Source organism: Pelagimonas sp. KU-00592-HH (genome assembly GCF_040369695.1).
GTDB lineage: Bacteria > Pseudomonadota > Alphaproteobacteria > Rhodobacterales > Rhodobacteraceae > Shimia.
The window spans coordinates 112,032-169,702 of sequence record NZ_BAABWM010000004.1 but is presented as its reverse complement, the minus strand read 5'-3'; the positions used below and the strand labels follow the sequence as shown (position 1 = coordinate 169,702).

Below are 57,671 nucleotides of genomic sequence, written 5' to 3'. Positions count from 1 at the left end.
CATCGAGTTCATCACTGACAACGGCTGGCAGCTAGACTGGCTGATCGAAACCCATGTGCATGCCGATCACCTGTCCGCCGCGCCCTATATCCAGCAGAAGCTAGGTGGCAAAGTCATGATCGGGGAGCAGATCTTGGTGGTGCAAGAAACCTTCGGCAAGGTGTTCAACGAAGGGACTGAGTTCGCCCGAGATGGCTCGCAGTTTGATGTTTTGCTCAAGGATGGGGATACCTATCAGCTTGGCGGTTTGACCTGCTCCGCCCTGCATACGCCGGGCCACACCCCCGCCTGCATGACCCATTTGATCGGGGATGCGGCTTTCGTCGGGGACACACTTTTCATGCCCGACGCTGGATCGGCCCGCGCAGATTTTCCTGGCGGCGATGCCGGGCTCCTCTATGATTCGATCCAAAGGGTCCTGACGCTGCCAGATGAAATCCGCCTGTTCATGTGCCACGACTATGGCGCCGAAGGGCGTGACATTGCTTGGGAATCCACAGTGGCCGAAGAAAAGGCGCAGAACATTCATGTGGGGGCGTGCAAGACGCGCGAGGATTTCGTCGCTATGCGCGAGGCGCGCGATGCCACTTTGGACATGCCCCGGCTGATTATACCGTCCCTTCAGGTCAATATGCGCGCAGGCGAAGTACCCGTCGATGCGGATGGCAACCCACTGTTGAAGGTGCCAGTCAACAAGCTCTAACGGGCTCTGTTGCAACTTAAAAAGAAGCCGCCAGATCATCTCTGGCGGCTTTAGTTTTCAGGAGGAGGTCTCTTCGGTGGTTTAATGCTTGGCCACGGCCATCCGGCGTTTCAGGTATTCGCCATATTGACCCAGCGAGAAGATGAAGCTCCAGTAGATCAGCCCGACGAAGGCGTAAACCTCCATGTAGTAGGGGGCCCATTGCCCGGTGCCGAATGCTGCATTGGCACTGGCCAGGATGTCGAAGAAGCCGATGATGATGACGATCGCGGTTTCCTTGAAGGTGACCACTACCATGTTGATCGTGCCCGGCAGCGCGTGGCGGAAGACCTGCGGCAGGATGATCGTGTTCATGACTCGCAACGGGGTGATTCCCAGGGCTTTTCCGGCCTCAAACTGCCCTTTGGGAATGGCCTGGAAGCCACCGCGGAACACTTCGGCCTGGTAGCAAGCGAAGAACAGTGCGAAGGCGACGATCACGCGCCAGATCTTGTCCCCCTGCAGCCAATCGGGCAGCAGGATCGGAACCACCACAGCTGCGGTGAAGAGTGTGGTTAGCAGAGGCAACGAGCGGATGAAGTCGATCACCAGCGACGCGCCCGTGCGCACCACCGGCAGCTCGGACCGGCGTGCAAGCGCAAGTCCCAGACCCATCGGCATGCCCAAAAGTACCACCGAGGCGAACAGGAACAGAGTCAGCGACAGCCCGCCCCATTGATCGGTGGTCACCTGGGTAAGACCCAGCAGGCTGCCCTCCATCAGCAAATAATAGCCAGCGAAACCGGCGATCCACAGGCCCGACAGCCGCTTGCCGGACCACATTGCCGGTAGGCAGGACAGGATCACCGTCAGAATGATCGCCGCACAGGCCAGGCTCGAGCGCCAGTGCTCTTCATAGGGGTACAAGCCGAACAGGATCAGTCGGTGGCGCGCGGCTACTACGGACCAGCAGGCCCCATCCGCCGTCGGGCATTGCTCTGCCTGCTCCGCACTCCAGACTGCGCCGATAAAGGCCCAATCGATCAACTTCCACACGATCCAGGCCAGGCCCAGAAGTAGCGCGATGTTGATCCCGGCCATATCGGGCGAAGCGAAGACACGTTTGCGCAGGATAGCACCGGTCTTGCTGCGGGACTTTGAGGGAAGTTTCACGGTCGTCACTGCCATCCTAGTGCGCCTTCAGTTGCATACGCGCATTCAGCCAGTTGACCGCCTGTGCGATGGAATAGTTAATGCCTAGGAAAACCGCCATCAGGATGCCGATCAGTTCCAGCGTCTGCCCCGACTGAGTGATTGAGGTCGACACCAGCATGAACAGATCAGAGAAGCCGATGGCGACGCCAATTGTCGTAGCCTTCATTATGAAGATCCATTGGTTGCCAAGTGGCGGAATGATCGTACGCAAAGCCATGGGCAGCTTGATGCGGATCCAAATGTCGCGCGGGCTCAGACCCACGGCCTTGCCAGCCTCGACCAGACCTTTGGGTACCTCTTGCAGCCCGCCTCGGACCACCTCGGCGATATAGGCCGAACCGTAAAGGACGATGCCGATGATCATGGCCACCAACTCGATCGACACGGTGGTGCCGCCGACAAAACGTAGGCCTTTTAGTTCGGGGGCGGACACAAGTGGCGCGCCTTCGGGGCGCGACATCAAAGTGGCCAATATGACCAGGGCGGGGATTGTCACAAGCCAGGCGCGCAACCGCTGCGTGGTCTCCCAGCCAGTGAACCAGCGCATCAAGAAGGGCATCGCCACCGCAAAGCCCAAAACCAGTGCCGCCGCCATCAACGAGATGTTCAGCGCCGGGATCATCAGGCCCCGGTTCGACAGAAATGCGATGTCGAAAACAGTGATCGCCTGACGGGGGCCGGGCAGGTGGATCAATACCGCGTACCAGAACACCAGTTGAAGGATTAGCGGGATATTGCGGAACACCTGCACGAAGGCTGTCGCCGCCGCATTCACCCCTAGTCCACGCGCATCGCGCGCGGTGCCGATGGCAAATCCCAGGATCGTCGAGAGAACGATTGAGATCGCCCCTAGGAACACGGTGTTCATTGCCCCGATGGTCAGGGTGCGGGCATATGTGTCATCAATGGAACGCTCGATCAGCGAAAAGGAATAGGACCAGCCCGTCGCCCGATTGAGAAATCCGAAACCGCTAGACAGGCCAAGCACATCCAGATTGACACGTGCGCTGGAAACTGCCCCGACGATTATCACTGCCGTTAGCATCACAAGCATCGCCTGCAAAGCAATCCGCCTTTGACGCAGGCGGCGGCGTTGTTGGGTCATGTCCATTCTTGTCCCCTTCCTCAAATCCGAAGGGGAGATCAGTCCACAAGACACAGGCATGGGTCTGACCTCCTGTTTTCACGTTGGATCAGTCAAGGATCGGCGCATAGAGCACGCCACCATGGCTCCACAGGTTGTTCAGCCCGCGATCCAGTTTATAGGGCGAGTTGGCACCGAGATTGCGATCATAGATTTCCGCAAAGTTTCCGGTGGCCGCGATCATCTCGCGCACCCAGGTTTCGCGCAAACCCAGACGCTCTCCGATGCCGGGGGTGGCACCCAGCAGGCGTGCCACGGTTGGGTTGGGCGGGTTGGCGGCCATTTCTTCGACATTTGCCTGGGTCACGCCGTGTTCCTCGGCCAGCAGAAGCGATGCCAACATCCAATTGACGGTGTCGACGAAGCCTTCGTCGCCCTGACGCATGGCTGCTGCGATCGGTTCGCTGGAGAGCTGGTCGTTCAGGATGATGTGGGCGTCGGGATTGTCGATTTCGGTTGCGCGTAGCACCGCCAGGTTCGGACCCCAGCCGGCAAAGGCATCACAGCGGTTCGCCAGATAGGCCGAGCGCAGTTCGGCTGCCTTTTCGTAGGACACCATGGTGTGTTCCACACCCAGCGTCTTTAGATAGTCTGCCACAATTCGTTCGATGGTGGTGCCAGCTTCGACGCAGACCGTGCCGCCTTCAAGGCCGGTGGCGTCGGTCACGCCCAGATCACCATGGGCCATCAGCTGGGTGCCGCCAAAGAAGTAAGGCAGCGAGAATTGCAGGCCCAGTTCTGTGTCACGGCCCATGGTCCAGCCAGTGGCCTTGATCACGATGTCTACATCGCCAGACTGCAACGAGGGGAAGCGCTGCGCCCAGCTCAACGGCACGATCTGCGCCTTGCCCGGGTCGCCTAGCACGGCGGTGGTCAGCGCCCGGCACAGGTCGATATCCAGACCTTTCCATTCATTCTTGTCGTTCACCTCTACGAAGCCGAAGTAGCTACCGTTGTGGCCCGAACACAAAAGCGTACCGCGTTCCTGGATGGTTTTGACGGTGGCGCTTTGCGCAAAGGCCTGAGTACCAGCGACCATCGAGGCAGCCACAGCACTCGCTGCGATCAGTATTTTTATGGATTTATGAAACATTCGCGTTCTCCCTATTGTTCCATATTTCAGCACAAGTGTATTGAAAAATAGCATGCCAAGCGTGTTCGGGATGAGTCAAGTTTTTTATTCTAGAGGAGGAGTAAGCGTAGCCGTCAGGGTTTGAACGAGCTCATCTGCGCTTAGGGTACAAAAACGGGGCGGTGCTCTTGGTGATTGGATCCAACTTGGCAATTGCAAATCTGCTTTATGGAGCGCGCAACAATCGCTACTGCAAAAGTGTTTTGTTCTTTCTGCATGCGGATTGCATTGACCTGCCACCTTCAACACTACCGGGCTATTTGTGCAGGAAGGTCCATCGAAAAACCGCGTACAAGCCAGTCATTCACTAGGATGCTGACCACGTTCGGAATTGGGCCGTGAGACGGCATTCCGTTGAATTGGGGAGCAACCGAATGCTGCAACGTCGCTCGAAGCTTGCAGGCCTTGCCCATTTTTTTCGCTGTTCGCGAAAACTATGGCTAACGTTGTATCAAGATTAGACTTGAGATAGCTTCGCATTGTGAAGTGCGATCATATCATAACTACAATGATGCGTGTTATCGCTCTGCTCCTGATCACGGGACTGGGCGGTCCAGCGCATGCGTTGTCGAATGACTGTGCCAACGGGCATTGTGATGACCACATGACCTCGATCATGGCGGAACATCAAGCCATGAACGTTTCGGGGGAAGCAGCAGGTAGCAGTGCGCACGGATCAAACGGAATGGAACATGAGGATTGCAATCCGTTCCTTTGCAATGTTCTCGCGCTCACCTCGATGTCGCCCGAAGCCGTTTTTGACCAATCCGCGACCACTTTAGCTTGGCAGGTATCAAGCCTGTCGAAGCTGGAAGAACCGGAAAATCCGGAAAGGCCACCTAACCTCTGAAACAGATTTCCGACGCCGTTCACGGTTGTGAGCGCGTTCCGATGTGCCGCGATGCACTTGCGGCCAGTCCCTGTTCCACAAGGTTAGGATATTCAATGAACCGAAAATATCTCTTGATCGGCGTATGCGCCGTTGCAGCCGTTGTTGCTTATGCTTTTCTACGTCCTGCCCCGGTAAATGAGGCCGGGAATCCGGCACCGCTTGAGGGCGGAGCTATAGTGGCTGTGCAAATGCCGCCAATCGAAGGAAATGCCGCAATTGGCCAGCGCATGTTCGAAAGCACCTGCATCTCGTGTCACGGCACAAACGCTGCTGGCGTTGAGGGCGCTGGGCCACCGCTGATTCATGTTATCTATGAACCCAGCCACCATGCTGACGAATCCTTTCAGCGCGCGGTCGCGGTGGGCGTCAGAAGCCATCACTGGCAGTTTGACGACATGCCACCGGTTGAGGGCCTGACCCGTGGAGATGTGGCCATGATCATCGCTTACATCCGCGAAATTCAGCGTGCTAACGGAATCAACTGAGGAAAAACCAAATGAAAAAACTGGTCACACTTGCATTGGTCTCGACGCTTGCCACCAGTGCGTTTGCACATTCCCGCGTCGACACCACAACACCAGAAAATGGCGCGGTAGTCGCCGAGGTTCCTGCCGAAATCAGCTTAGACTTCGCTGCCGATATCCGTCTGACACGCGTGGAGATGACCCATCAGGATCATCCCCCTGTCAGACTTGATCTTGGGGGGCAGACCAGCTTTGAGCGAAAATTTACGCTCCCGCTTCAGGGCATGGGTAACGGTATCTACCGCATCGAATGGCGGGGCTTAGGAGAGGACGGGCACGCTATGCAAGGCAAGTTTATGTTCACGGTGGATTGATCATGCCGGACATCTGGGGAATAGCGGCGATCCTTGCAAAGCTGATGCTCTATATCGGAGTTGCGGGATCAGTCGGGCTTGTGATCATTCAAGCCGCCTATGCCGATCTGGTGTCGCCTGTGAGCGATAGGATGCGCACGAGGGCAGCATTGTTTGCAGCTCTTGCGCTTGTTGCCGCTACCGTTGGCTTCATTCTGCGTGGTGCCGCCCTTACTGGCGGGGCCGATGGTATGACCGATCCCGAAATGCTGGGCCTATTGTGGCAGACGCCGGTTGGCAATGTTCTGACCTATCGGTTCGCGGGTGCAGTGCTGATCATCATTGGAGTATTCACTCCCCTTGTCGGCCAATGGATCGCGCTTGCCGGGGGACTGATCGCCCTTTGGTCATTTACGCAGATAGGGCATGTCCCCGAGCTGGAAACAACCGGTGTCCGCTTGCTCTTGCTTCTGCACCTTCTGGGCATTGCGTTCTGGATCGGTGTTCTTGGCCCGCTTCGTACCTTGTCGCGGTGGCCAGAGCACATCGCCAGCGCAGCCACCTTAGGGCATCGCTTTGGGCAAGCCGCTGCGGTGATAGTTCCCGGATTGATCTTGGCAGGGTTGTTGATGGCCTGGCTGCTGCTGGGCGACTTACGGTCGCTGGTGGCAACCGGCTATGGGCAAACCCTTCTGATCAAACTGCTGCTTGTAGGCGTGACCCTAACCCTTGCAGCCGCAAATAAACTCCGCTTCGTCCCCGCCATGCAAGCCAGGGACGACAAAGCCGCGCGCCATCTGGCGCGTTCCATCGAAATTGAAACTGCGGTCATTCTGGTGGTGCTTGCGGCCACCGCAACGCTCACCAGCGTTCTGACCCTGCCGAATTGAGGTATCCCATGAACAGGCGAGACTTCCTGATCACAACAAGCGCGGCTGCATTGTTTCCGCGCATCGCCGTTGCATCCGCGCCGGTGGAGCTGGTTGCACAGCCGGTCAATGCACAAATCCTTCCTGAAGGCGAGCCAGCGACTCCGATGCTTGGCTTCAACGGCGGCACACCCGGCCCCGTTCTTCGCATCCGTCAGGGCGAGGTCTTTGACATCCGTTTCCAGAACCAGATCGACGAAGGTTCGGCGGTGCACTGGCACGGCCTGCGTATCGAAAACGCGATGGACGGTGTGCCGGGGATGACCCAGGACGTTGTCGAAGCGGGTGGTGAATTCGAATACAGCTTTCGTGCCCCCGATGCTGGAACCTTCTGGTATCACTCGCACAACCGATCATGGGAACAGGTTGCCAAGGGTCTCTATGGCCCTTTGATTGTTGAGGAACCGACGCCACCCGATGTGGATCATGATCTGATCGTCATGATTGATGACTGGCGCATCACTGAAAATGGTGGGCTCGCAGACGGCTTCGAGAACATGCACGATCAGGCGCATCAGGGGCGGCTTGGCAACTTTGCCCGCGCGCTGGTGGAACCAGTCACGCAAGTCCGTCGCGGTGATCGTGTGCGGCTGCGGCTGATCAACGTCGCGACAGATCGGATATTCCCGGTAGAGCTTGAAGGTGTTGAAGGCAAGGTTGTTGCCTTGGACGGTATGCCGCTTGTTGACTTAAAGGAACTATCTCGCCTCATTCTCGCCCCGGCGCAACGCGCGGACATCATTGCGGATGTTACATCAGCCGACGCAATGAGCTTTGTATTTCCGACGCGAGACGGTCCATACCTGCTGGGCGAAATCGCGATTGAAGAGGAGAATACGACGCGAGCCCCCTCGGAGATTTCCGCATTGCCGCCAAACGAGGTAGCACAGCCTGACATGGAAAACCCGGTTTCGCTAACCCTCACCATGGAAGGTGGCGCCATGAGCCAACGCATGATGCAGGGTATGATGGGAAATGGCATTTGGGCGTTCAACGGCCAATCCGGCCTGACGGATACGCCGCTGCACAGCTTCGCACGCGGACAAACCGCGCGCATCCGTTTGGTGAATGACACCCGTTTCCCGCATGGGATCCATCTGCACGGACATCACTTCTTTGAAGTCGGGTCTGACGGCAGTCTGGGTGCTTTCCGGGACACCACGCTTGTGGATCCGGGCGGAACTCGCGACATCGTTTGCGTATTCGACAACCCTGGAAAGTGGCTGCTGCATTGTCACATGCTGGGCCATCAGGCGGCGGGCATGAAGACCTGGGTTAAGGTCATGTGAAACGTGTACTGATCCTTACTACATGTCTCGAAAATGCGACGCAGCGTGGATACGCCGAGGCGAATGGCGGCTAAGGGCCGGAAGCGGAAGTACGCTACTTTTGCGAACACCATGCCTTAGCAAAAAAACGAAAATGGACTATGAACTTAGATAGTGACAAAGAGAGCGAGTATGAGTTTCGCAACACTAAGTGAAGAAGTTCCTGGTCAATTCAACAGGCTTCATCACGGCATCAAATCCAAGAACTGCTTTCCCAGTGCAGCATTCCCGTGCAGAACATCTGATTTGGGCTGCTTCGAGTTTTGGCTAAGCCTTTTCGCACCTCGCATGACCTCCAGCTTGCTCAAGCAGCCACGCACGATCGTATTCTTAGGCTGAAGATGCAGACGCGAGTTGGGTATCGCCTCAAAAGCACCAATTAGTGCGAAGTTCAAAGTATCCGCCACTCCCGGTCCATCTCCGCGCTTGACGATACGCTTGATCTCAATGAGCTTTGAAGACTTATCTAGGACTTGTTCAGACGGGAATGGTTGGGGAACAAAGACGATAGGAACATCGCATTCGCGTCGGATTTCGGACGCAAGCTTGAAAGAAAAGCTGTTTCTAGCCAGATCGATTAATCCTTCTTGGAGAGCTTGGTTGGAAAGAAGGGGAGGTAGGTTTTCCCCATTTCCGGAAACAAGTTCTTGAGCGGCCTCATTCCCAGATGGCCATCCAGTGACAAGCTTATCACTCGACATGCGGGCCACGCTGAACACTGAGATAGACATGGCCACCAGAACAATCGCATCAAAGTCGGTCAGCGTTTGGGGTGTTCCGCTGCCCAATTGTTCCAATCGTTTTTTGAAGTCACTACTTACCGCGTGAATGCGCCCTTTGCTTACGTTTAGCTCATCGAGGCTTATTCCCGGTTTGGCAAAGGGAACCAGTTGAACTGATGCGGTGTTTTCCATGCTGGCCGCAATGAGTTTTGAAGTGTGAGAGTCGCCGATAGCCAATAGTTTCATTTTCTCGCGAATGCCTCCAGGAGCGCTTCCTCGCAAATGGCTTCGTCATCCACGCCATTATTATCTTGGGATAGTTCATCCCCCGTTTCTTCTTCTGCTTCCTGGACATCGGGGTGAGATGCGAAGAACACGGACATCACTGTTTCCACACCGTCCTTCGTCACAGTTCTCATATTCGGATCGTAGAAATGGCCGTGGTACGGCGTGCCAGTAATCATCTCATAAGAAGGAAAGTAGTCGACGTTTTCGTGCCGATTTGAAACTTCTTCTGCGGCTGCTCGTAGCACTGACTTGGAATATGTGGTTGCACGGAGAACGTGTAGACCCGTAGCCGTAGCCGTCAGCGGAACAGGGGAAACCGTCAATAGGACTCTGACCTTCTCCGAGAAGCTCTGGAGCTGCTCCACAATACATTCGAGATCCTCGATTGTGTCTCTGACACTCAGATTGAGGAAGGCGTGGCGAGCTGGATCATACGTGCCAGCGATTACTCCTGGGGCTGTTGGAAAGACAATGCCGGTGGGCACATCTACCCAACATTCGGTCAACCCCAACGTGAACACCATCACATCTATCTGTTTGAATAGATCCTGCAACTTGTGAAGGTGGCTGATCCTGTGCGCTATCAGCTCACTTTTCGTTCCAAAGCCGTGAGGTTCAACATTGGGGCGAAGGGCATCAAAGTAGCGACCTGACTTTTCCCAAATGGCGGCATCGTGAACAGTGGGCGCAGCGGTGTCATCCAGAAGCTGCAGGAATTGGCGAGCGGTATAGACGTTTCCGTAGCGTGCCGAGAAGAGTCCGTAGCCGAAACGCTTGGCGGTTTCCGGAAGCATCAACTTGGGTGTGGGCTCTACGTCTACGAGGACTAGGTTCGAAGCTCGAACATACCTAGCAACATTCTGAGCGAAGCAACTGCCAGCCGTGGCCACCCGCATATTTGCTTCGAGATTGAACTTAGGCTGAAACAGATCAAATGTCAGGAAGGTATCGTCATTTCTGGCGTTTCGCCAAAAAGAGCGATCCGGCAAATCGCAATATGGAAGCTGTACTGGCAAACTCACTTCGAAATCTCACAATTCTACTTACAATTTGCGCCCCTTCCTGATCGATAGGCTGCCAGGTTCAGTCGACATTTTTTGGGTCAAAACTGGGCGAGTTTTTGTTGATGCCCCTCGCGGCTCACTTCCGAACGCCTCACCGACCTACTTCTCGACTGCATCAAAGACCTCTAAGACGTCTTGGTGAGTATGCACTCTTGACCTTAGAGGAGTTGTGCAAGTTTCTGGAATGTGCGCGTAGTCTCGCCATTCTTTTCTCTGAACTGTCTGCCACAGCTCATCCAAACGAGGTTTCATCTGCTTTGAGAGCGCTTTGTTGTTGGCGCTAAGGCTCGAAAAACAATGCCGAACTAATTGCTCTCGGTGGTGTTCCGCAAAATGGCCATAAGTTTCGATGACAGTTCGAGTATTGGAATGCCCCAGTTGTCGCGCAACCATATCCAAAGGAACGCCAGATCGCACAAGATCACTGGCATACGTGTGGCGCAGGCCATGAAACACCAGGTCTTGAGGCAGTTCAGCTTCTGAAACAGCTCGACGGAACAAGTTGGTATGGTGTTTCTTCCAGACCTTGCCAGTATCGGTCCGAAACAACAGATCTCGCTTCGCTTTGCCTTCACATTGGGAAAGAAAAAATGCCATGCCTTCGTCTGGTAAAAACACAAACCGAGCGGGGCTTCGCTTGAAAGCGCCAACATAGACGCCAAAGCCAATGCGTCCGACGTCTTCTACGGTCATTCGTGAGAGCTCCCCAACTCTGCACCCCGTATACAGAGAGGCCAAAACCAGCTTCTTGAGGGCAGGAGTGCAGAACGTTAGCAATCTGTGACACTCATCCCGATTCAGGAAAACTCTACGAGCTACGTGAACGACGGAAACGCGCTTGAGGCTGCGAAACGGTCGTTCAGATTCGATTTTTCCGCAGTCCCATGCATAGCGGAACGCCATTTTCAGGATCGTGACGAGAGCGTTGAATGTCCTCTTTCGTTTGATCACCTCAGCGGCACTGAGTTCAGTGGGTGCGATCTTCTTTCTATATGCGGAGAACCCTTGTTTAGGAGGCGTGCTCAGGACGCGTACTGCCAACTGCTTCAAGTGCGTCGCGTTGAAGTTTTCAAGCGGGATGTGGAGGAACCAGGGAACCAAGTGATAGTTAATCATCATCAGGTTGTTGTAGTGCCCGCCTTCCGACCTCGCGATTTGCGTCCACTCTGTATAGTCTTTGAGAGCGTGGCCTACGCTATAGACGTCCCCAATTGGACAGAAATTGACCTTTGTTGTTCTGCCCTTTGGCCTCGCAGTGGAAGCGAGAGAACGCACGTTTCCCGTTTCAAACCATTCGAAGGCTCGTTGCAAAGCGACTTCAAAAGATACCTGCCCTCTGCCCGAGTTTAATGCCGGTCCAACGCACTTCTGCTTGTACTTTCTGTCTTTCGTTAAGATTCGAGCCGTCCAATTGCAGATTCTATTGTCGGGCTTGTGAATTCCAATGTGTCGGGCCGTTTTGATTGAATACCAGAAGGGTGTGTCCCGGAAAGGCAGGCTCTCAATGTATGATTGATCTATGAAAGGGCAGTCGTCAGCATCTTCGAATGAATAGACTTCTACAGGCAATTCAAAGTGATTGGTCGACACGATCTTTCCTCCAGAACAGAACTCAGTGGAAGTATTCTACACGGTCGAGATTTACCGGCCGCCGTAGAGCTGGATCAGTACCAATGAGGTGCTCGCCATCCCGCAGCGATCGCCTCAGCCTCTGAGCAAAACCAGCGCTCGCCCTTTGCAGTGGATATTCTTGTTCGCTCGTACCAGGGTGACCACGGAGCATGGTAAATTCGGCCGTTTTTCGAGATATTGCCTTTGATTGGACATCCGTCAGGAGCTTTTTGGCTCGCGGTGGCCCAGCGCCGTTTTCGGTACTCCCAAGGCGGCTGAAAGCTCCCCCGCCAAATACCCAACTCTCGTTTTTGCGCTCTTCGTTCGTCTTCCGCGTATTGCGTGGAATACTTTAGGAATGCCCAGGCGAAACCGCTGCTTACCATCCATTGGCCAAGGTTCACCTCGCCTACAAAACAGTCGGCGATGGTTCTTCCAAAGGCATCCTCCGAAATTGCATGGCAAACGATTGGACCGCTTACTGACAAGGCCCCCATGGCCTGTGTCGCGGCCTTTCCACAAGCCCAGTCACCGCACCTTTGGCCATGTTCTGGGGCGTCGATGCCGTTTATGCGGTAGGTCTGCTCCCCGATGACCAGTGTGTCTCCGTCAATCACTCTCACCTGGGCCGATGTGGCGGTGCTGAGCCCAACAAATGTGATCCAAATAGCTAACCAGAAACCGACGCTGCTCATTGAAAAAAACAAATTTACCCTATTTTAAGAGTTTGATCCAAAACTGGGAGACTCCACGGATTTGAAGGTAGCTCACAATGGACCTAAATCGCTTTGAAACCAATCAGGAGAGAGAGCTGAAAGCAAGAATGCAAATTCTAGAAGAGGCGCTTGCGGAGTATGTTCAGCGTTATGGGTGGACTGCGAAGACTAGAGAACTGTTTCTGGGGGGCAGGATTGTGAGGGATTGTCGCTCGAAGGACTATACCAAAACTAAGCCAGCTATTTAGGAATGTTGGCGCAGAAGGCCATCGTACGGCCTTTTTTGAGAGGGGCAGGTAGGTACATAGTTGAAGCGGTGGAAAGCTCAGTGGCGAAAGATGGGGAGCTTGCTAAAAAACAGCAAGACTGCTGGGGCGTTAGGTACTAGTTCGGAAAGGGCGGGAGGCGGACTTTCGCTGCGAAGAGGTCCAAGGTCCGCTAACCGCAACGGTGCGGCCCTTTGCTCTTGCAGTTGTTGCTGATGCAGAAAGAGGCCAGGGTGATCAGAGACTGGCAAAGCGGGAAGTTCTCTCTGCCGGTTGGCGATGACAAGGAGTTCATCAAACTCCCAAGATAGCCTCGAAGCGTCTGGACGGTTTCCGCGCCACTATCCGGGTGGCGTGGAAAGCCTGCATTGGCCGAACGATGTCAGCATACTTTGTCCCGATCGCAGCAAATTGGGTCAGTTTCAGGTAGCACTCAGTTGAATCGCGAGGTCGGTGAAACTGTCCACCTCCAGATCATAACCGCCTTCGCCCGCAACCTCTGAACCGGTCTCGCCCCATTCCTCCGGGCGGCGGATAAGGGCTGTCCGGAACCCGACATTGCGGGCGGCGTCCAGATCGAAGGGATGGCAGGCGACCATCAGGCATTCGGGAGGATCCAGTTGCAGCAAGGTGGCAGCACGGGCGTAGGACTCAGGCAAGAGCTTGTAGACACCTAAACCTTCGCAGGACAGAATCGCATCCCATATCAGACCGCTCCTGCGTGAGCTATCGATGATCAGCCGGTAGGACAGGAGCGTGAAGGACGCCACAATATAGCGGTTTCGCAGGGCGGCCAGGCCGGGTTGGACATCCGGCCAGGCGGTGAAGCTATGCGGCGCACCCCAGGCGATCGCGCGGCGGTCAGTATCGTCGAAGATGTCCAACCCCTCATCGGCGAGCAGCGTGTCCAGACAGAACCGATGTGCCTCGTCGAAATTATAGGCCGGCGGGCCGGCGCGTCCGAGATCAAGCATGGCTTCCATGCTGCGGCGTCGCAGCTCGTTGGTCAGCGAGCCCCAGTCTCGGGTGATCCCATGGCGCGCGCCGGCCGCCGCGAATGCCTCGCGGAATCCGGTGTGCCAGTCGAGCACAGTGCCACCGGTGTCGAAGGTCAGGGCTTTGATACCTGACAGGCTCATGGGATCAGCACCGTCGCGCCCAGGGTCTTGCCGGACTCGATGGCTTCATGTGCCTTGACCGCGTCCTTCAGCGCGTATTCGTAGTTGATGTTGGCATCCAGAATGCCGTCACCAATGGCCTTGAACAGATCGCGTGCGGTCCATTCCAGATCGGAACGCTTGGCGACGTAATGCATGATCGCAGGACGCGTGATGAACAGGGACCCCCGGCGGCCTAAATCCTGGATCACGTCGATGGGATCGGGCGGACCCGACACATGGCCATAGGCCGCGCAGACGCCCATCAGGCGCAAACTGTCCAGGCTGTCCTGCAACGTGTCCTTGCCGATCGCCTCATAAACAACGGCGCAGCCTTCGCCATCGGTGACGTCCCGGACGACGTCGACAAAACTTTGCTGTGAGCGGACGACAGGGTAATCACAGCCTGCCGCGCGGGCGACCTCGGCTTTCTCTTCAGTCGAGACCGTACCCACCACGGTTGCTCCAAGCGCCTTGGCCCATTGGCACAGGATCAACCCCATGCCGCCCGCTGCCGCGTGGACGAGGATCGTATCGTCCGGTTGCACGGCATAGGTGCGGTGTAGCAGGTAGTGTGCCGTCATGCCCTTCATCAGCAGCGCGGCGACCTGTTTGTCATCCAGCCCTTCGGGCAGGTGCAGCAATTTGTCGGCCGGGTAGTTACGCACCTCGGAATAAGCTCCCAAAGGCGGAATGCCATAAGCAACGCGATCCCCGGTCTTGAAGTCGGTCACGCCATCGCCCACGCCTTCCACAATGCCCACGCCTTCAAAGCCGATCACCACCGGTTCATTCGGCACCGGCCACGGATGAGAGATGCCGCCGCGGTGATAGGTGTCGGCATAGTTCACCCCCACCGCGGTGTGACGCATGCGCACTTCACCCGGTGCCGGATCAGGTACGTGCCAGTCTTCCCAGTTCATGCAACTGGGCGGGCCCTTCTTGTGGATCACTTGTGCTTTTGACATGGTAGCTCCTCCCTTGGTTTGTGCTTGCCCTCAGACGGCTTGCGCTGGCTGCAGCTGATTCAGGATATTGGCATAGGTCTCTTCGCCCTGCGCGCCGGTGACGAGATGTTGGCGGTTGAAGATCATCGCGGGCACGCCGGTGACGCCGCGAGACGTCCAGAGCCGCTCTTTCTTTCGGACGGATTCAGCGCGCTCGCCACTTTTCAGCATTGCACAGGCCGTGTCGCGATCGAGACCAATACTGGCGGCGACATCGGCGAGAACATCCACATTGTTGAGATCTTCTCGCCGGGTGAAGAACGCCGCGAACAGCGCCAGTTTCATGTCACGTGCACGGCCCTGATCTTCAGCCCAGTCAATCAGTTGGTGGGCGCGAAAGGTGTTCACCATCCGCATGTCGTCGGCATAGTTGAACTCGAACCCAAGTGCCGCGCCCATCTCGGTCAGGCGCGCCCGCGCCTTGATCGAGCCTTCCAGCGTGGTGCCGTATTTCGCGGCCAGATGTTCGCGCAGGTTTTCGCCTTCTTGCACCATATTGGGGTTCAGCTCGAACGGGTGCCAATGCACGTTAATGGCCACTCCGGTTGCATTGGCGGCATGTGCCAACTGGTGATAGCCAATGACGCACCAGGGGCAGACGACATCAGACACGATGTCTACACGAAGGGGGGTAAAGGCGCTCATCTATTCACTCCATAGATTTAGAAACTTGAAGAGACCGACCGCAGGCTGGACACACGTCCTGACGCGCCTGTGTTTCGGTTCGAACTTGTTCGTGAATGTGGCTGGCTGCCCGACGGGACAGGCCCAACTCCTTGCGCAGGGCTTCTATCGATGCCTGCTCCTCTGCACAAATCGTGCCATCCTCCAGCGCAAGGCGAAACTGGGCTTCGAGGCTGGCACGGCGGCGGTGGAGTTGGTCGTTCAGGCCGCTTGCAATGATCCCGGCAGGCAACGCGGCCATGCCGATCCCCACGATGGTGATGATAGCGCCGAAGATCTTGCCTGCGACCGTTACTGGCGTCACGTCGCCGTAGCCCACGGTCGTCAGCGTGGCTACCGCCCACCACATGGCAGAGGGGATAGAGCCGAAAGCCTCTGGTTGCGCCTCATGTTCGGCCAGCCAAGCCCCACTGGAGGCAAAGATCAGCATCAGAACAAGGATGAAGAAACCGGCCAGAAAGGCCCCGGCTTCTTCCTCGAACACCGCCAGCAACATGCCCAAAGCAGGTGAATATCGGGTGAGCTTAAGAAGGCGCAGCATCCGAAGCGTGCGCAGTATTCGCAGATCCAGAGGAAATAGCATACCTAGCACCGCCGGCAGGATCGCCAGTAGATCAACGACAGCCAGCGGGCTGGTGGCCCAGTCCCGTCGCGACCGAACCTCAGGGTTTTCGGAGGCCACCCACAACCGAGCCAAGTATTCGGCAGTGAACACCAGGAGCGACACCGTCTCGAACAGGTCGAACGCAAGCTTCCAGCGCGCATAGATAGGCGCGACCGTCTCGAGGATCACCGCACCGACATTCAGCGAAATGAGTGCGATCAGCGCGATCTCCAGCAGCAGCGGGCCATCGGCGTTTCGGTCGGGCCGCTCGAGCCACCAATAGACCCGGGCCCGTAGTGTGGGACTGGCTTCAATCATTGCGGAAGGTCATCCAGGCTCGGCTGACCGGGACTACGATCTGCGAAAACAGCGCTGTGCCCCACAGCAAGTTAGCCACCAGAGACGGCACATGGGGCACCGCAAAGTAAGTGCCGATTGCGCAAAGGATTCCGAACAGGCGCACGTCCCCTCGGCCAAATCTGGACGCGACGCGATCCTCGATGATCTGACGTAATACCCAAAGCATGGCGATGTATCCGGCCAACCCGAAACAACCGATGGCGGCGTATTTGACCGGGTATGGATCCCAGAAACCGACCTTGACCTCAGCCGCAAGCGCCACGCCCACCATCACCCCGCAGAGCATCAGCACCAGATGTGCCAGCCACCAGATGACAATGGTTGCGGGCTTGTTGTCCTTGGGTTTGGCATTGCCGACAAAGTCGAAATAGATCCAGCACATCACGAACATCGACACGCCGCCGATCACGAAATTGACCAGCACGTCGGGCGTGACCTTGTATATACCTTTCTCGGACAAGGTTATGACCAGCTTGAAAAAACCTTCTCCCAGAACGATCAGCGTCAACAACGCAAACCGCTCGGACATGTGTCCAAGGCGCGGGGCAAAACGATCAAACCGCAGTACGCTGATCCGTGGAATCATGTAGACCAATTGGGTGGTCACCATAGCCGCCGCAAAAAACCAGTAGGCCAGGGGTTTGGGCAAGAATGCCGTTGCCGCGAAAATCGCGGCAAAGATCAGAAAATTGCGAATGTGTTCGTTGCAGAACGATTTGCTCGCGGCGTTGGTGCGACGCGCTCGGAAATACAGGGCGGCCATCAACAGGCGATTGGCCGCGAAGCCCAGTGCAAAGAACGTCCAGCCTTTGCCATCGATGGCCGGGATCGCGGCGGCCATGAACATAACGGTACAGATCATCAGTGACATGATGATCCGGTGCCAGAAATCGGTGCTGACATAGATGGAGTTGAAGATGCTTAGCTCACCCCAGGCATACCAAAGGGCAATGAAAACACCGGCAAAGGTCAAAAACCCTTGCAGGTCCAGATGATCCGACAGGTAGTTCCCCAAAAGGAAGATCGTCACCACATGGATCAGATCATAGAACAACTCGACCCAGTGGACGTGGTCATGGGTGTTCTCAAGATCGTGGTGATGCTGTGGTTTCCGCCACATCGGATGATCATTCAGGGCCATGTCGGGGTCTTTCTGCTATTGGATGGCCCGCCCCAACCGGGGCGGGGTAAATGAAATCAACGATCGTCGGGATGCACCCAGGCGTATTTTTCCATGCCGCGATCCAGTCGCGTGTGGGCCAGTGCATTGGTGAAGTTCGAGATCAGCTTGGCAGCCAGTCCCGTCAGCACGTCCAGCGCCGCCTTGCGGTCATAGCCCGCATCCAGAAACGCCTGCAGGCGGTCGTTGCCGATATGGCCGCGCTTCTCAAGCAACTCTCGGGCAAAGCTTTGCAAAGCCGCCAGCTTGGGGTCGGCCAGCGTTCGGCCTTCGCGCAGATCGTCGATGACGTCATCGGGCATCTTGGCCCGTTTCATCATCATCGTGTGCCCGGCCATGCAGTAATGGCAGCGATTGATGAAGTTCGAAGTCATGAAGACCACCTGCGCCTCGAGCAACGTGAACGAGCTGTGCTTGAGGAACAGGTCGAACGCTTTTTGATAGGTCTCGTAAGTCACCGGGCTTTCGGCAAACAGCGCGTGCAGGCTAATCAGACCGCCGAATTCGGCCACGGTCTGATCAATCAGCGGTTTCGAAGCTTCGGGAGCGGTGTCCTTGGTGTGATAGGTAAAGGGGGTGCCTACTGTGTCAGTATCCAGCATGATTCAATCCTTCTTTGCATTGGAAGAAAAACGCGCGGCATTCGCTTTGGCCGCCGCCGCGATGTCGCCCTTGCCGAAGGCCGAAGGACGCGGCTCGGGCAATTGCAGAGCCTCCTGCACTTTCGGCATCGCATCGAGCCGGTCGAACCAGGCCTGAAGGTTGGGCAAGCCTTCTATATCCACGGTTGCCCAGAAATAGCTGCGCGCCCAAGGATAGGTGGCGATATCGGCAATCGACATCTCGCCGCCCACCAGCCAATCGCGGCCCTTGAGCCGCATATCCAGCACTTCCAGCAAGCGGCGGCTTTCGGTCACGTAGCGGTCGATGGCAAAAGGCACCTCATCGCCATTGGGTTTGGCAATGCGCTGAAAATACATCGCCTGCCCCATGATCGGTCCGATATGGCCGACCTGAAAGAACAGCCATTGCAGCGTCTCGGACCGCTCCACCGGGTCGGAGGACAGGAACCGCCCATATTTTTCGGCCAGGTGCCACAGGATTGCCCCGCTTTCAAAGATCGCGCGCCCCTCGGCCCGATCCCAGATCGTCGGGATCTTGCCGTTCGGGTTCATCTTCACGTAGTCGGGAGCGTGCTGTTCCTTCTTCGAGAAGTCGACATTGACCAGCTCGTAGTCGATCTCGGCCTCGTGCAGGAAGATGAGCGGTTTCCACCCGTTCATCGTGTTCGCGGTGTAGAGAACGATGTCAGGCCGCGACATTTTCGGCCTCCGCGAATACGGCACCCAGATGGGTATCGAACCGGGCGAAATCGGCCTCGACTTCGGGGTTCTTCATCACGTCGAAGGCGGCAAAACTCGGCAGCGGTGTCATGTCGAAGAACCGGGCGTTCAGGTGCATCGGGCGCAGCAGATCGTCTACGCTTCCGCCCTGGAAGAAAGGTTCTGACGCGTCGTCAAAAGCCTCGCGCGGGGCGTTGAAAGTGACTGACAGCATGTATTTGGTGCCGGTCAGCGTGCCGCCCATGCCATAGTTTTCCTTGGGTGACTCGGGGCTGCGGCCGTCGCCGTTGGTCAGGCGGCCGTCCATGCCGACGGTGTAGACCTCGTCCATGTATTTCTTGAACGACCACGGCGCGCCCATCCAGTTGATCGGGAATTGCATGATGACCGTGTCGGCCCAGATGTGGCTTTCGACCTCGGCATTGGCGTCGTAGCCTTCGGCCACGGTGGTCACACGCACGGTGTGCCCTTGCGACTCGAGGAAGGCGCGGGCGCGGTCCACCAGTGTGGCGTTCAGCTTACCGGGTGCGAATTCATAGGGCTGTGCCCCGTTCAGAATCAGGATGTTGCTCATGGTCGGTTCCTTTGTGTTTCGGCGGGCCCCACTTGACTCGCGGCCCGTTCGAGGGGAAATTGCGATTGCAAGGAACTGAAATCAACCAGTATACTTTTGGTAACCTTAAAATTGGAAGTGAGGGCACCAGATGCGTGCAAGAGTCGAAGACGACGCCCAGGGAAGGCGGCAGGTCTATGAAGCCTGTTTTGAACCTTGCGCGATCGAAAAGGGCATGAGGATCATCGGCGGAAAATGGACCGGGTCGATCCTGTGGCACCTCAAGGACGGTCCGGTCAGGTTCAACGATCTGGCTCGAATGGTGGGTGGCGCATCCAAGAAGATGATCACTGAACGTCTGCGCCAACTGGAAACGCAGGGACTGGTCCGGCGCGAGGTTATGGATACAGCCCCGGTGTCTGTTCACTACGAGATCACCGAGTTCGGGCGCAGTGCGCTGGGGTTCCTCGACGAGCTTCGTAAATGGAGCGAAAGTTTGCCGCAGGAAATCCACGCCGATGGCTGAACTCCCCCGGCGGAAGCCCGACCCTATTCCCGCGATCCATCCAGTCCCGGAATTCGCTGTCAGCGGCGCGCGCGCGGCGGTTTACGAGCGCACCAAGAAGGGCCTCGCCGTCCCTTGGATGGGTGTGGTTGCCATGGCCTTCGCGCACTACCCCCGGTTCTATGACACCCTTTGGTCGGCCATGGAGCCAATCACCGGAACCAAGGCGTTTGAAAAGGCCTGCCGGTCCCTGCGAGGAGTCGCTGAGCGGGAGGCAGAAGCCTTGGAGCCTGCGCCCTTGGTGTCGCGGCTCATTTCGCAGGGCTATGGCGTGGAGGAGATCGACGACATCCGCGCCTGCAACGAAGTCTTTTCCGCGGGCAACATGCCTTACGTCTTGATGGCGACGCTGGCGCGGCTGCTGCTGGAAGGAAACCCATGGCGAGGTGGTGGAGATCTTTGCCACGTTACGTCTCCAATTCCGGCCATGCCCAAGCCGCCTCTGATGGAAACGCATCACGCCTCAGACGATCTGGCGGCCCTCTACGGTGAGCTCCGCGAGGTGCTCGGGCTGCCTTTCGTCAACACCGACTATCGCGCCTTTGCGCGCTGGCCCAGCTATTTCACTTTGGCCTGGAGCGATCTTAAACCTCGATTGTCCGAGACCGGGTACGCTGCCAGAGTGGAGTGTGTCCATAAAGCGGCCATCGACCTTGCTGTCTCACTGCCGAATGCGTCCGGAATAACCCCTGACGCTCTGCGTGACGCGGCTACATCCGATGCATCGTTGGAAGAGGTCCTATCAGTGGTGAGGTTGTTCCAGTGGCTTTTACCGGGTCTGGCCGTGAACGTCGCGTTTTTTCGAAGCCAATTGCGATGTTAGTGCGCTGGATTGCCTCAAACATCGAGCCGATTGAATCAGCACCTTTCAAAGGTATAAGGTGACCCTGCTTTCTTCGTCCCGCCAGACGTCAATACGCCCACACCTCAAATTCGCTGCCAAAACGTAATCCGGAAATGACGGACCACACCGCCGCATTTGGTTGCCCCGGCTGATGACTGGTTAAGGACAAGTGTTAGCTTGGCGCGGTCGAGCGAAAGGCTGGGTTGTCCCGCATTCCGAATGTCGCAAGTTGCGGACGCAAGAACTACCGCTGATTCCGCCGCTCTGCAGTATGAGGAATTTCGCTATCGCAGCGAAGGAAATGATGCGAGCGCTTGCAGCGAGAATCTTGGGCTTCCGGATTGGGCTCCAAGCTGCCGTTTGATGCCTTATCCGCAAAAGTCCGCAATGGGCCGTTTGCGTCATCTTCCCCGGCCCGTTGGTCCGCCTAGTTGGCACCTCCGCGAACTATCAGGCCGTAAGGGGAGCCTTTTCGAGATGCTACCTCTCGTCTCCGTCCACAACAGGAAACAGTGTTTCGATAGGCACGGGTTTGACGTTGTCTGGGATGCGCCATGGGGTCCATTTGAAGGAACCCTGCTCGGAGAGTTCGTCGATATAGAGCTCAAGCGATTTTGCTTGCGATAAGAATGCGCCCAGTTCGGAGGAGAGGTTTGCCGGAAACCCATATTCCAACGACGTTAGACGAAACGCCAACTCAAGATGTGACGTATTGCGGAACCCGGTTTTTTCGCTGAACGCGCGCTTGATTGAGTCGACGAGCGAACGTCTTTGCGTGTTGGGCTTGTCATGTTGGACGTGTTCCGCGACCAAGTCTATGGCGACACCCAGCGTCGCCTCTTTGCCTGCAGCTGTCAGTCCCAGCAGTTCCGCAACAACCATGGCCGCATAGCGCCGCTCCGTTTGATTGTTCGAGATGAACTTCCGTTCCAGGGTCTTTTCCGCGGTCGTAAGGGCAGGCTGGGTGTTGTCGGAGATCCCTGTCATGAATGCGAAGACTTGGTCGAGACTTGCGCCATCCGTTTGATTGCCCGTCCCCATTCTTGCCAGTAAATACAGGTTTGCGTGTTCGACAGGTGATCCGTCCTCGTTGAACAGTGACAGGTATCTCTTGGTCATGTCTTGCTTGGCTCTTTCAATTATTCAGAATGGATCAAGTGTTCCGCCCAGCGCGCAAGGAGTGCCTCGCGCTGCTCCAGAAAATCGGTTCGGCGATAGGCGCGCTCAACGGAGGTGCCCACAACATGGCCCAGCATCGTTTCAGCGACTTCATGACTGGCATCCGTGGTTTCTGCCAACCAGACGCGGAGACTGGACCTGAAGCCGTGTGGTCGCGCCTCCAAGCCACGGCGCTCCATCAGTCGTGACATCGTGGCGTCCGAGATCACGCCTTTCCTGACGCTGGGAAAAAGGAAGCCCTCCCGTGCATGGGGCAGGGCCTGTTTGATCGTGCTCAAGGCTTCATCGGACAGAGGAACACGGAAATCTGTCGTGCTGCCTTTGCGACCCTTCATCAGATCGGCGGGAATGGTCCACACTCTTCCTTCCACTTGATCTGCCTGCATGAAGCGCACCGGCATTGAGCGCACGCCTGTCAGAATGAGCAATCGAAGTGCAAGGTGTGTGACAGACCCATCATCCAGGCTCTGGTAGAACTTTGGCACATCCTTCCAGTGCATGGACGGGATGTGCTTGGTGGGTTGCCGCGACTTTCCAAGAAGCGCCTTCGCCTTCCTGGGAGCCAGCATATCGACGTCCAGCCCAAGCGCTGCGCCATGCTCAAGGCAGATGGAAATCCGAGCGAGAGCTTTCTTGGCGGTTTCCCCCTTCGAATGCCAGATAGGGGACAGGCAATCACGGATATCGAGTTGATTGATCTCAGCGACTGGGATGTGTCCCAGTCTCGGCAGGACATGGAGCTCCAGAGGGCTGAACCATCTACCGGCCTTTCCATCCCCTTTGAGTTCCGCTTGCCGGGCCTGAAAGGCGTCCTTTGCCACATCTCGAAACAGGTGCAGATTGCGCTGGGCTTCGAGCCGCCGTTTTTGACGCTCTCGAATAGGATCCAGTCCGTTTCGCAGCTCAAGTCTTGCGGCCTCGGCCCTGGTGCGAGCTTCTGACAAGGACACATCAGGCCACCGCCCAAGACCCATCTCCCGGCGTTTGCCGTGCACGGTTACTCTCAAGAACCATTTGCCGTTCTTGGCGTCAGATTTTGCCAGCCACAGCCCGGCACCGTCACAGTATTTGCCAGCATCCAGCGCTGCCGCGGTTCGTGCATTCAGTCGATTGGTTGCCAATAAAGCAGCCTCACTAGTCCACCCCTCAGTCCACCTTTTGCTATAGTATTGATTGAGGCATGTCGAGACTGCATGATCCTGATTGGTGTGAAAAAGATCAATGACTTCAATTGTCTCGATAGTAGTTGAGGCTGGATGGGCTCGAAAGATATGGGGCTGCATGGCCCTCTTGAGGCACCATCTTTTCCTGAAATTCGCCTGAAACCCGATTTTCGCGGGTCGGTTCTTGAGACTGCCCGCCGTCAGGTGGGCTTTGCTTTGTTGTCTGGTTCAGTCAAGTGGTGGTCTAAATTGGACTCTTATCGCAAGCTCACACAAGGTGCGCCTGTTAAACAGAAGCGTCTCTCTCTTAGCCAGCTGCGCACCACTCTCACCCTTGTCCACGAACTCGAAGGCGAGATGAAGGGGCGTCGCGCGCTTGAGGCCGGGCATTTGCGGGTTAGTTTCCTGTTCGCGCCAAGGATGTTTCCCATGCCCGACCTGCCGCCCCATTTTCTTGGGTAACCCTTTCTTCTGACCCCTGGTCCGTTGACCACGTCCCGCACTGTCAAAGAGGCGATGGTGTAAGATTGGGGAAGCTGGGATGGTGACTTTCGTGTCATGACCTCCGAGCCTCGGGCACGGCCTTTGGTGGGGTTCGGCTTGAGGCTGGTGATTTTCCGTTCGATGCCGTGGTCTCATCCGCCAACAAATGTATCGAGGGTGTTCCGGGGTTCGGTTTTGTGCTTGCCCGCAAGGAGGTTCTGGAAGGAGCCAAGGGCAACAGCCATTCGATCAGCCTTGATCTGAATGCGCAGTGGTCGGCCATGGAGAAAACCGGACAATGGCGGTTTACGCCGCCGACCCATGTGGTTGCGGCTTTCCTGCAAGCCCTGAGGGAACATGAAATGGAAGGCGGCGTGGCGGCGCGGGGCGCACGGTATGCGCAGAACCGTGACGTGCTGGTTTCCGGTATGCGGTCGCTTGGTTTTGAAACCCTGCTTGATGATGCGTGGCTTTCGCCGGTTATCGTGACCTTCTTCTGCCCGGCCGATCCGGCGTTTGATTTTGACGCATTCTATGCATCGATGAAGGCGAAGGGGTTTATCATCTACCCGGGCAAGCTGACCCTTGTAGACAGTTTTCGCATTGGATGTATTGGCCGGATGGATGCGGCCGTCATGACGCGCGTTGTCGAGGCTGCGCGCGACGCTCTGGCCGAGATGGGGCTTGCTGATGCCACCCCGCCGGCCGTTGCTCTTGAAGAACGTAAACGCCTGTCCGCCCCGGAAGCGGCGGCCTGAAGTAAAGGAAAAACCATGACAAAGTTCAAAGCAGCCGTATTCGATTGGGCAGGGACCACTGTTGATTTCGGGTCGTTTGCGCCGATGGGCGTTTTCGTGAAGGCCTTTGCCGAGTTCGGCATCACCGCCACTATCGACGAAGCGCGCGGCCCGATGGGCAGTGCCAAGTGGGACCACATCCGCGCGATGATGGACATGCCGTCGATTGCCCGCCAGTGGGAAGAGACCTTTGGCAACGCGCCTTCGGATGCGGATGTCGACAAGGTCTATGAGGTCTTTGTGCCGATGAACGAGAAGGTTGCCGCCGATTATGCCGACCTGATCCCCGGGACCCTCGACACCATGGCCTATCTGCGGGGCAAGGGCATGAAGATAGGGTCGACCACCGGCTATACCCGTTCGATCATGGAAAACGTTCTGCCGGTTGCCGCCGCGCAGGGTTATGAGCCTGACAACCTTGTGTGTTCCGATGATCTGCCCGAGGGGCGCCCGGGGCCGCTTGGCATGTACAAGTGCATGGTTGATCTTGTGGCCTATCCGCCCGAAGCCATCATCAAGGTGGATGACACGGCGCCGGGGATCGGCGAAGGTGTGGCGGCGGGTTGCGTGACCGTGGGTCTTGCCCTGTCGGGCAATGCGGTCGGCAAAACCCTGGAAGAGCTTGAGGCCATGACCCCTGAAGACATCGACGTGCTGCGCCAGAAGGCGGCTCAGATCCTGAAAGATGCCGGTGCAGACCACGTGATCGATACGATCGCCGACCTGCCTGCGCTGATCGAGCAACTGGACGCCCGGTAACCATGACACAGCGCCCCAACATCCTGCTGATTACAGCCGATCAATGGCGCGGCGAGTGTCTTGGGGCGCTGGGCCATATCGTGAAGACCCCGCATCTGGATGCGCTTGCCGAGCAGGCGACAATCTTCACGCGGCACCATGCGGCCTGTGCGCCCTGTTCGCCGGCGCGGGCCAGCCTTTATACCGGGCAATACCAGATGAACACGCGGGTTGTGCGCAACGGCACGCCGCTGGATGCGCGGTTCGACAATATCGCCAAGGCGGCGCGGCGCGGGGGATACGTGCCGACCCTGTTCGGATATACGGATACCTCTCCCGATCCACGCGGCATGAAACCGACCGATCCTGCGTTGCAAAGCTATGAGGGCGTTTTGCCCGGCATGGAGGTGGGGCAGATCCTGCCGGAAGATGACGGGCCATGGCTCGACTGGATTACAGAGCAGGGGGTGGAGGCACCGCATCTGATGCAGGCGGGGGCGCCGGAGGAGGGCGAGATCGTCTCGATGGCGCCAACGGCCTTTGCCGCCGAGCAAAGCCAGACGGCGTTTCTGACCGGCAAGTTTCTTGATTGGGCAGAGGGGCAGGGCGCGCCGTGGTTTGCGCATCTTTCTTTCCTGCGCCCGCATCCGCCGTTTTCGGTGCCTGCGCCCTACAACGAGATGTACGCCCCCGGCGACGGGCCGGCCTATTTGCGGGCTGAGACGCCCGCGCTTGAGCCCGACCACCACCCCGTGCCCAAGACCAAGCGCGCCCGGTCGGACCTTGGTAATTATATCGCGGGGGCCACCGGCGGTCTCGACCAGTTGGATGCGCGCGATTTCGACCGTATCCGGGCCATCTATTTCGGCATGATGAGCGAGGTGGACGCCCAGATCGGCCGCCTGATCGCGGGGCTGCGTGCCATGGGGAGCTGGGAAGATACCCTGCTGGTCTTTACCTCGGATCATGGCGAGATGATGGGGGATCACTGGATGCTGGGGAAAGGCGGATACCATGCGCAAAGCTATCATATTCCGCTGATCCTGCGGGTGCCGGGGGATGGGAAGCGGCGGATCGAGGCCTGTACCTCGGCTGTCGATATTTTTCCAACGCTTTGCGACGCGATGCAGGTGGTGCCGGAAATCGTGCCGAACGGTGCATCGCTTTTGCCCTTTGCGCGCGGCGAAATGCCAAAGTGGCGCGACGGGGTGATGTGGGAATTTGATTATCGCGAGCTGGACGAGCGCGGCCACGATCCCGACGATTGTGCCATGGCGTGCTGGCGCACCGAAGATCACCTCTATGTGCACACACCTGCGGATGGCTCGTTTCTGTTCGATCTGGCGGGCGATCCCGGATGTTTCGACAATATCGCGGCACGGGAACCAGAGGTGCGGGCGGCGATGGCAGAAGGGCTGCTTTCCACCCGCATGCGTGCGGCCGAACAGACACTTGCCCGTCACATGGTTTGGGAGTGGTCCAAACCCACCGCTTAGGAACTGCCGGGACGAAACGGACCGTCCTGGCGCATACGGCCTGCTCCATCTCCCCGGGGCGGGCCGTTTTTTGTTCCGCAGCGAGACGGATCTTTGTGACACTTTGGCAAGATTGGTTCCTACGGCGGCGTTACCACCGGTCTTTCGACAGGCATGGAATCGGGCACTTCGCACCTCCTGTCGGTGCGTCAGGTGAGCTTTGTGCGTTATGCCGACGATCTTCAGACCGTTGTTCCGAACGTTGCCATAACCATGGTCGGCAACGATGACTAAACCGTTCTGACCTTCACCTTGCGCGTATGTGCCCCTTATTCACTTCTGCAAGATGGCATTCTCCCACTCGGAGAGGAATGCACGTTTCTTGAGCTGGTCGAGGAAAACAAGAAGGCCTGGGCCGATCCGTATTCGATTCAAGGCAGCCTCATTCTGGCTTAGATCAAGCGCCGGATGGGTCAAAAGCTGCGCGTCCTTCCCATGTGATCTTGCCATCAGGTGATCCAGGAACAGTGCAGCGAGCTTGGGCGATGGCGCATTGCTGGGCATGAGGGCCGTGCGCAACATGACCGTGGTGAAATCTGACGGCAGGATGATCGCAAATTTGTCGCGATCCTCACGGTTGATCGCGTAGCTTCCTAGGACGTTGTAGGCGATAAGCAAGTCACCGGATTTGACCCTGTTGATCATATCTGACGAGCAGCAGAAAAGCTGCGTATCGAGCCTGCCCATCACTTCGGTCAGGCGCCAATAGATTTCCGAAGCGCGCGTATCCTGGGTGGCAAACAAATAACCAAGGCCCGACTGACGCACGTCATAGGTGCCAACGCGCCCCCGGAAGAGATCGGGATGTTGGCGCAACAGGTTGATCAGATCGTTTCTGCTTTCTGGCAGGGGAAGCTCGCCAAAGCCCGACTTGGATACTACGATTGCGGCCGGTTCCTGGGTAAAGGCGAATAGCATGTCGTTCCACACGGCCCAGTCTGGAAGGGTGCTGGTTGCTTCCGAAGTGAAGCGTTGTGCCCAACCGTCATTGGCCAGTTTGGTTTGCAGGTCCATCGCGCTGGATACTGCCACATCAAATGCCTCACCTTCGTCAACGATGGCCTTTTGTAATTCGGAAGAGCTGACGACCGTGTATTCGATGGACGTTTCGGGGGCCAAGGCGAGGAAGGACGTGATCATTGGCTCGAAAAAGGCGATATCGGCGGTAGAAATAATCCGCAACTCCCGGTCGCTGTCAGACGGACCGAACCGTGCGACCTGTTCCGCCTCAAAGGCGCCGGCCCATCCGGCTGTGAGGATCAGGGCGAGGGAAAGAGCAAACTGACGCATGCGCCGTCTCCGGTGTTGTTACTGATTTTCAGAGTGCCGCCATGGGCTTCGATCACTTCCGTGGCGATGGTCAGCCCAAGCCCGGAGCCGACGATATCCTGAGTGTTCGCTCCGCGAGCAAAGCGTTTTGGAATATCGTCCAGTTCATCTAATTGAAAACCGGGGCCGGTGTCTTTGACGCTGATCGTTGCACCATTGTCCCCAACAGTCAGCGCCACGTCGATTTCAGCGCCCGGCGGGGAGTATTTCACCGCGTTGTCCAACAGGTTGTGCAGCGCATTCTGGACCAAAATATGGTCGCCTTTGATGACGGTCGGCTCGACTTCGGTTGCTTCAAGGGTAATGTCTTTCAGCTCCGATGTGGGGCGCATGCGTTCGACGGTGTCCTCTACAAGGCGATGCAGATTGATCTCTTCCCGGACCAGATGATCCAGTCGAAACGTCACCATGGCATGGTCCAGAAGTTGCCCGGCGGTACGCGAACTATCGTCGACGGCACGGATCATTTCCCGCAATGCTTTTCGGGTCTCTGGATCATCGGATTTGCGTTGGGCAACCTCTGCCTTGGTTCGGACGATGGCCAAGGGGGTACGGACTCTATGGGCGGCTTCGGCGATGAAATCCTCGGACCGCATCAGGGATTGTTGCAAGCGACGCATGAAGGAATTCAGTGAGGCGACCAGTGGTACCATCTCGGATGGGACCGGGGCAGCAACCGGGCGCAGGTCTTTTGGGCCTCTGCGCGATACCGAACCGGTCAACCGATTCAACGGGCGGATCGTGCTGCGCGAGATGAGTACTGCCAGCAGCACCGAGACCAGGAAGAACCCCGAGCCGATCCCCATGGATGTTCGCGAGATCCGCGCAAGAGACTGTTTTTGCCCGGAAAGTGTCTGCGCGACCGAGACCTTCAGCACGCTTCGACCAGAATTCGTCGACATCCTCCGCTGCACCATTACAACGCGCACATCAACACCCAGAAAGGTGGTCGACAGAAAGCTGGAGGTGCCGTTCGGATCGCCCGTGGGTTCTGGAAGATCGGCGTAGCCACTTAGAAAGTCATCCTCAAGGCGGATGGCATAGAAGACGCGTTCGTCCGAGATGCTGTCGAGCATCGAGAGGGCAGAGTAAGGAAGGTCGATGCTGATATCCCCCCCGCTCAAACGGGCGCTATCAAGAATGGACAGGGCGGAGGCGGTCAGCACATTGTCCTGACTTTCCTGCGCAACCTGCCGCGCCACGGATTGCACCACGAAATAGACGACGATCGCCAGCACCGCCGCACTTGCCAGGAGCGACAGCATCAGCCTGCGGCGTATGGAGCCCTGTGCGATCGGTGTAGTCATCCGATCTCCAGCTTGTAGCCAAGCCCCCGAATGGTCGTGATCTTGACCGTCGATGTCTCGAGGTGCTTTCTGAGACGCCCGATATAGACCTCGATCGCGTTTTCACTGACGTCTTCGTCATAGGAAAACAGCCGATCTACCAGCGTGGATTTCGAGAAAACCTGCCCCGGGGCTTTTGCCAAAACCTCGAAAAGGCGCAGTTCGCGGGTGCGTAACTGGATGTCTGTATCGGGAAGAGTCAGGGTTCCAGACAGCGAATCAAATTGGAGATTCCCGAGCGTCAGCAGGTTTTGCGCGGCGCCTCCCCGACGGCGCATGACAGCGCGGCAACGCGCTTCGAGCTCGGAAAAGTCAACCGGCTTGACCATGTAGTCATCTGCGCCAAGATCCAGAAGTCCGACCCGGTCCGCAACTTCCGAACGCGCTGTCAAAACGATGACCGGCGTGCTTTCCTCTTGCTTTCTGTGTTGAGCCAGAAAGGTTCGTCCGTCGCCGTCGGGAAGCATAATATCCAGCAAAATCAAATCATAAGAGGTCGTGGCCGTGAAGTCATTCCCGGTCTGAATATCGGGGGCATGATCGACGACATGACCATCCAGCACCAGCCTGTCCACGACAGCTTCGGCGAGTTGTGCGTTGTCTTCGATCAGCAGGAACCGCATGCGAGGGCTTTCTCAATTTGCCGGTTTTTTGGTCGTGTCAGTTTTGTGTCAGCTTAGATTGTCAGCTTCTTCCGACATGAGCGGCAAGCGCCGCCAATGTCAAATGGGAGGACATAGACATGAAATTCGCATTGGGCCGTCGCGCCTTTATCGCCGCTGCCGCATCGCTCGCCCTTGCTGCGCCGGTTTTCGCGGACGGACACAAGGTCGTCGACAGCATTCACTTCCTGATCCCCGGTGGCGCGGGTGGCGGCTGGGACGGTACTGCACGTGGCACCGGTGAAGCGCTGACCGCCTCTGGTCTTGTAGGGTCGGCTTCCTACGAAAACATGTCGGGTGGTGGCGGTGGCAAGGCCATCGGCTACCTGATCGAAAATGCCGACAGCAACCACGGCACGCTGATGGTCAACTCGACCCCGATCGTGATCCGCTCGCTGACCGGCGTGTTTCCGCACAACTTTCGCGATCTGACCTTGGTCTCGGGCACCATTGGTGACTATGCCGCCATCGTTGTGGGCAAGGATAGCCCTCTGAACTCGATGGGGGACCTGCTGGCCGCGTTTGACGCAGATGCATCTGGCACGGCCATTGGAGGGGGATCGGTTCCCGGTGGGATGGACCATCTGGTTGCCGCCATGGTTATGGAGGCCGCGGGCAAAGACGCGCTGGCCGTGAAGTACATTCCGTATGATGCAGGCGGAAAGGCAATGGCGGCGCTGCTCTCGGGAGAGATTGCAGCCCTGTCGACCGGCTTTTCCGAAGCAGTGGCCCTGGCCGAAGCGGGTGAGGTCAAGATCCTCGGCGTGACGTCTGACGAGCGTGTCTCTGCCTATGATGCTCCGACCATGAAAGAACAGGGGATCGACACGACCTTTGTCAACTGGCGTGGATTCTTCGGGGCACCTGGTCTGCCGGCCGACAAGTTGGCCATGTACCAGGAAGCCATCGCCAAAATGTATGACACGCCGGAGTGGGAAGCGGTTCGTGCGCGCAATGGTTGGGTCAACATCCATAACTCGGGCGATGACTTCAAAACCTTCCTTGAAGGTCAGGAACAGGTCATTGGTGACCTGATGAAGAAGCTCGGCTTCCTCTGAAACACCGGGTGCGAGGGGCCAGCCCCTCGCGCTCCCCGAGGTATTTCGGGCAAGAGGAAGGGGAGAGCTTGGGCCCTCCCCGTGGAAGGAACACCTTCCCCTTGCACGGTCATCGGCTCCTCAGCCTGTACCGTGCACGGAGTCTAGCAGGGGGTGGATTAACAACCTCTTTCCGCTTGCCCGAAGTACCTTGGGGTGAATTGAGCTGCAGGCTCAAGAGGGGCAACGCCCCTCCCAACTATCGGAACAAGGAGGAACCTGATGGCTTTGGATCGCTGGGTCTCATTCATCATTCTATGCGCCGCTCTGGCCTATGGCTTTGCAGCCTTTTTCACCATGGACGCGTCTTTGCCGCCCTTCATGCAGCGCAACCCGATCTGGCCAAGCACTTTCCCCAAAGTTCTGGCTGTCCTGACGATCGCGACGTCACTGTTCATCCTCTTGGGGTTTGAAAAGGCTCCGGAAAGCGACAAGGAACCGGACATCGATTACCGCCGTCTTGGGGAGTATCACCTGGGGCAAGCGCTGACGCTACTGGGGTTGATGGTCGCCTATGCGTTGCTTTTGCGCCCTGCTGGCTTCCTGTTTGCGACCTTTGCATTCCTCTGCTGCGGGTCCTTCGCTTTAGGAGAGCGAAAGGTCCACATCCTGCTCCCCGTCGCCGCCCTTGCCAGCTTTGTTGTCTGGTACCTGGTGGACGAGGTGCTGGGCATCTTCCTGCGCCCCTGGCCGTTTTTCATCTGAGGAGCTGAGACATGATCGAAGGACTTATGATCGGCCTTGGCGCCGCATTCTCAATCCAGAACCTGTTGATGGTGATCGCGGGCTGCCTGATTGGCACCTTCATCGGCATGTTGCCGGGGCTTGGCCCGATGTCGATCATTGCCATCATGATCCCGGTTGCGATCACGATTGGCGATCCCTCGGCGGCCATCATCCTGTTGGCGGGTGTGTACTACGGCGCCATTTTTGGCGGCTCGACCTCGTCCATTCTGCTGAACGCTCCGGGAGTCGCGGGGACTGTCGCGTCAAGTTTTGACGGCTATCCCATGGCCCGCAAGGGGCAGGCAGGAAAAGCACTGACCATTGCCGCTATCGCGTCGTTTGCGGGGGGGAGCATCGGAGCTCTGCTTCTGATGATTTTTGCACCCATGTTGTCGATCGTCGCGTTGTTGTTTCATTCGGCCGAGTACTTCGCGTTGATGGTGGTTGGCCTGTCGGCCATTGCGGCCTTTGCAGGCACCGGGAACGTCGCCAAGGCAATCCTGATGACGTTGTTGGGGCTTGTCATGGCCACTGTGGGGGAAGGGGCTTTGTTCAACATGCCGCGCTTCACCATGGGGCTGATGGATCTGCAGTCGGGCTTTAGCTTCATCACGCTGGCCATGGCGATGTTCGCCCTGCCCGAGGCGCTGTTTCTGGTCCTGAACCCGAAACGGTCAGCTCAGGGTAGCAGCGGCAAGATCGAAAACTTGCGCATCACCCGGGAAGAGGGGCGTAAGATTGCACCCGTGATCGGTCGCCAGTCGATCCAGGGGTTCTTTATCGGCGTGCTGCCCGGTGCTGGTGCCACTATTGCATCCTTCCTCGGATATGCGGTGGAACGCAATATCGCCTCAAAGGAAGAGCAGGAAGAGTTTGGCAAAGGCGCTATCAAGGGTCTGGCTGCTCCGGAAACTGCCAACAACGCCGCCTGCACCGGATCGTTTGTGCCGCTTCTGACGTTGGGCATTCCCGGCTCCGGTACAACGGCCATCCTTCTGGGGGCGCTGATTGCGCTGAACGTCACGCCGGGGCCGCGCTTGATGGTCGACGAGCCACAGATTTTCTGGGCGGTGATCATCTCGATGTACATCGGCAACCTCGTGCTCTTGATCCTGAACCTGCCGTTGATCCCTTATATCGCCAAGGTTCTGGCTATCCCGCGCAACTACCTGATACCCTTCATCCTGTTTTTCACGTTGATGGGTAGCTATATCGGCCAGAACAACGCGACCGAACTGTTGATCCTGGTTGGCATGGGTATCTGTGCGACGATCCTGAAGTTTGCGGACTACCCGCTGGCCCCGCTTCTGATCGGCTTCATTCTCGGCGGCATGCTGGAGGATAACTTCTCGCGCTCGATGCAGCTGTATGATGGAATCGGTTTCATCGTCGACCGCCCGATGACCTTGGGATTGCTGGTGATTGCGGTCCTGCTGGTGGTCATTCCAAGTTACCGCGCACGCCGCGCCAAGGCCCGCCAGGAAGGCGTGGCAGAAGGAGATTGATGGATATGTCGACCGAGGTGGAAGGCTGACCGCATGGTGCGCGCTTTGACCTTTCTGATCGCGGGGGCTGGTAGCCTGGGGTTCTTTTTCCTCGGGCTGCCGTTGCCGTTTCTTCTGGGGCCGATGTTCGCTTGCCTGATCGCCGCGCTTGGAGGAGTGCGGCTGAAGGGCGCCGGGCAATTCGGCATGTTCATGCGGACATTCCTTGGGGTTGCCGTCGGTAGTTCGATCACGCCGGAACTGCTTGGCCGAATGCCAGAAATCGCGAGCTCCTTGGCTTTCGTTCCGCTGTTCATCGCGACCATCGCCTTGTTGGGCTATCCGCTACTGCGTCATGGGTTCGGACTGGATCCTGTTACCTCGTGGTACAGCGCCATGCCAGGTGGTCTTCAGGACATGCTCATTTTCGGAGAGGAAGCAGGAGGCGATCCCCGTGCCCTGTCCCTGATTCATGCAACTCGCGTGGTGGTTCTGGTCAGCTGCGCACCGGTCCTGATGCAATTTGTCTGGGGACTGGATCTCAGCGTTGCGCCGGGGCTGCCGATGTCGTCCATATCAGCCAGTCAAATCGCGATCATGGTTGCAGCAGGGCTGTTCGGATGGAAATTCTTTGAAAGGATCGGGTTGTTTGGAGCCTCGATCCTGGGACCGATGATCGTGACCACCGTTTTGTCCCTGGCGGGTGTGATAGAGAGCCGCCCTCCTGCCGAGATCATTCAAGCCGCGCAGTTTTTCATCGGTATCGCTGTTGGGGTAAAGTATGTTGGCATCACGCGAAGGGAAATCCGCGTGAATGTCATGGCAGGAGTCATCTATTCGGTTCTGCTTGGGGTGATTTCACTCGGTTTCTTCATCCTGATCACGCGCCTGAGCCTGGCGCCGTCGCTGGATGCTCTTCTGGCCTTTTTGCCCGGGGGGCAGGCAGAGATGGTTGTGATAGCGATCATTGCCGGGTCAGATCTGGCTTACGTGGTCACACACCACATTTTTCGGATCGTCATAGTCGTTTTATGTGCTCCTGTGATCGGGCGACGATTTCCGAGGCGCTGATTGAAAAGCTTATGTCGAATGGGGCAAAACCCCTTGGGCAACTTACAGGGTACCCACCAACGCTGTTGCTAGGCGGCCCGCGTCGAAGAATTCGCGTATGTGTCACCACCCAAGTATATCAAAGCTTTCTTCAGCGCCTCCGACTGTCTCGTCCAGTCCGGCGATGGTCAGCGAAACAGCGGCGGTGTCCGTGCCGCCCTGTCCGTCCGAGACCGTATAGGTGAAGCTGTCTCCGAGGAAATCGCCGGCGGCAAGCGCCTGAATGGCCGAGGCCGCGGTGGGATCGTAGACCACGTTGCCATCCGCATCGAGAGACAGGGCCGCGCCATGGGTCGAGGTAGCCTCCACCGACAGGATCACCAGCGTATCCCCATCGGCGTCCGTATCGTTGCCAAGCAGGTCTGCCGCGTCAATTGTCGTGACCTGATCCTCATGGGCAAGGGCCGAAGTTGCAGGGGAGCCATCCGCATTGAAAATCCGCGCGCGGATGCCATAGCCGTCAGGATCTGCGGTTTGGTCGATCGAGTACCATGAGATCACGAACTGGCCGTTGTCCAGCGCGCTGACGTTGGGTGCGATTTGATAGTTATGTGTGATCTCGTTGACTAGAAAATCGCTCACGGCTTCAGTGCCATCAGAATTAAAGACCCTGGCGCGAATCCCGTATCCATCCATATCTTCCGTTCGATCAAAAGAATACCACGCAACCACAAATTGGCCATTTGAGAGGGTAGCAATAGACGGCGTAAACTGGTGACTTTGCATAACCTCATTGACCTGAAACTCACTCACGGCTTCGCTACCATCCGCATTGAAGATGCGCGCCCGAATACCATAGCCTTCTGTATCTTCGGTTAGGTCATATGAATACCAGGTGATTGCAAACTGACCGTTGTCCAACGCTGTGATGGTTGGTTGCCGCTGATCGCTCGACATTTCAGAGTTGACCTGGAATTCACTGATAGCTTCAGTGCCATCCGCATTGAATACCCGGGCGCGAATACCATAGCCGCTTGTATCTTCGATGCGATCCTCGGACTGCCAGGCAACTACAAACTGTCCGTTGCTGAGTGTCTCAACGTGAGGGTAATACTGGTCTTGAGTCAGGACCGAATTGACCTGAAATTCATCCACCGCTTCGCTACCATCCGCATTGAAAATCCGGGCACGAATACCGTATCCACTTGGGTCTTCGGTTAAATCATTCGATCGCCACGTGACAACAAAGCGCCCATTGGAAAGGGCCGTGACACTGGCAACGGCCTGATCGTTTTGCAGAACCTCGTTCACTTGGAACTCGTTGCCAGCCGCGGTGCCATCGGCATTGAAGACACGTGCCCGCACGCCAGAAAAGGACGTATCTTCTGTCCGGTCACCCGAATGCCAGGTGACAACGAACTGGCCGGTGCTCAGAACCGTGATACTTGGCTGATACTGATAATTTTGCGTGATTTCATTGACCAGAAACTCACTGACGGCCTCGCTGCCATCCGAATTCAGGATGCGCGCGCGGATACCTGAGCCGGAGGTGTCATCGGTGCCGTCAAATGAATGCCAGGCAACCACGAACTGGCCGTTGCCAAGTTTGGCGGCAACCGATTCATACTGATGTCCCGCCGTGACCTCGTTCACTTGGAACTCGGGAATAGTCAGTGTCCCACCCAATGTGTCATCTTCCGCCACGGGGCCGGTGTTTTCGTCGAGACCGGAGACGGCAATGGTCACCGTTGCGGTATCCGTGCCGCCGTTGCCGTCGGAGACCGTATAGGTGAACGTGTCTTCCAGAAACGCCCCGTCGGCCAGCGCCTGAATGGCGGCGGCGGTTGTGGGGTCGTAGATCAGGTTGCCATCGCCATCGAGCGTTACCGTCGCGCCGTTGGTGGATGTGGCGTCGACCGCAGAGATCGTCAGGGTATGGCCGTCGGGGTCGCTGTCGTTGGCCAGCAAGTCCGTGGCCGCGATTTGAGTGACGGTCTCTTCGTCCGTGTAGGCCGGATCGGTTGTGGCATCCGGGCCTTCGAGGCTGTCGTCGGCTGCGATTGGATCACCGTTCTTTCCAGACACGGTGATTGTGACGGTGGCCGTGTCGCTTCCTCCGTTGCCGTCCGAAATGGTGTAGGTGAAGGTGTCGTCCAGCCGATCTCCGAGTACCAGCGCCTGAATGATCGAAGAGGACGTCGGATCGTAAACCACGTTGCCATCAGGATCGAGCGTCACCGTCGCACCGTTGGCGCTTGTGGGCTGCACCGAAGTGATCACCAAAGTGTCGCCGTCGGCATCGGTATCATTGGCGAGAAGTTCGGAAGCCAAGATGACAACGGGCGCGTCAGCGGTGGCCCTGCTGTCGCTGGCGGGGGTGCCATCGGCGTTGAAAATCCGTGCGAGGATGTCTGTTTCCGAGGTGTCTTCTGTTCCGTCCCATGACGTCCAGGCCACCACAAACTGGCCATTGCTCAAAGCCGTGATGGTTGGAAATGCCTGACTGTTTGGAAACAAATCGTTGATCTGAAATTCGCTGACGGATTCGCTGCCGTCTGCATTGAAAATGCGCCCGCGAATCCCGGATTCTGAATCATCCTCGCCTTCATTCGACTCCCAAACGACCACGAAACGCCCGTCGGCCAGGCTGGTGACCTTCGCATTGGTTTGGTTTGTATTCTTGATCTCGTTGACCTGAAACTCGGCCACGGCCTCACTGCCATCCGCATTAAAGATGCGCGCCCGAATCCCAGATCCGGACTTGTCTTCAACACTGTCGAAGGACTGCCAAACGACGACGAACTGGCCGTTCTCCAAGGCAGCAACATTGGGAGAAAATTGGTTTCCAGCTGTCACACTGTTGGCCTGAAATTCACTGACGGTTTTGTTTCCATCAGAGTCAAAAATATTGACTCGGATGCCTGTGAGGAATCTGTCCTCGGCGGTAGGATCAGAATGCGATACAACTACGAACCCCCCATTGGATAGAGCGGTGACAATTGGTCGAGTATGAAAATTGGTTAGTACCGAGTTGACTTGGAATTCGCTGACTGCCTCACTTCCATCCGAGTTGAAAATGCGCGCTTGAATGTCGATGCTCGTTGTCTGTGCAAGATGTGAATCGGTCCTGCTCAAAGCCCAAGTGACGACGAACCGTCCATTCTCGAGGGCCGTTACGCTCGGGACATTCTGTCTATGTTGCGTAAAATCGTTGACCAAAAAATCGGCAACGACTTCATTGCCATCTCCGTCAAAAATTCGGGCCCGAACCCCGTGTCCGTCTGTGTCTTCAATAAGGTCTGTAGAATGCCATGTGACGACGAAGTGACCGTTGTCGAGTGTTGCGACACTTGGCTCACCTTGGTGGGACACGGTTATACCGTTCGCAAGAAATTCGCTAACGACCTCGCTACCATCCGACCCGAAAATCCGTGCGCGGATGTCTGAATTGGGCGTAACGTGCGTCCGGTCTAATGAAGACCACGTTAGTACAAAATTGCCATTGCCAAGATCTGCAACGCTTGACCGCCCTACGTTACCGGATAGTGGGTCGTTGGCCAGAAACTCTACTCTTGGAATGTCCTCCAGTCGAACATCCCGCGCCACTGGGCGTGACATGACTTCGATCCCGCCGAAGTTGGCGGCGGTGAATTTTTCGGCCTTGCGGTTTTCGATGCGCAGCAAAGTGGCGTCCGCCGTCCCGTCGCCGTCGAAATCTGCGCGCAGCAAGGTGTCTGTACCGTCCTGTTCAAGCGATAGGAGGGCTGCGAAGGGATTGCTGGTGCCATCCCAGTGGGCGGTGATATCGGCCAGTGGGCCGAGATCGATGGTGTCCTTTTTGAGGTTGAAGTCGAGAACGCGTTGTTCGCCTGCGCTTGTGGTATCGGTGAAAGCAAGGCGGATGACATCCTCGCCCAGACCAAGGTTCAGGGCACTTGTTCCCCCCTGTATGACGATGGTGTCGGCCCCGTTGCCGGCTTCGATCTGGTTCAGGATGCCGCCGGAAATTTCGATCAGATCATTGCCGAGGCCAGCTTTGGCAGTGTCATTGCCTGAGCCGATCCGGATCGTGTCCTGACCCTGACCCGCCTCGATCAGGTTGTTGCCGCTGGATGTGATGATCAGGTCATGGCCATCCAGCGTCCTGACAGTATCGTCGCCAGCACCGGCCAGAACCGTGTCTGCGCCGCCCTTGTTCACATCCTTGTAGATGTCATCGCCGTCCCCGAGCTCCGCGTAGTCGAAACCTGTGCCGCCGAGAACCGAGTCGTTGCCGTTGCCGGCATAAAGGCTGTCTTTGCCAGCATTTCCTTCAAGGGTGTCGTCGGCGCTTCCTCCGTAGAGCGTGTCGCTGCCTGTATTGCCGATCAGGCTGACCGCCATGGTTGAAACCGACGCGTCGATCAGATCGTTGTGTTTGCCGCCGTCCACCGTGTCGCCGGCCCGTCCGGCATATGCGGCATCCAACAGATAGGTGTCGTTGCCTTTGCCCAGATTGACGAGGTCTTCGCCCGAGCCTGTAACCGTGTCCGCGCCGCCACCCGCATTGATCTTGTCGGCGCCCAGCCCGCCGTTGATCACGTCCAGACCATCGCCGCCGAAAATCGTATCCTTGAAAAGACCGCCTGTGATCGTGTCGCTACCTGTGCCGCCAGACAAGAAGTTGGCACCTGCGGTGGCACTTAGCAAATCGTCATGCGCCTGCCCGAGGATTGTATCGCGCCCGTTGCCACCCAGGATCGTGTCGCCGCCATCGCCACCATCGAGTTTGTCATGCCCACCTAGGCCCGAGATCCAGTCCTTGCCCAGCCCGCCTAGGACCGTGTCCGCCCCCTCTGTGCCGGTGATCGAGTCTGCGAGGCTTGTGACTATTCCCGGGATTGTGCCGAGGTCGATGGATGTATTCGGGGCAACGCTCCCGTTCGGGATCGCGCTCAGATCGGTGACGCGGCTCAGCTTGGAGAGGTCACCTGCATGGGTCAGCGCCGTTGCCCCCTGTCCGCCAATCCGGAAGAAATGCACCCGGCCGAGAGGGTCTGCGGCGCTTGGGTCTTGTTCGAGGATCAGGAAGTCGGTGAAATTTCCGGATGTATAGGTCATCCGGCCCGCGCGCACGGTCCAGCCTGCTGTCGAGGCGGGTGCGAGATCAATGGCGTCCGTGCCGACATGCAGATTGTGCAGCGTGCCGACGGCTGCTCCCAGCTGAATTGCCTCTGGAAGATGCGGTGTCGCACTGCCTGACAGGAGGGTGTAGGACAACATGAAGTCTTCGGAGACCGTGAGCTTCAGGGAGGTTGCCTGCCAGTCGCTGGCATTGCCGAGGGCGTCAAGCGCCCAGGATCCGCCGACCAAAGTAAATGTTGTCATCCTGAAATCCCTTTGGAAAAAATAGGGTTTAGCACTGAAAATGAGCTTTAACGCACCGACGGTATTTGGTGGCGGAACCCGTGTCAAAGGAAAGATCATCGGGGGAAACATGCACTTGTCCGATTGTGTCGGCGTGGTGTGACGCAAGAGCCGACCTGAAATCCTGACCGTGAGGTGGCAGCAGGTGGAACATGGCCGACGCGGGTGCATCGCAGTTTACGGAGTTGGGAATCTGTGGCTATTCTTGATGATGGAATGGTTCTGCAGGAGGTGTGTGGCTTGCCTAGAAAGACGCTCCGGTACGTGTTGATTGGGTTGTGGGGGGGCATGATCGCGGTCATGTCACCAGCGTGGGCGAACCAGCCATCCGATGACATTCCCAAGTGGTTGCAGCGTCATGTCGGAACGGAAGACGGGAAGATCGCGCCTGTGGTTCTTGAGAGGGCGCGGGCTTTGCACCAGAGGAAAACGGCCGAAGGCGCGACCCGAAATCCCTGTTATTTCGCAAAGGACGCCACGCGGCCCAGCACCGGGCCGGACGGGAAACCGGGGCGGCGGTTCTACATCATCTGCGAAGGGCGAAAATCGTTCCGGGCGGTGTCTTCGGGATATGGCAACGGGCGCAAGTTGCCGCGTGCGAATTTTTCGAACGGGCGCGAGTGCGCGCAGCATTTCAGCAACGCCGAAGGGTCGAAGCTGAGTGCGGGGGGCGCCTATATGACGGCCGAGACCCGGACATCTTTCAAGGGGTTCCTGAAGCAATCGGGCAAGCGTATTCCGTTTTACCGGACCTTCCTTTTGTTTGATGGCGAAGGCGAGATCAGCAATGCGCGCGAGCGGGCGATCGGCGGGCATCAGGCAGTGTTTCTCAAGTGGCAGTGTCGTTACAAGAACGCGAGCAGTCGCCATGCGGACACTGCCGGTTTTGTGCCGTTCGGACGGTTGGTGGATTACACCAGCGGGCGCAGCAATGGCTGTACGACGTGGTCGGAAGAGGTGTCACGAGAGATCATCGCGATGGTCGAAGGCAATCCGACAAGCCTGTATTTCTATCCCGAGTCGGGGGATATCGAGGCGGTGGCCCGTGCCGTGAAGAAAGGCAAATCGCCGGCGCAGTCCGGTACTTATTGGAATGCCCAGTGCCTGAACGAAATCGGCGCGCCGAAGTTCTGGCACAAGAAGAAACTTCAGCCCATTATCAACCAGTGGCGTCGTTCGTTGCCGAAACATCCTCCCAGAGAGCTTCCAATCTGTCGATCCTAGCGTGAGGCGGGTTTCGTTTTGTGCCTTTCCCGAGTAATTTGGCACCGTGATGCTGGGACACGCGGGTTGGCTTGGACAGAGGAACACGCGGGGCTGGGCTCACAAGATTTCGGGCTACCTATTGCGGATCACTGATGGCAGCGTCTTACATTATCCATACGCCGGAAAACGTGAAATACGTGCGAATATCCGGCACCACGAATTACCGGGAGCTTGAGGCGCTTTTCTATGAATATGTGCGTGATCCGGAATTTCGGCCGGATATGCGCATCTTGGCGGACCTGCGAGAGATGACCGATGCCGTTGCGGGGCTGTTGGAGATTCTCAGGCTCAAGAAACTTTACCAATACGCATATCGCGATGCGGTGGGGGCGGTTGATGTCGTGATCGTTGCCAAGAAGGGCATTGCCTACCGCGCCGCCCGGACCTTCAAGCTGTTCATGTTCGACAGGAAACCGTTGAACATTCTGATTACCCAAGATCTTGGTCATGCTCAGGAGATTCTTGGGCTGAGCAGCTACATGCTGGCGCAAATGCAGCAAGAGACGGCTGCCACCAAGGCCCCTTCGCTCAAACTTGTCCCCTAGGGTTGCGCGACTTGTCGCTGTTTGTAGCTGAAGATGGCTTGATGCTTGACCTGTGGGGCAAAGGGCGGTTCAAGCAGGGCAAGATTACTAAGATTGCGGAGGCCGGCAATGCGCCCCCCTGAAACGATTGGTTCGCCGAAGGTTTCGGTGATTGTTCCCATTTACAACGTGGCCGATCACATCGGCCCCTGCATTCAATCGCTTCAGGATCAGCTGTTTACCGATTTCGAGGCGATCCTGATTGATGACGGATCGACCGACGGTAGTGGCGACATTGCACGTTCGTTGGTGTCCGAGGACCCCCGGTTCCAGATCCATCAACAGGCCAATGCCGGTCTGTCTGCGGCGCGTAATGCCGGGCTGGAACATGCCCGCGGGCAATATGTCAGCTTTATCGACAGTGATGATCGGGTTGCACCGGGCTTTCTTGAACGGATGGTTGAGACGCTTGAGCAGACCGAGGCGGACTGGGTCAGTTGTGCGGTGTCGTTCTGTTTCCCGGATGGTCGTACGGAATTGCACTCGGCCACTCATGGCGCGCCGGACATCGACATGTTGCAACCGCGCCGCCAGTCGTTGGAAGACTGGAATGACGTGGTTCGGCTTTATCCATCGGCATGGAACAAGCTCTACCGGCGCGACCTGATCGAGGGTCTGCGCTTTGATGAGGGGCTGTATTTCGAGGATCATCCATTCTACTACCGGTATGCCAAGCGCACGGATCACATCGTCTTGCTGCCAGAGCCCCTGTACCTTCATACCCGTGGGCGCGAGGGGCAAATCACGCGCGAGGAATCAGAAAGGGTTTTCGAACAGTTTCGCATTCTCGAGCTGATGCGCGAGGTGATGTTTGACTCGGACAAGGCCAACGCGCAGGAGGCGTTTTCCGCCATTGCAACACGGGTGACGTTCGAGCGGAGCCTGGTGCTGCATGACCGCCAATTGCGGCAGAGGTTCATTAATCATTCCCGTGCCCTGATCGGGGATGGGGCGTCTGATGAACTTGGCGTCGGGGCCTCATGGATGAGTGTACTGCGTGGTGATATTCCGGTGACGGTGGTTGTGCCGACGGATGGCAACCCAGGTCCTTTGCGCGAGACGCTGAAGTCGCTTGCTGTGCAGGCGATGGGTGAGGCCGAGGTTCTCGTGGTGCTGGATGATGGCGCCGAGCATATGCGACTGTCGGTGTTCGAATGCGCGGCGCCGTTTGCCAATGCGTCGGTTCTGACAGGGAACGGAGCGCCGGGTGTTGCACCTGCACGCAACCGCGGGCTGGATGCGGCGCGGGGCGATGCGATCGTGTTCCTTGATGCCGGTGATACCCTGCCACCTGCGGCGTTGGGCACCTGGCACAACCGGCTGGTCAAGGCGAATGCCCGTGTCGGCATGGCGGTCATGCTGATGGGGGGGGCGCCGGATGCACCGCACTCGGGACTGCATGATCCCGTTGTGGCGACCGAGACATTCCTGGACGAAGACGGGTTCGAGCCGACGGGCGATGAGGGTGTCTATCTTCACGCACATCCTTCGGCGAAGATCTTTGACCGGGTGTTCCTTCAGAACCGGAAAATCCGCTTTCAAATCGAGCCGCTGGCCTCTTGGTACATGATCATCGAGGCATTGGCGCACGCCGATCGTGCCGTCTACATCTCGAAACAGAGGGCCCGTATTGCCAATCGAGGTGAAACACGCCGTTTCTGGCGTCGTCCCGAAACCGTCGATACTCTTGTCTGGGCCTTGGAGCGGCTGTCACATGCCGCGGTGCGAGAGCCGTTGACGCCGCAGCAGAAGACCCGGCTTTTCGTGCGGGCCGTCTGGGAGAAGATCAACTTTGCCGACTTCCCAAACCCAGAGGACAAACAAGCCTTTGCCAATGCAGCCAAGGCGCACCTAGAAACGCTGGATACCAGTGAATTGTCGCTTGATCCCTATGTCGGAGACCATTTGAAAGGCATCCTTGGCTTTGGGGAAAATTAGTTTCAACCCACGCGGGAGTAGCGCCGCACTTCATTGGACAAACTATTAAAAACCCTTCAAAGAAGGTGTGTAGTTTCCCAGTGACGCAATTGATTCAGCTACCGAATTAGCAGGAGCTTAGTATGCTTAATTTCCGATCTCTCGGAGGCGCCGAATTTAAATACGCGGTTGATTTTTCGGATGTGGATTTTGCCAACATTTCGTTTTTCGACCGTACGAAGAAGCAGATCATCTTTCACTTGTCACTGCGCAAGGCCAAGAACCTTGCCGTGGTGAATGCCAAACGCAATGGCGAATGGCAGGGAGAGATCAGCAAGCCTTTGGAGATGGGGGACCGTCTGGATGATGTCGCCATCCGTTTTGACGGCGAAACCGTGGCCGTTCAGATCGAAGGCAACGAGCTTTTCCGGTTCGAGGAAGATTTTGCAGGTCTAGAAAGCGTTCAGCACATCAATTTTTCCGGTGGGCTGGATAAATCGAGCTTTGTCATCGAAGGTGCGGCAAATCAGAATCGTGAAGGCGAAGGACGTATCGACCTTGGCCTAGGCCTTGATGTCTATGGCTGGGGTGTGGATACGGCGCTGTCGCAACAGTCGGTGGTAGTCGAGGTGGAGGGGCTCAAGGAGCCGATCTTGTTCCACACAAACGAAATGCCGGAAATCGCGAAGAAATATGACATCGACGCGGATTCGCAGGTCGGCTTTTTTGCGCAACTGCCCGGGAGGATCTGGGAGGCCGGCAAAACCCGGGACTCCGTAAAACTCAAGGTGACCAGCAATGGCGCGGTCTGTGGGAATCCGCTGCTGCTTGAGAAGTCCAAGGTGGCAGAACGTATCGACGAGATTGCTGCGCGAGGCCACCTTGCGTCGGAGACCTTCAACCTGTTGCTTGCGCTGGAACATGTGAAGTTCGGCGATCTCTGGAGCAAACTGGCGAAGAAAACCCAAGAGGTTCTGATCCAGACTGCCAACGATCACGGACTTGAAGAGTATCTCGAACTGCCTGAAGCCGAGCAACCAAAGTTCGTTCCGGCCGTCAAAACACCCGATACCCTGCTGTTGCAGAAGGCGCGCAAGATGTTTGGGTCGCTTCTGATGTCAGGCAAGAGCCCAGATGCCATTTCCGCATTCAATGAGGTCGCTGGCAAACTACCGCTGACAACCCATATGTATCGCGCATTCCTGCTGGCTGTGACCGATGAGTTTTGCTGCTCCAACCAGTTCGAGGAACTGTACCGTCAAGCGGCGACCCGAGGTGCACAGACCTTTGAGATAAGCAAGAACGCTTGGCACAATTCGGTTATTCTGCCCTATCTTGGCATGGAAGGCCGGTTGGACGAGGTCACAAGCGCGCTTTGGTCACTGAGCGATGCGGCCGGAAGTGGATGGATCGCCACGCCTGCGGTGGGTTGGACCATTCGGAAAGTTGTCAGCGATAGTGATGGTCCTGCGACCGACAAGTCGCGCGACAACATTATTTATGCGTTCAAGGGGCTGCTGGAGAAGCGGAATAACCACTATTGGTCGCGTTTGCGTTGCAACGAACTGATCAAGACGATCGTGTTCCTGATCACGTCGCGCGAAAAGTTCGCCGATTACCTGTGTCGCGATATCGAGAAGTTCGCGGTTCGAAACTTTGGCCTCTCGCGCATATTCTGGACAGTTCTTGATGAGGCCCTGGAGGCAAAAGGCATCGAAGCAGGTCCGACTTTGCGTTTCGCAAAAGGCCAGTTCGAGATCGTGCGTGCTGGTGTGGGTGGTGACGTTGATGGTTTGGAAGAGGCAATTGCCTTTTTTGAGTCCATGGAGAACCCGGAAGCCAGCCGTTTCCGGCTTGAGCTGCTGGGTCCGAGCGGCCTTCCCAAGAAAGTCGCTGAAGAGCCGGTGGAAAATGCCATGCTGGACGGCCTGTTGCTGCGTGGACAGGATACCGAAAGCGCCCTGCTGCGTGGACTGGCGTTCCCGGGTGTCCAAAAGAACGCCTCGCCTCAGGAAGCGGAAATTGTCCGACGCGCGATCCGCAAACGCCACAAGGACACACCACATGCGTTGCTTTACGAACAGCAGGTTTCCTATGGCCAGGGCGCTCTGGCATTTCTGACGGCGATTGCCAAAGGGGATCTTGTCGGTGACAGCGAAGAGGCCGAAGACCGGTTGCAGGACCTGTTGACGCAGCTCAACATCCTGTCATCGGGACGCAGCGATTTCCTTGGCTTGGGATTGATGATTGCCTTGTTCGACGGATTGATCCGCCTTGAAGAAGAGGCGCTGGCGACAGTAGCCCTTGCCCAGTTGAACCTTTTGTGCGCGCAGACGCCAAGCGATCAGAAGAACAACCTGTTCGCGCAACCCGCGATCTATTCTGCGCTAAGGTCCCTGTCACAAACGGCCGCGCGGATGAACAACGAGCTGGCACTCGTGGGTCTGTCGTTGTTCCCCAGATTCTCGGTACCGGAAGAAGTTGAACGGGTCGTGGACAAGGAGCTCGACTTTGGGGCAATCACACCCTTGTTCGATACGATCGTCGTTGTGTTCTCGTGTGTACCCTATCTCTCGAAGCGCATTGATCCGATGCGTGAGGGCTGGCTTGGCAAGCTGAAGGCGCTGGGCATTCCCTATATCGTGGTGGTCGGGGACGGTGATGGCCGCCGCGAAGGCGACATCGTGTATCTGGATGCGCCAGATAACTATGAGGGCTTGCCGCAGAAGACCCTGAAATCTGTTGAATGGGTCTACAAGAACACCGACTTTGCCTTCATGCTCAAGATCGATGATGACTGCTTCATCAACGTTGACGAGTATTTCCAAAGTCTCAGCTATCGGAAATTCGACTATTACGGCCGCCGTCTCATGCGTCACAAGGGGCAGACGGACCGGGTTTGGCACTTCTCGAAGTCGGAATCCGAACGCGGCCGCAAGGAACTTGATAAGTCACCCGAACCGTCGGAATACGCGGATGGCGGCAGCGGGTATTCCCTTAGTCGCCGAGCGATGGGCGAGATTCTCAAAACCATGCAAACGACGGAAGGTCAGGGTCTGATCTCTGTCAGCTTCATGGAAGACAAGATGATCGGCGACCTTCTCGCGCTGTCCAACATCAAGGTCAGTGAAGAAGACTACTATGTGACGATCCAGCGGCGCACCTATGGTGCCGCAACGCCGGTCTCGTTGTGGCAGAATGCATTCTTTGCCGGGCCTTTGTCGCCGGCCAAGCAGGTCCACATGGATACGCATGTCGTGCAGCTTGAGGCGATGGACCGGCTGACGGTGCCACAGTTGTATCCCCGCAAGATCTGGCCGACGTTTGCGCCTGTCAAACTCGGGTATGAGAGCAATCTGCTTGAACTGGTGAGCAGCGATGAGAAGCTTGAGTCACTGAACAAGGAAGACGTGGCGGTTGTGGCCTGTGTGCGCAACGAGAAGTTCATGCTTCCGGAGTTCCTTGCGCACTATCGCAAACTTGGTGTGAAAGCCTTTTTGATTTCGGACAACACGTCGGACGATGGCACCCTGGAATATCTTCTGGAACAGCCGGACGTGGCCGTCTTCTCGGTCGACAGTTCCTATAACAACTCGCAATACGGCGTGACATGGCAGATGGCGATCCTTGCAAACCTGCGGGTTGGTCGCTGGTCGCTGGTGGCGGATGCCGACGAACTGCTGGTTTACAAGGGATGGGAGAAAACCTCTCTGCCCAAGCTTCTTGCATCCAAGCAGTTCGAGGACGTGGACGCAGTGCGTCTCTACATGCTGGACATGTATCCCAAGGGCGAGCTGAGCAGTGTCACGCTGGAAAGCGGGGATCCGTTTTCGGAAGCCGATCAGGTCGACAAGGAACCCTTCCTGCGGAATATGGCGGCACGTGGCCCATTCTCGGACAGCAAGACGGTGACCAGCGCCCTGCGCCACAGGTTGCTGCCGGATTCCAAGCCGGAACTGTTCACCGCGCAGAAATATGCGCTGTTGAAGTACAAGCCCTGGATGCGGCCTTCTGCGGGTCTTCACTATGTGGCGGATCTGAAGGTGGCCGAGATGGAAATGATCTTTGCCCACTTCAAATACAACGCTCAGTTCCGGGCCAAGGCCGAGGCGGAGGTTGCGCGCGGACAGCACTTCAACGATGCAGAAGAGTACCGCAAGTATCTGGCGCTGGTCTCGGAAGGCCGGGAAGTTGTCTATGATCCCAAGGTGTCGATCCACTGGCGCGATTGTGCCGAGGTCAAGCGCATCCTTGACTGATAATCCAAATGAAAAAGGCTCCGGAACCCCGGAGCCTTTTATGCATCAATCCTGAAGCATGATCAGCTGGCGACAGCTGCGGCTTTCTTGGCTGGTTTTGCCTTTGGTTCGGCCGAAGGCAGATATGCGATTGGACGCGCCTTCGTGTCATAAACCTTGTGCAACTCGTCGAGGTGTTCAGCCATGGAATGCGGCGCCATAGCGTTCTTCCAGTAGTCCTCGGTCGAAACCTTGCCATCGAGGATAGCTCCGATCTTTTTGGCGAAATCGGTTGTGCTACCGTTTTTGAAAACCATGTTCTTGCAATTGCCAAGCTCCTGCGCACCGCCGAGGTCAGAGGTGAGCAATGGAATGTGGCGGGCATGCATTTCAATGGCAACCTGCGGGAGGTTGTCTTCCCAGAGAACGGGGATCACACCAAGATCCGCCTCTTCCAGGATCGTGTCGAGTTGCTCGTGGGTATAGCCATCGGCAAACAACAAGGAGGCAAAGCGTTCGCTAAGCGCGGTAATGCGGTCCATGGTTGGCTGGTCGATGAGGCGCGACGCGATCACGACATGGATGCGCTCGGCAAGCTCTTGAGGGAGGGCTTCCAGCGCTTCCAGAAGGAAGAAGAACCCTTTGTCGCGACGCATGTAGCCCAGATAGGCAATGGTCAGGCTGCCATCCGGCTTTACGATCGATGGTTTCGGATGTGTGTGCTCGAACTTTTCAGCATGGCGGGTGCCGATATAGCTGGTCTGGATCAGGGCGGGAGCAATGCCGAACTTGGCCGCCACTTCGCCCACGCGGTCAGAAACGCACAAAACGGAATCGCAATAGGTGTTGATGGTCTTGACCATTTGCGCGCGCCGCCGCGTGTACTTGCGATGGCTCATCTCGATGCGCTTGAGAAGCTTGTTCGAGCCTTCCTTCTTGGGGGTGGGTTTCTGGCCCTTCTTGAAGAGCCTGTTCGATACGCGCACTGCTTTGCCTGCCAAGCGCATTGACGGGCCGAAACCGCGGTCAAACAGACGAGACCCGGGGCGGATACCGCGCTTTTTGAGGTTGAAAGCCACGGCATTGGCGAGGCGAACAATACGTTCGTCATGATGATGCGGCAGGCAGGTTTCGCACTTTTTCCCACTGTCAAAATCGAGGCAGTTTTCTCGTTCCTGGAACCAGAGGTTTACCTGCGGGCAGAGCGGGTAGTAGTTGTGAAGCGAGAAGATAACCCGAGTTTCCGGCCAATGCTCCTTGATCTTCAGGGCAGATGCCGGGAGGCCTTCGAGGTTGTTGAAATGAACAACATCAAACGGGCCTTTTTTGCGAATGAAGTCGAAGAAGGCTTCGGTGGTTTCCTCTTCGTCGAGTTGAACCTCGTGGCCAAAGGAATGGTGAGCTGGTGAAAGCACGCCAGAGTTCACGATCTCAAACCGGCGGCGCCGGTTTTCGGTCGGGCCGTGCTTGACCCGCTCCCAGCGCGGCTTGTTGTTAAACAGGTCGTATGAGATGCCAGACGAGATGAAGTAGCACTCGCGCTCTTCCTCGGCGTTCAGTTCGTGAATCACGTTCTTCTGATAGACGCTGACGCCGCCGCCCCGTTTTTCATCGTCCAGGTAGTCGACCCAGTTGTAGAAGAGAATTTTCATGGATCCAAAACCACCTATTTCAATTTCTGTTCAAGTTCTTCGATACGTTTTTCCAGTGCGGAAAAATTCGACCGATTAATGCGTTGGCGCAAGTGAAGGAACTCGGAAAAAACAAAGCCAAGCATAAGGTCCTGATCGACCTGTTGCTGTGATGCCGGTTGGGGCAGGTTCTGCATGAAGGCTTCGGTGTTGATATGGCTGCCAGACTGGGTCTCAAGCCATTCCAGACCTTGGCGGGCACGCACGCGTGCTTCGGTCATACCTTCGCCACGTCGCACGATCTGGCGGTCCTGCATGTCGATGTAATCAAGGGCCTGCTTGCGCACGGCGTTGATCGTGTTCTTGCCCAGCTCCATGTTCTGCATCAGGCGAACAAGCTCGACGACACGATCATCCATGCGCGGGTTCGGGTCTTTCTCGATCTTCAACAGATCGGGCGGCAGGTTTGTTCCCAAGTATTCGACGAAGTCTTCGTGCAGGGCAGCGGGGTTGGCCGGGTCTTTGACATAAGGACGGATGCTGACGTTTTCGGCGCCCAGCATCTCGATCCAGGGACCAAGAGCGCGTTCATAGTTGTAGTGGATTTCCTCAATGTCGCCATTTACCGCGCGGTTGATGTCGGCAACGCGGAAGCGCATCTTGATCAACTGATTGTACCAGGAATGCAGGTGTGCCCCGGGTTCGCGCAGGTAGGCGACGGCCTTGACCTTGATACCTTCAGGCCGGTTCTCAAGAATTTTCTGGAGCGCCTCCCGGGCTCGCGGGAACTGGCCGATCCGCATGAATTCTTCCGAACTGATCAGGACATTCGGCTGTTCGGATTCGAGTACGGCCTTGAACAGATCGCCCCACATTTTTTCAGGTTTGGTGGGATCGCTATAGTCATACATCAACTTGCCTACGCCCGCTGCGCGCAGCAGCGAAAATGCGAAGGCCGAGTGTTTCGAGTTGTGCATCCAGACGTCGGGATAATCTACGCCTGCCTTTGAAAGGAATTCCAAATGTTGATGAAAGAAAACCTGAAGGGCTGTGGTGCCGGTTTTGTAATGGCCTATGTGGAGGATCAGGGTCTTGGACATTTCTTCCGCCAGTAAAGTAAATATTGCTATCGCCCTTTGGGCGCATCCCTTCTGTGCCGCATTCAAGGTGCGCTGGTCAAGCAATCTGCTGGTTCGCGTTGAGGATCAGTGGCGTTCGATGCGGCGATGCAGCAATTTGACGCGTAAATCGCGCGAAAACCCTTGGTAGGTGACGCTAATTCGGCACAATCCAGGCGGGTGCTGGGCTATTGGCTCCGAAACATTTGCTTTCGTCCGACCAGCAAGTTACCACACATTCAAAAGATCAAAGACCGCCTAGAGATGATCGACAAGCACAGGTCAGGTAGACCAATGATTGAGAAACCTTGGTTGATCCACACGCTTCGCCGTGGAGGCGCGTCTCTCACCGCGTCTCTCTCGAAATTCTCAAAATTCAAGACGGTCGGAAACCATTTGTGTTCGGAGTCCTGTTCGATTGGACGAAACCTTAGCTCATTGCGCAACCGGCAGATCCAACAGCCATGGAGTTTTCACGAAGACCGTTGCTTCGGCGATATGCCGATAGAGGCAACGGAAACTGCGATTTCGATGGATTATGAGCAAGAGATGGATGCGTCGGATGAACGGTCGCAGGCACTATCGGAACATGATGGAAGCCAGTTTTTCTTACCCCCACCATTCGTTGAAACCTATAAAGAAGCTATGCTACGAACTCGAACATTGTGCGCTTATGCTCGCAATACGTTCAAGCCGCTTCCCTATGGGTTGAGAGGCTAATTTACATGAGGACATATCCATGCTGATAGGTGTCGAAAAGCGTTTTGTATTCATTGCCAACTCGAAAACGGCTTCGACGTCGATCGAAAGAGCACTTATTCCCGAAGCAGAAATCCATCGCGGAGGGCCGGATCGTGGAAAGCACATTTTGCTTCGTCAGGCCGTGCGGCAATATGATTTCCTGTTTGCCCAAAAAAAATACGCCCCTGAGACCTTCTTCAAATTTGGCGTAATGCGAGATCCAGTTGACTGGATTCAATCGTGGTATCGGTACCGGGTTGGAAACAAGGTGAGCAATCCTCTGCCGGAAGGGACCACCTTTGAGGAGTTTTGGCGCAAACGGGTCAATCGCTCGATAAAGAGAAACCAGAAACCTCAGCAACGGGACTTTTTCACGCGGCTGAACGGTGATCTCCTCGCCGACTATATCATCCCATACCATGAGTTGGCAGATCACTTTAACCTGCTTGCATCGGAACTGGATTTTGCGACGAAGTTGCCCAAGACAAACGTCAGCAAGGTAAAAAACCTGGAGAACGCACCGTCCGACGCACTTGTCGAGGAAATTCGAGACTACTATTCGGAAGACTATGAGCTTTTCAACCGTCTGGAAGAGATCAACAAGGCGGGATTGGAGCATCTAAAACGGACGCGTGTCGCGAAAGTCAAACAACCCGCCAAAGCCGAACCTGAGGAGGCACTTGAAGAATGAAATCTCAGAAGTCTGGAAATGTTCTAGGTCTCAATGACCTTGAGGGCTACGTGTTCATCGTGACCTACGGCAGGTCGGGATCTACGCTGCTTCAGAACATGCTGAATGCAATTCCAGGTTATCAGATCCGTGGTGAAAACAACGATGCGCTGTTTCACCTCGTGAAGTCGTGGGCTTCAATCGTGGATTCCGAGCCGTTGCGCGGGCTGCGCAATGCAGGGAAGGAAACGAACCAGACCCATCCGTGGTTTGGGGGTGAAAACATCTTTCCGGACGTCTATGGTGCAAGTCTTGCCGACACCTTTGTGAAAACAGTTCTTCAACCCGATGAAGGTGTCCGGGTTTCTGGATTCAAGGAAATCCGGTTTCACCTGCATCCCGCGTTCTTTCCGCGGTATCTCAACTTTATGCACGCCTACTTTCCAAACGCCCGTTTCGTGATCAACACGCGCGACCACAAGGCGGTTGCAAAGTCCGGGTGGTGGGCGTCGCGGTCGTTTGAAAATGTCGACAAAATTCTCAATTTGGCGGAAACCACATTCGAGAAGTATCGCGAAGCCAATCCTGATCGCTGCATTCACCTCCACTATGATGACTACGTCAAGGATGTGCAGGCATTCAGACCCCTGTTTGAGTTTCTAGGGGAAACCTTCGACGAAAAGGTTGCTCTTGAAGTTATGGGGCAGCGTTTGGAACATATGAGAGGCGAGGGCAAATAAGCCCTTGCCGGAAAAACCCTCAGAAGAACTCGCCAAAGATCTCGTAGTCTTTTGCGTAGAAGGTTTTTAGCTTTTCGATCTGGCCAGCGGTGAGGTCGTCGACCTTGAACTTGGGACCACCGGTCTGGCTGCGACCAAGGTTGAGTTCGGCACCAAGACGTTCGCTCATGTCGGCTACGAACTGCTTGATATCATGTAGCGGGTAAATCTTGGCAAAGTAGTCTGGATCATCACCAAGAATATCCACGATCGGCCGGGTGTGGTGAGAAATAGAAGGATGGGCCTGTCTGTAGTCGTCGAATTTCTCAATGAACAGGTCGAGATCAGGATTCGGAGCGAGGTCGAGTTTTTTCAGGTTGGCACCGGCAGCACTCTTGGACAGTTCCTTGTGATGCACAACCCGGTTGCCAAAGGCCGATAGAAGCCGCTGGATCGGGTCACGGACCAGCGTCACGCGGTGGAAATCGGCAATGCGTTTCTCGGGGAAGTTTTCGCGCAGAAGCCCTTTGTAAGCCACGTTGTGAATGAAAATTTGCTTACCATTCACCTTGAAGGGCCGAAATTCAAAGCCGTTTTCGAACTCAAAGAACATGCGCCTCAGCGATGTGCAGGCTACTTTGGGTACGGATGCATAAAATACTTTTTGATCGTCAAGAATAACGCTCATGGCAGCTGTCCTTAAATACTTGGGTTAATCAACTGGTCGCAAATGGTGGATTGTTTGTCCAGACAGTTCTTTGTCACATTTCTGCAAACGCAAAATGGCCAAGCTCCGGTACAAATGATGGGCAAATTGGATCGAAACTTCCGTTAGAAAAGGTCGTGCCACGTTGTGCCGTCGTAGCAGCGCAACTTTGTGGAAGTGGAATCAAAGTAGATGTCGCCAGTGGACGGGGTGCTTGGGCCGTTGCCTGGTTCGATCCGCAGGATGTCCTTGATGTGCACAGCGGGTTTGTTCGCGGATACGCCAATTGTCATGGTGCCGTTTGCGGCAACGCGGGCGTATTCCGTTGCGTCGACTTCGAAGGCGATAAAGCTTTGGGTGCTGCTGGAGTTATCGTTGTTGTCGGAACTCAGAACCATGCCGCGGGCAGATGCAATAGTTGATGCCTCACCGCTCCAGTTCTGCAATCGAAACGTGACCGGGCTGCCCGCATCATTGTGCGTAATCGTCAACGGAAAGCTGGAGTTGGCAGAACCGATCCCGACAAAACCTGTGGCGTGATCGACGCTGATCGAGGTTGCCCAGTCTGATCCGTTGGGAGAGGTCTTGACCACGAAATCGTCAGACCCTGACAAGCCGAATTCGACGCGGCCGGACCAGTTGGTCTGGAACAAAAGGCTGGCGGTGTCGCTGCTGGATGCCTTGTTGATCTTGAGCTGATGATCGGTGCCATCATGGGTCAGAAGCGTTGCCGCCGATTTGACTGACAAGCGGCTCGTCAAGTCGGCAGTTGTGTTGATGCCGATTGAAGGGAGGTTGTCGGTTTCCCAGGATGGGCGTTCCCAAGCACCGCTGTGCCAGACGCGAAATGTTGAATCCGCCTTGTTCCAGGCCAGCCATCCTTCGAGGGGAGGCAGGAAGTGCCAGGCGGTGTCGCGCCAGAAAGCCAGTTCGAAGTCATGACCGGCCCAGGCACCTTCCGCGCCGGCCCCGAGGGCATAGACCGTATTGGATTGTGGCACACCCGGCGGTGTGGTGGCGTCGATCTCTGCCAGAGTGAGTTGCACGATGCCGTCCAGCGTTCGGATGGCCTCGTTGTGGGTCACGTGTTTCTGGGCTTGGGACGGCTGGATGTAGGGCAGGCCAAGAATGGGCGAAGTTTCGGACATGTCATTCACCATGAGCAGGGAGATTTGCCCCAACCCTGACCGTGAATTGGTGAAGAAATGGCCGCTGGAGCGAACGGTGGATTAACCGTCGCGGTGCTTTTTGCGCTCGTAAAGGTCTTCGTAGCGCACGATGTCGTCTTCGCCGAGATAGGCGCCGGTCTGCACTTCGATCAGGACCATCGGCACCTTGCCGGGGTTTTCCATGCGATGAACGGCTCCGAGTGGGATGTAGACGGATTCATTCTCGCTCACGAGGCTGACCTTATCGTCACAGGTCACGCGCGCGGTGCCTTCGACCACGATCCAATGTTCGGAACGGTGCATGTGGCTCTGCAGGGAGAGGGCGGCCCCGGGTTTGACAACGATGCGTTTGACCTGAAAGCGGTCCGAAAGCGCAAGGGTTTCGAAGTGGCCCCATGGGCGATGATCCATTGCAAAGCTTTCGGCCTGTTTTGCGCCCTTGGCCTTGAGGGCCGTGACCGCCTTTTTGACGTCCTGTGCGCGTGTCATATCGGCGACAAGGACGGCATCCGGCATGGCAACGACAAGGGTGTTTTCAAGGCCGATACCGACAAGTTCGAGATCTTGGGCTTCGGAGCGCAGCAGGGAGTCATAACAGTCGATCGACGTCACAGGGCCAGACGTGACCGAGCCATTTCCGTCGGGTGTATCTTCCCGCATGACGGCTTCCCAGCTGCCAAGGTCGGACCATCCGCCGCTGAAGGGGACAACCGAAAGGTCGGTTGCCTTCTCCATCACGGCATAGTCGATGGAGATGTCTTCGACGCCTTCCCAGGCACCGGGATCAAGCCGCAGGAAGCCCAGATCGCACTCGGCCTTGTTGATCGAGCGGGTGACGGGGTCCAGGAGCGTCGGGGCATGCTCTTTGAACGCCGCGATGATGTCTGCCGCGGCAAAAAGGAAGATGCCCGCGTTCCAGAGATAGTTGCCCCTTTCGAGCATCTGGCTCGCGGTGTCCAAGTCAGGCTTTTCGACAAAGCAGGCAAGCGGGATCGCAGTGCCCGAACCGTTGGGCGTTTGGGTGAGTTCCAGATAGCCATAACCGGTTTCCGGGCGATCGGGGGTGATGCCGAAGGTGACGAGACGCCCTTCTTCGAGGACCGCGCGCAGGCCCTCGGTGACGGCTTCGTGAAAGCCGGCAACATCGGGCACGACGTGATCGGACGGGGCGACCAGCAGGATGGCATCGGGGTCGTTGGCGTGAAGGTGCAGGGCGGCGGCGAGGATGGCAGGTGCAGTATTGCGCCCTTCGGGTTCGATCAGAACCGGCCCCGGGTCGATGCCGATCTCGATCAACTGCTCGCTTACCACAAAGCGAAAGTCGGCGTTGGTCAGGACAAGGGGGCGGGCAAACAGATCACCCTGCATGCGGGCGGCACAGGACTGGAACAAAGTTTGTTCACCCGTCAGCTGTACGAATTGCTTGGGGTAGCTTTTTCGGGAGAGCGGCCAAAGACGGGTGCCGGAGCCGCCGCACAGGATAACTGGGGTAATCTTGGTGGTTTGGCGCTCAGTCATTGGGGTGTCCCGGTAAATTCTTATCATTCAATAATTTCGATCCGGGCACAAAAGGCAACCCGTGGAGAATAGGCATAATGAATTGTTTAGATTGGTATTGTGCAACGTTTCTGACAGTGGAGGAAGTACCGGCGTATTCGGTTGGCTCAATGAGGTGGGCCGAGCGAAATTCGAGTCTGTCTTCCCCAATGAATTTTCCGTGATCTCGGCCGATTTGTCCGGAAACTATTACTTGAGAAAAATCAGGAAATACCTCTAGTTTGTTCTAGATTGAACGCATTGAGTTTCAGGGAGGAGCGCGCGATGGCCGTCCAGTTCAACTTTTTTGGTCCGACTTCGAATGTGCACGGGGATTTTATTGACGATGCCTTTCTGAAGTCGGCGGACAGTACCTTTGATGTGGATGTTATCACCTTCACGTCGAACTTCATCGAAGTAGAGAGTTATGACACCGGATACCGGACAACGTTCAACGGCACGAACTTTGCCCTGAACGGGAATGGTGATCCGATTTCAGGAACCATCAACAGCCTTACCTTCAAGGATGACAACGGCGGCACGGTGATGACGCTGACCGGCATTTCCTGGAGTTTCATCACCTTCGTGAACGCGCTTGATCAGTTGTTCGAGAACGACAATGACTCGCTGCTGATTTCGCTGGTCAATCAGGCGCCGGTCAATTTCAGCGGCGCGACCGCCAGCGAGGGGATCGAGTTCAATCTCGACAATGCAACCACGCCGTTGGATGCGACCGGCACGCCGTTTGCTGACAGCCTTGAAGGTGGCAGCGCAAATGACGTGATCGACGGCGGCGATGGCAATGACCTGATCCGCGGTAACGGTGGAAATGACGATCTTGCCGGTGATGCCGGGGACGATACCGTTGAGGGCGGGGACGGCAACGACACCCTTTATGGCGATGGTGGCAACGACGAACTGGTCGGTGGTGCGGGGGATGACTATCTGAACCCTGGCGAAAACATCGAAGGCTATGATCTGGTCCGGCCGGGAACCGGCAACGATACCGTCGACATGTCCGATATCTCGCTGGGCTATGTCGATATCCAGCACTTTGACCTGAATGCCGGCATTGTTGCGACGATCAACGGCCCGACGAATACCGGTACGATCAACAAGGGCGCCAATGGCGTCACGACACTTGTCGAGCTTGACAATCCCATGAGCTATTGGGGTTTGGGTATTGGCGGTACGGCCTTCAATGACACCTTCACGATTGACGTCTTGAGTGGCGGCTGGGGAGGTATTTTCATTGGCGGTGGCAACAACACGATCAAT

Annotated in this window: 48 protein-coding genes and 1 pseudogene (2 of these 49 cut by a window edge); 23 read left to right on the top strand and 26 right to left on the bottom strand. The window is 56.7% G+C overall.

Going from position 1 to position 57,671, the window contains the following annotated elements:
- Window positions 1–703: the 3' portion of an MBL fold metallo-hydrolase gene (locus ABWV42_RS16115; RefSeq protein WP_353341081.1), read on the top strand. Its footprint begins 161 nt before the window's first position; 703 of the gene's 864 nt are visible here — the last part of the coding sequence; the start codon falls outside the window, past its left edge; the stop codon is at window positions 701–703.
- Between the two features lie 81 nt (window positions 704–784).
- Here the strand turns inward: ABWV42_RS16115 and ABWV42_RS16110 are convergent, their stop codons facing one another.
- From ABWV42_RS16110 to ABWV42_RS16100, 3 genes are all read right to left on the bottom strand, one after another.
- The gene (locus ABWV42_RS16110) at window positions 785–1,870 is read right to left on the bottom strand and encodes an amino acid ABC transporter permease (RefSeq protein WP_353341080.1); all 1,086 of its coding nucleotides are present in this window, start codon (window positions 1,868–1,870) and stop codon (window positions 785–787) included.
- 1 nt (window position 1,871) lies between these two features.
- Window positions 1,872–3,008 (bottom strand): ABC transporter permease subunit, encoded by a 1,137-nt coding sequence (locus ABWV42_RS16105; RefSeq protein WP_353341079.1) that lies wholly within the window; start codon window positions 3,006–3,008, stop codon window positions 1,872–1,874.
- A gap of 82 nt (window positions 3,009–3,090) precedes the next feature.
- Window positions 3,091–4,134, bottom strand: coding sequence for a transporter substrate-binding domain-containing protein (locus ABWV42_RS16100; protein WP_353341078.1), 1,044 nt, complete (start codon window positions 4,132–4,134; stop codon window positions 3,091–3,093).
- A 547-nt stretch (window positions 4,135–4,681) separates the two neighbouring features.
- On the opposite strand from ABWV42_RS16100, the gene ABWV42_RS16095 reads away from it, so the two are divergent.
- The 5 genes from ABWV42_RS16095 to ABWV42_RS16075 all read left to right on the top strand — a co-directional run bounded on the left by ABWV42_RS16095 (window position 4,682) and on the right by ABWV42_RS16075 (window position 8,100).
- Complete coding sequence (locus ABWV42_RS16095; RefSeq protein ID WP_353341077.1) at window positions 4,682–5,023, top strand: hypothetical protein; 342 nt, start codon at window positions 4,682–4,684, stop codon at window positions 5,021–5,023.
- 95 nt (window positions 5,024–5,118) lie between these two features.
- Window positions 5,119–5,550 carry a c-type cytochrome gene (locus ABWV42_RS16090; protein WP_353341076.1) on the top strand — a complete coding sequence of 144 codons (432 nt, stop codon included), beginning with the start codon at window positions 5,119–5,121 and terminating at the stop codon, window positions 5,548–5,550.
- A gap of 11 nt (window positions 5,551–5,561) precedes the next feature.
- Window positions 5,562–5,903 carry a copper resistance CopC family protein gene (locus tag ABWV42_RS16085; RefSeq protein ID WP_353341075.1) on the top strand — a complete coding sequence of 114 codons (342 nt, stop codon included), beginning with the start codon at window positions 5,562–5,564 and terminating at the stop codon, window positions 5,901–5,903.
- A 2-nt stretch (window positions 5,904–5,905) separates the two neighbouring features.
- The gene (locus ABWV42_RS16080; protein WP_353341074.1) at window positions 5,906–6,772 is read left to right on the top strand and encodes a CopD family protein; all 867 of its coding nucleotides are present in this window, start codon (window positions 5,906–5,908) and stop codon (window positions 6,770–6,772) included.
- Between the two features lie 8 nt (window positions 6,773–6,780).
- Window positions 6,781–8,100, top strand: coding sequence for a multicopper oxidase family protein (locus ABWV42_RS16075; RefSeq protein WP_353341073.1), 1,320 nt, complete (start codon window positions 6,781–6,783; stop codon window positions 8,098–8,100).
- A 224-nt stretch (window positions 8,101–8,324) separates the two neighbouring features.
- Here ABWV42_RS16075 and ABWV42_RS16070 read toward each other — a convergent pair whose 3' ends face one another.
- The 12 genes from ABWV42_RS16070 to ABWV42_RS16015 all read right to left on the bottom strand — a co-directional run bounded on the left by ABWV42_RS16070 (window position 8,325) and on the right by ABWV42_RS16015 (window position 19,715).
- Entirely contained in the window at window positions 8,325–9,107 is a 783-nt protein-coding gene (locus ABWV42_RS16070; protein ID WP_353341072.1) for a hypothetical protein, read from the bottom strand.
- Window positions 9,104–10,171 (bottom strand): GSCFA domain-containing protein, encoded by a 1,068-nt coding sequence (locus tag ABWV42_RS16065; RefSeq protein ID WP_353341071.1) that lies wholly within the window; start codon window positions 10,169–10,171, stop codon window positions 9,104–9,106. The genes ABWV42_RS16070 and ABWV42_RS16065 overlap by 4 nt, the downstream gene beginning before the upstream one ends.
- Window positions 10,172–10,312: 141 nt before the next feature.
- Window positions 10,313–11,803: a tyrosine-type recombinase/integrase gene (locus tag ABWV42_RS16060; protein WP_353341070.1), complete on the bottom strand. Its 1,491-nt coding sequence runs from the start codon at window positions 11,801–11,803 to the stop codon at window positions 10,313–10,315.
- A gap of 74 nt (window positions 11,804–11,877) precedes the next feature.
- Window positions 11,878–12,519, bottom strand: coding sequence for a thermonuclease family protein (locus ABWV42_RS16055; RefSeq protein ID WP_353341069.1), 642 nt, complete (start codon window positions 12,517–12,519; stop codon window positions 11,878–11,880).
- Window positions 12,520–13,228: 709 nt separating this feature from the next.
- On the bottom strand, window positions 13,229–13,945 hold the full coding sequence (locus tag ABWV42_RS16050; RefSeq protein ID WP_353341068.1) for an HAD family hydrolase: 717 nt from the start codon (window positions 13,943–13,945) through the stop codon (window positions 13,229–13,231).
- A complete protein-coding gene (locus ABWV42_RS16045; RefSeq protein ID WP_353341067.1) occupies window positions 13,942–14,931 on the bottom strand; it encodes a quinone oxidoreductase family protein in 990 nt (329 codons plus the stop codon). Before ABWV42_RS16045 ends, ABWV42_RS16050 begins: the two co-directional genes overlap by 4 nt.
- A 30-nt stretch (window positions 14,932–14,961) precedes the next feature.
- Window positions 14,962–15,615: a DsbA family oxidoreductase gene (locus ABWV42_RS16040; RefSeq protein WP_353341066.1), complete on the bottom strand. Its 654-nt coding sequence runs from the start codon at window positions 15,613–15,615 to the stop codon at window positions 14,962–14,964.
- A gap of 4 nt (window positions 15,616–15,619) precedes the next feature.
- Complete coding sequence (locus tag ABWV42_RS16035; protein ID WP_353341065.1) at window positions 15,620–16,576, bottom strand: ion transporter; 957 nt, start codon at window positions 16,574–16,576, stop codon at window positions 15,620–15,622.
- On the bottom strand, window positions 16,569–17,759 hold the full coding sequence (locus tag ABWV42_RS16030; protein WP_353341064.1) for a low temperature requirement protein A: 1,191 nt from the start codon (window positions 17,757–17,759) through the stop codon (window positions 16,569–16,571). Before ABWV42_RS16030 ends, ABWV42_RS16035 begins: the two co-directional genes overlap by 8 nt.
- Window positions 17,760–17,815: 56 nt before the next feature.
- Window positions 17,816–18,400, bottom strand: a complete 585-nt coding sequence (locus tag ABWV42_RS16025) for a carboxymuconolactone decarboxylase family protein (protein WP_353341063.1) — start codon at window positions 18,398–18,400, stop codon at window positions 17,816–17,818.
- A gap of 3 nt (window positions 18,401–18,403) precedes the next feature.
- On the bottom strand, window positions 18,404–19,120 hold the full coding sequence (locus tag ABWV42_RS16020) for a glutathione S-transferase family protein (protein ID WP_353341062.1): 717 nt from the start codon (window positions 19,118–19,120) through the stop codon (window positions 18,404–18,406).
- Window positions 19,107–19,715: an NAD(P)H-dependent oxidoreductase gene (locus ABWV42_RS16015; protein ID WP_353341061.1), complete on the bottom strand. Its 609-nt coding sequence runs from the start codon at window positions 19,713–19,715 to the stop codon at window positions 19,107–19,109. The genes ABWV42_RS16020 and ABWV42_RS16015 overlap by 14 nt, the downstream gene beginning before the upstream one ends.
- A 130-nt stretch (window positions 19,716–19,845) precedes the next feature.
- On the opposite strand from ABWV42_RS16015, the gene ABWV42_RS16010 reads away from it, so the two are divergent.
- Together ABWV42_RS16010 and ABWV42_RS16005 are read left to right on the top strand one after the other, a co-directional pair.
- Window positions 19,846–20,220 carry a winged helix-turn-helix transcriptional regulator gene (locus tag ABWV42_RS16010; protein ID WP_353341060.1) on the top strand — a complete coding sequence of 125 codons (375 nt, stop codon included), beginning with the start codon at window positions 19,846–19,848 and terminating at the stop codon, window positions 20,218–20,220.
- Entirely contained in the window at window positions 20,213–21,082 is an 870-nt protein-coding gene (locus ABWV42_RS16005) for a hypothetical protein (protein WP_353341059.1), read from the top strand. Before ABWV42_RS16010 ends, ABWV42_RS16005 begins: the two co-directional genes overlap by 8 nt.
- A gap of 501 nt (window positions 21,083–21,583) precedes the next feature.
- Here ABWV42_RS16005 and ABWV42_RS16000 read toward each other — a convergent pair.
- Both ABWV42_RS16000 and ABWV42_RS15995 read right to left on the bottom strand, forming a co-directional pair.
- A complete protein-coding gene (locus ABWV42_RS16000) occupies window positions 21,584–22,222 on the bottom strand; it encodes a hypothetical protein (protein WP_353341058.1) in 639 nt (212 codons plus the stop codon).
- A 20-nt stretch (window positions 22,223–22,242) separates the two neighbouring features.
- On the bottom strand, window positions 22,243–23,403 hold the full coding sequence (locus tag ABWV42_RS15995; RefSeq protein ID WP_353341057.1) for a tyrosine-type recombinase/integrase: 1,161 nt from the start codon (window positions 23,401–23,403) through the stop codon (window positions 22,243–22,245).
- Between the two features lie 135 nt (window positions 23,404–23,538).
- On the opposite strand from ABWV42_RS15995, the gene ABWV42_RS15990 reads away from it, so the two are divergent.
- The 4 genes and pseudogenes from ABWV42_RS15990 to ABWV42_RS15975 all read left to right on the top strand — a co-directional run bounded on the left by ABWV42_RS15990 (window position 23,539) and on the right by ABWV42_RS15975 (window position 26,959).
- Window positions 23,539–23,907, top strand: a complete 369-nt coding sequence (locus tag ABWV42_RS15990; protein WP_353341056.1) for a hypothetical protein — start codon at window positions 23,539–23,541, stop codon at window positions 23,905–23,907.
- 128 nt (window positions 23,908–24,035) lie between these two features.
- Window positions 24,036–24,686, top strand: a pseudogene (locus tag ABWV42_RS15985) (2-aminoethylphosphonate--pyruvate transaminase); the annotation flags it as partial.
- A 15-nt stretch (window positions 24,687–24,701) separates the two neighbouring features.
- Window positions 24,702–25,484, top strand: coding sequence for a phosphonoacetaldehyde hydrolase (gene phnX / locus ABWV42_RS15980; protein WP_255107081.1), 783 nt, complete (start codon window positions 24,702–24,704; stop codon window positions 25,482–25,484).
- Window positions 25,485–25,486: 2 nt separating this feature from the next.
- A complete protein-coding gene (locus ABWV42_RS15975) occupies window positions 25,487–26,959 on the top strand; it encodes a sulfatase-like hydrolase/transferase (RefSeq protein ID WP_353341054.1) in 1,473 nt (490 codons plus the stop codon).
- A gap of 312 nt (window positions 26,960–27,271) precedes the next feature.
- On the opposite strand, the gene ABWV42_RS15970 is transcribed toward ABWV42_RS15975, so the two are convergent.
- From ABWV42_RS15970 to ABWV42_RS15960, 3 genes are read right to left on the bottom strand one after another with little or no spacing between them, the layout of a single operon-like run.
- Window positions 27,272–28,288: an ABC transporter substrate-binding protein gene (locus tag ABWV42_RS15970; protein ID WP_353341053.1), complete on the bottom strand. Its 1,017-nt coding sequence runs from the start codon at window positions 28,286–28,288 to the stop codon at window positions 27,272–27,274.
- Window positions 28,258–29,634 (bottom strand): sensor histidine kinase, encoded by a 1,377-nt coding sequence (locus ABWV42_RS15965; RefSeq protein WP_353341052.1) that lies wholly within the window; start codon window positions 29,632–29,634, stop codon window positions 28,258–28,260. Before ABWV42_RS15965 ends, ABWV42_RS15970 begins: the two co-directional genes overlap by 31 nt.
- The gene (locus tag ABWV42_RS15960) at window positions 29,631–30,296 is read right to left on the bottom strand and encodes a response regulator transcription factor (RefSeq protein ID WP_353341051.1); all 666 of its coding nucleotides are present in this window, start codon (window positions 30,294–30,296) and stop codon (window positions 29,631–29,633) included. The genes ABWV42_RS15965 and ABWV42_RS15960 overlap by 4 nt, the downstream gene beginning before the upstream one ends.
- Before the next feature lie 119 nt (window positions 30,297–30,415).
- On the opposite strand from ABWV42_RS15960, the gene ABWV42_RS15955 reads away from it, so the two are divergent.
- The 4 genes from ABWV42_RS15955 (at window position 30,416) to ABWV42_RS15940 (ending at window position 34,713) form a co-directional block, all read left to right on the top strand.
- Entirely contained in the window at window positions 30,416–31,393 is a 978-nt protein-coding gene (locus ABWV42_RS15955) for a tripartite tricarboxylate transporter substrate binding protein (RefSeq protein ID WP_353341050.1), read from the top strand.
- Between the two features lie 261 nt (window positions 31,394–31,654).
- Window positions 31,655–32,137, top strand: coding sequence for a tripartite tricarboxylate transporter TctB family protein (locus ABWV42_RS15950; RefSeq protein WP_353341049.1), 483 nt, complete (start codon window positions 31,655–31,657; stop codon window positions 32,135–32,137).
- 11 nt (window positions 32,138–32,148) lie between these two features.
- On the top strand, window positions 32,149–33,663 hold the full coding sequence (locus ABWV42_RS15945) for a tripartite tricarboxylate transporter permease (protein ID WP_353341048.1): 1,515 nt from the start codon (window positions 32,149–32,151) through the stop codon (window positions 33,661–33,663).
- A 33-nt stretch (window positions 33,664–33,696) separates the two neighbouring features.
- A complete protein-coding gene (locus ABWV42_RS15940; protein ID WP_353341047.1) occupies window positions 33,697–34,713 on the top strand; it encodes an AbrB family transcriptional regulator in 1,017 nt (338 codons plus the stop codon).
- 102 nt (window positions 34,714–34,815) lie between these two features.
- Here the strand turns inward: ABWV42_RS15940 and ABWV42_RS15935 are convergent, their stop codons facing one another.
- Window positions 34,816–40,059, bottom strand: coding sequence for a cadherin-like domain-containing protein (locus tag ABWV42_RS15935; protein ID WP_353341046.1), 5,244 nt, complete (start codon window positions 40,057–40,059; stop codon window positions 34,816–34,818).
- 339 nt (window positions 40,060–40,398) lie between these two features.
- On the opposite strand from ABWV42_RS15935, the gene ABWV42_RS15930 reads away from it, so the two are divergent.
- From ABWV42_RS15930 to ABWV42_RS15915, 4 genes are all read left to right on the top strand, one after another.
- Window positions 40,399–41,322 (top strand): hypothetical protein, encoded by a 924-nt coding sequence (locus ABWV42_RS15930; RefSeq protein ID WP_353341045.1) that lies wholly within the window; start codon window positions 40,399–40,401, stop codon window positions 41,320–41,322.
- Window positions 41,323–41,456: 134 nt separating this feature from the next.
- Window positions 41,457–41,909, top strand: a complete 453-nt coding sequence (locus ABWV42_RS15925; RefSeq protein ID WP_353341044.1) for a hypothetical protein — start codon at window positions 41,457–41,459, stop codon at window positions 41,907–41,909.
- A gap of 108 nt (window positions 41,910–42,017) precedes the next feature.
- Window positions 42,018–43,886 (top strand): glycosyltransferase family 2 protein, encoded by a 1,869-nt coding sequence (locus ABWV42_RS15920; protein ID WP_353341043.1) that lies wholly within the window; start codon window positions 42,018–42,020, stop codon window positions 43,884–43,886.
- Window positions 43,887–44,008: 122 nt separating this feature from the next.
- A complete protein-coding gene (locus ABWV42_RS15915; RefSeq protein WP_353341042.1) occupies window positions 44,009–48,124 on the top strand; it encodes a glycosyltransferase family 2 protein in 4,116 nt (1,371 codons plus the stop codon).
- 62 nt (window positions 48,125–48,186) lie between these two features.
- Here ABWV42_RS15915 and ABWV42_RS15910 read toward each other — a convergent pair whose 3' ends face one another.
- Together ABWV42_RS15910 and ABWV42_RS15905 are read right to left on the bottom strand one after the other, a co-directional pair.
- Window positions 48,187–49,755, bottom strand: a complete 1,569-nt coding sequence (locus ABWV42_RS15910; RefSeq protein WP_353341041.1) for a glycosyltransferase — start codon at window positions 49,753–49,755, stop codon at window positions 48,187–48,189.
- 14 nt (window positions 49,756–49,769) lie between these two features.
- On the bottom strand, window positions 49,770–50,756 hold the full coding sequence (locus ABWV42_RS15905) for a sulfotransferase family protein (protein ID WP_353341040.1): 987 nt from the start codon (window positions 50,754–50,756) through the stop codon (window positions 49,770–49,772).
- 835 nt (window positions 50,757–51,591) lie between these two features.
- Here ABWV42_RS15905 and ABWV42_RS15900 point away from each other — a divergent pair.
- Together ABWV42_RS15900 and ABWV42_RS15895 are read left to right on the top strand one after the other, a co-directional pair.
- Window positions 51,592–52,284, top strand: coding sequence for a sulfotransferase family 2 domain-containing protein (locus tag ABWV42_RS15900; protein ID WP_255109078.1), 693 nt, complete (start codon window positions 51,592–51,594; stop codon window positions 52,282–52,284).
- Window positions 52,281–53,003, top strand: coding sequence for a sulfotransferase family protein (locus tag ABWV42_RS15895; RefSeq protein ID WP_255109076.1), 723 nt, complete (start codon window positions 52,281–52,283; stop codon window positions 53,001–53,003). Before ABWV42_RS15900 ends, ABWV42_RS15895 begins: the two co-directional genes overlap by 4 nt.
- Before the next feature lie 19 nt (window positions 53,004–53,022).
- Here the strand turns inward: ABWV42_RS15895 and ABWV42_RS15890 are convergent, their stop codons facing one another.
- The 3 genes from ABWV42_RS15890 to ABWV42_RS15880 all read right to left on the bottom strand — a co-directional run bounded on the left by ABWV42_RS15890 (window position 53,023) and on the right by ABWV42_RS15880 (window position 56,375).
- Entirely contained in the window at window positions 53,023–53,670 is a 648-nt protein-coding gene (locus ABWV42_RS15890; protein ID WP_353341039.1) for a sulfotransferase family 2 domain-containing protein, read from the bottom strand.
- A gap of 143 nt (window positions 53,671–53,813) precedes the next feature.
- The gene (locus tag ABWV42_RS15885; RefSeq protein WP_353341038.1) at window positions 53,814–54,836 is read right to left on the bottom strand and encodes a DUF2793 domain-containing protein; all 1,023 of its coding nucleotides are present in this window, start codon (window positions 54,834–54,836) and stop codon (window positions 53,814–53,816) included.
- An 81-nt stretch (window positions 54,837–54,917) separates the two neighbouring features.
- Window positions 54,918–56,375, bottom strand: coding sequence for a mannose-1-phosphate guanylyltransferase/mannose-6-phosphate isomerase (locus ABWV42_RS15880; protein ID WP_353341037.1), 1,458 nt, complete (start codon window positions 56,373–56,375; stop codon window positions 54,918–54,920).
- A gap of 303 nt (window positions 56,376–56,678) precedes the next feature.
- Here ABWV42_RS15880 and ABWV42_RS15875 point away from each other — a divergent pair, with 303 nt between their 5' ends.
- On the top strand, window positions 56,679–57,671 hold the start of the coding sequence (locus ABWV42_RS15875) for a beta strand repeat-containing protein (RefSeq protein ID WP_353341036.1). Its footprint extends 4,083 nt past the window's final position; the window shows 993 of its 5,076 coding nt (coding positions 1–993); the start codon lies at window positions 56,679–56,681; its stop codon lies beyond the right edge, outside the window.

Coding starts and splice junctions, on each gene's coding strand:
- ABWV42_RS15940 (WP_353341047.1), top strand. CDS start 33,697: ATGGTGCGCGCTTTGACCTTTCTGATCGCGGGGGCTGGTAGCCTGGGG.
- ABWV42_RS16000 (WP_353341058.1), bottom strand. CDS start 22,222: ATGACCAAGAGATACCTGTCACTGTTCAACGAGGACGGATCACCTGTC.
- ABWV42_RS16075 (WP_353341073.1), top strand. CDS start 6,781: ATGAACAGGCGAGACTTCCTGATCACAACAAGCGCGGCTGCATTGTTT.
- ABWV42_RS16045 (WP_353341067.1), bottom strand. CDS start 14,931: ATGTCAAAAGCACAAGTGATCCACAAGAAGGGCCCGCCCAGTTGCATG.
- ABWV42_RS15970 (WP_353341053.1), bottom strand. CDS start 28,288: ATGCGTCAGTTTGCTCTTTCCCTCGCCCTGATCCTCACAGCCGGATGG.
- ABWV42_RS15920 (WP_353341043.1), top strand. CDS start 42,018: ATGCGCCCCCCTGAAACGATTGGTTCGCCGAAGGTTTCGGTGATTGTT.
- ABWV42_RS15955 (WP_353341050.1), top strand. CDS start 30,416: ATGAAATTCGCATTGGGCCGTCGCGCCTTTATCGCCGCTGCCGCATCG.
- ABWV42_RS16105 (WP_353341079.1), bottom strand. CDS start 3,008: ATGGACATGACCCAACAACGCCGCCGCCTGCGTCAAAGGCGGATTGCT.
- ABWV42_RS15935 (WP_353341046.1), bottom strand. CDS start 40,059: ATGACAACATTTACTTTGGTCGGCGGATCCTGGGCGCTTGACGCCCTC.
- ABWV42_RS15990 (WP_353341056.1), top strand. CDS start 23,539: ATGGGCTCGAAAGATATGGGGCTGCATGGCCCTCTTGAGGCACCATCT.
- ABWV42_RS16040 (WP_353341066.1), bottom strand. CDS start 15,615: ATGAGCGCCTTTACCCCCCTTCGTGTAGACATCGTGTCTGATGTCGTC.
- ABWV42_RS16005 (WP_353341059.1), top strand. CDS start 20,213: ATGGCTGAACTCCCCCGGCGGAAGCCCGACCCTATTCCCGCGATCCAT.
- ABWV42_RS16010 (WP_353341060.1), top strand. CDS start 19,846: ATGCGTGCAAGAGTCGAAGACGACGCCCAGGGAAGGCGGCAGGTCTAT.
- ABWV42_RS16085 (WP_353341075.1), top strand. CDS start 5,562: ATGAAAAAACTGGTCACACTTGCATTGGTCTCGACGCTTGCCACCAGT.
- ABWV42_RS16110 (WP_353341080.1), bottom strand. CDS start 1,870: ATGGCAGTGACGACCGTGAAACTTCCCTCAAAGTCCCGCAGCAAGACC.
- ABWV42_RS16055 (WP_353341069.1), bottom strand. CDS start 12,519: ATGAGCAGCGTCGGTTTCTGGTTAGCTATTTGGATCACATTTGTTGGG.
- ABWV42_RS16100 (WP_353341078.1), bottom strand. CDS start 4,134: ATGTTTCATAAATCCATAAAAATACTGATCGCAGCGAGTGCTGTGGCT.
- ABWV42_RS15945 (WP_353341048.1), top strand. CDS start 32,149: ATGATCGAAGGACTTATGATCGGCCTTGGCGCCGCATTCTCAATCCAG.
- ABWV42_RS15900 (WP_255109078.1), top strand. CDS start 51,592: ATGCTGATAGGTGTCGAAAAGCGTTTTGTATTCATTGCCAACTCGAAA.
- ABWV42_RS15880 (WP_353341037.1), bottom strand. CDS start 56,375: ATGACTGAGCGCCAAACCACCAAGATTACCCCAGTTATCCTGTGCGGC.
- ABWV42_RS15925 (WP_353341044.1), top strand. CDS start 41,457: ATGGCAGCGTCTTACATTATCCATACGCCGGAAAACGTGAAATACGTG.
- ABWV42_RS16090 (WP_353341076.1), top strand. CDS start 5,119: ATGAACCGAAAATATCTCTTGATCGGCGTATGCGCCGTTGCAGCCGTT.
- ABWV42_RS16035 (WP_353341065.1), bottom strand. CDS start 16,576: ATGATTGAAGCCAGTCCCACACTACGGGCCCGGGTCTATTGGTGGCTC.
- ABWV42_RS16015 (WP_353341061.1), bottom strand. CDS start 19,715: ATGAGCAACATCCTGATTCTGAACGGGGCACAGCCCTATGAATTCGCA.
- ABWV42_RS15890 (WP_353341039.1), bottom strand. CDS start 53,670: ATGAGCGTTATTCTTGACGATCAAAAAGTATTTTATGCATCCGTACCC.
- ABWV42_RS15950 (WP_353341049.1), top strand. CDS start 31,655: ATGGCTTTGGATCGCTGGGTCTCATTCATCATTCTATGCGCCGCTCTG.
- ABWV42_RS15965 (WP_353341052.1), bottom strand. CDS start 29,634: ATGACTACACCGATCGCACAGGGCTCCATACGCCGCAGGCTGATGCTG.
- ABWV42_RS16080 (WP_353341074.1), top strand. CDS start 5,906: ATGCCGGACATCTGGGGAATAGCGGCGATCCTTGCAAAGCTGATGCTC.
- ABWV42_RS16020 (WP_353341062.1), bottom strand. CDS start 19,120: ATGTCGCGGCCTGACATCGTTCTCTACACCGCGAACACGATGAACGGG.
- ABWV42_RS15930 (WP_353341045.1), top strand. CDS start 40,399: ATGTCACCAGCGTGGGCGAACCAGCCATCCGATGACATTCCCAAGTGG.
- ABWV42_RS15895 (WP_255109076.1), top strand. CDS start 52,281: ATGAAATCTCAGAAGTCTGGAAATGTTCTAGGTCTCAATGACCTTGAG.
- ABWV42_RS16095 (WP_353341077.1), top strand. CDS start 4,682: ATGATGCGTGTTATCGCTCTGCTCCTGATCACGGGACTGGGCGGTCCA.
- ABWV42_RS15960 (WP_353341051.1), bottom strand. CDS start 30,296: ATGCGGTTCCTGCTGATCGAAGACAACGCACAACTCGCCGAAGCTGTC.
- ABWV42_RS16070 (WP_353341072.1), bottom strand. CDS start 9,107: ATGAAACTATTGGCTATCGGCGACTCTCACACTTCAAAACTCATTGCG.
- ABWV42_RS15915 (WP_353341042.1), top strand. CDS start 44,009: ATGCTTAATTTCCGATCTCTCGGAGGCGCCGAATTTAAATACGCGGTT.
- ABWV42_RS16050 (WP_353341068.1), bottom strand. CDS start 13,945: ATGAGCCTGTCAGGTATCAAAGCCCTGACCTTCGACACCGGTGGCACT.
- ABWV42_RS16030 (WP_353341064.1), bottom strand. CDS start 17,759: ATGGCCCTGAATGATCATCCGATGTGGCGGAAACCACAGCATCACCAC.
- phnX (WP_255107081.1), top strand. CDS start 24,702: ATGACAAAGTTCAAAGCAGCCGTATTCGATTGGGCAGGGACCACTGTT.
- ABWV42_RS16025 (WP_353341063.1), bottom strand. CDS start 18,400: ATGCTGGATACTGACACAGTAGGCACCCCCTTTACCTATCACACCAAG.
- ABWV42_RS15910 (WP_353341041.1), bottom strand. CDS start 49,755: ATGAAAATTCTCTTCTACAACTGGGTCGACTACCTGGACGATGAAAAA.
- ABWV42_RS15975 (WP_353341054.1), top strand. CDS start 25,487: ATGACACAGCGCCCCAACATCCTGCTGATTACAGCCGATCAATGGCGC.
- ABWV42_RS15885 (WP_353341038.1), bottom strand. CDS start 54,836: ATGTCCGAAACTTCGCCCATTCTTGGCCTGCCCTACATCCAGCCGTCC.